General features: G+C 41.3%; 49 protein-coding genes and 1 tRNA gene (1 of these 50 running past the window's edge). 37 read left to right on the top strand and 13 right to left on the bottom strand.

What is annotated here, in order from left to right; translation table 11 throughout:
• Window positions 1-69: the 5' portion of an ankyrin repeat domain-containing protein gene (locus DC487_RS13120; protein WP_116776422.1), read on the bottom strand. Its footprint begins 582 nt before the window's first position; the window shows 69 of its 651 coding nt (coding positions 1-69); its start codon is at window positions 67-69; its stop codon lies off the left edge, out of view.
• Between the two features lie 337 nt (window positions 70-406).
• Here DC487_RS13120 and DC487_RS13115 point away from each other — a divergent pair, with 337 nt between their 5' ends.
• From DC487_RS13115 to DC487_RS13085, 7 genes are all read left to right on the top strand, one after another.
• Window positions 407-967: a UbiX family flavin prenyltransferase gene (locus DC487_RS13115; RefSeq protein ID WP_116776421.1), complete on the top strand. Its 561-nt coding sequence runs from the start codon at window positions 407-409 to the stop codon at window positions 965-967.
• A 188-nt stretch (window positions 968-1155) separates the two neighbouring features.
• Complete coding sequence (locus DC487_RS13110; RefSeq protein ID WP_116776420.1) at window positions 1156-2427, top strand: dihydroorotase; 1272 nt, start codon at window positions 1156-1158, stop codon at window positions 2425-2427.
• 9 nt (window positions 2428-2436) lie between these two features.
• Window positions 2437-3105, top strand: coding sequence for a hypothetical protein (locus DC487_RS13105; protein ID WP_116776419.1), 669 nt, complete (start codon window positions 2437-2439; stop codon window positions 3103-3105).
• A 10-nt stretch (window positions 3106-3115) separates the two neighbouring features.
• Window positions 3116-3739, top strand: coding sequence for a DUF4199 domain-containing protein (locus DC487_RS13100; RefSeq protein WP_116776418.1), 624 nt, complete (start codon window positions 3116-3118; stop codon window positions 3737-3739).
• Window positions 3740-3796: 57 nt separating this feature from the next.
• Entirely contained in the window at window positions 3797-4747 is a 951-nt protein-coding gene (locus DC487_RS13095; protein ID WP_116776617.1) for a glycosyltransferase family 2 protein, read from the top strand.
• Entirely contained in the window at window positions 4748-5743 is a 996-nt protein-coding gene (locus DC487_RS13090) for a glycosyltransferase (RefSeq protein ID WP_116776417.1), read from the top strand.
• 174 nt (window positions 5744-5917) lie between these two features.
• The gene (locus tag DC487_RS13085; RefSeq protein ID WP_116776416.1) at window positions 5918-6682 is read left to right on the top strand and encodes an MBL fold metallo-hydrolase; all 765 of its coding nucleotides are present in this window, start codon (window positions 5918-5920) and stop codon (window positions 6680-6682) included.
• 9 nt (window positions 6683-6691) lie between these two features.
• On the opposite strand, the gene DC487_RS13080 is transcribed toward DC487_RS13085, so the two are convergent.
• The gene (locus DC487_RS13080; RefSeq protein WP_116776415.1) at window positions 6692-7486 is read right to left on the bottom strand and encodes a murein L,D-transpeptidase catalytic domain family protein; all 795 of its coding nucleotides are present in this window, start codon (window positions 7484-7486) and stop codon (window positions 6692-6694) included.
• A gap of 76 nt (window positions 7487-7562) precedes the next feature.
• Window positions 7563-8573, bottom strand: a complete 1011-nt coding sequence (locus tag DC487_RS13075; RefSeq protein WP_116776616.1) for a L,D-transpeptidase — start codon at window positions 8571-8573, stop codon at window positions 7563-7565.
• A 406-nt stretch (window positions 8574-8979) separates the two neighbouring features.
• On the opposite strand from DC487_RS13075, the gene DC487_RS13070 reads away from it, so the two are divergent.
• From DC487_RS13070 to DC487_RS13060, 3 genes are read left to right on the top strand one after another with little or no spacing between them, the layout of a single operon-like run.
• Window positions 8980-10146 carry an efflux RND transporter periplasmic adaptor subunit gene (locus DC487_RS13070; RefSeq protein WP_116776414.1) on the top strand — a complete coding sequence of 389 codons (1167 nt, stop codon included), beginning with the start codon at window positions 8980-8982 and terminating at the stop codon, window positions 10144-10146.
• Window positions 10147-10195: 49 nt separating this feature from the next.
• On the top strand, window positions 10196-13363 hold the full coding sequence (locus DC487_RS13065) for an efflux RND transporter permease subunit (protein WP_116776413.1): 3168 nt from the start codon (window positions 10196-10198) through the stop codon (window positions 13361-13363).
• Between the two features lie 3 nt (window positions 13364-13366).
• Window positions 13367-14830 (top strand): efflux transporter outer membrane subunit, encoded by a 1464-nt coding sequence (locus DC487_RS13060; RefSeq protein WP_116776412.1) that lies wholly within the window; start codon window positions 13367-13369, stop codon window positions 14828-14830.
• A 4-nt stretch (window positions 14831-14834) separates the two neighbouring features.
• Here the strand turns inward: DC487_RS13060 and DC487_RS13055 are convergent, their stop codons facing one another.
• Window positions 14835-16271, bottom strand: a complete 1437-nt coding sequence (locus tag DC487_RS13055) for an alkaline phosphatase (protein ID WP_116776615.1) — start codon at window positions 16269-16271, stop codon at window positions 14835-14837.
• 204 nt (window positions 16272-16475) lie between these two features.
• Between DC487_RS13055 and DC487_RS13050 the strand changes: the two genes are divergently transcribed.
• Genes DC487_RS13050 through DC487_RS13035 form a run of 4 tightly spaced genes read left to right on the top strand, consistent with a single transcriptional unit; the run spans window position 16476 to window position 20918 of the window.
• Window positions 16476-17468 carry an NAD(P)H-dependent glycerol-3-phosphate dehydrogenase gene (locus DC487_RS13050; protein WP_116776614.1) on the top strand — a complete coding sequence of 331 codons (993 nt, stop codon included), beginning with the start codon at window positions 16476-16478 and terminating at the stop codon, window positions 17466-17468.
• Window positions 17469-17476: 8 nt separating this feature from the next.
• Window positions 17477-18370, top strand: a complete 894-nt coding sequence (hemF, locus tag DC487_RS13045) for an oxygen-dependent coproporphyrinogen oxidase (protein WP_116776613.1) — start codon at window positions 17477-17479, stop codon at window positions 18368-18370.
• Window positions 18371-18385: 15 nt separating this feature from the next.
• A complete protein-coding gene (locus DC487_RS13040; RefSeq protein ID WP_116776411.1) occupies window positions 18386-19642 on the top strand; it encodes a M16 family metallopeptidase in 1257 nt (418 codons plus the stop codon).
• Window positions 19632-20918 carry a M16 family metallopeptidase gene (locus DC487_RS13035; RefSeq protein WP_116776410.1) on the top strand — a complete coding sequence of 429 codons (1287 nt, stop codon included), beginning with the start codon at window positions 19632-19634 and terminating at the stop codon, window positions 20916-20918. Before DC487_RS13040 ends, DC487_RS13035 begins: the two co-directional genes overlap by 11 nt.
• Before the next feature lie 95 nt (window positions 20919-21013).
• Here DC487_RS13035 and DC487_RS13030 read toward each other — a convergent pair whose 3' ends face one another.
• Both DC487_RS13030 and DC487_RS13025 read right to left on the bottom strand, forming a co-directional pair.
• Window positions 21014-21193, bottom strand: coding sequence for a spore protein (locus DC487_RS13030; protein WP_116776409.1), 180 nt, complete (start codon window positions 21191-21193; stop codon window positions 21014-21016).
• Window positions 21194-21234: 41 nt separating this feature from the next.
• A tRNA-Cys gene (locus DC487_RS13025) sits at window positions 21235-21305 on the bottom strand.
• Window positions 21306-21628: 323 nt separating this feature from the next.
• On the opposite strand from DC487_RS13025, the gene DC487_RS13020 reads away from it, so the two are divergent.
• Entirely contained in the window at window positions 21629-22255 is a 627-nt protein-coding gene (locus DC487_RS13020; protein WP_116776408.1) for a porin family protein, read from the top strand.
• A gap of 258 nt (window positions 22256-22513) precedes the next feature.
• On the opposite strand, the gene DC487_RS13015 is transcribed toward DC487_RS13020, so the two are convergent.
• Window positions 22514-23350, bottom strand: a complete 837-nt coding sequence (locus DC487_RS13015) for an MBL fold metallo-hydrolase (protein WP_116776407.1) — start codon at window positions 23348-23350, stop codon at window positions 22514-22516.
• 30 nt (window positions 23351-23380) lie between these two features.
• Entirely contained in the window at window positions 23381-24115 is a 735-nt protein-coding gene (locus DC487_RS13010) for an SIMPL domain-containing protein (RefSeq protein WP_116776406.1), read from the bottom strand.
• Between the two features lie 104 nt (window positions 24116-24219).
• Here DC487_RS13010 and DC487_RS13005 point away from each other — a divergent pair, with 104 nt between their 5' ends.
• A complete protein-coding gene (locus DC487_RS13005; RefSeq protein WP_116776405.1) occupies window positions 24220-27048 on the top strand; it encodes an alpha/beta hydrolase family protein in 2829 nt (942 codons plus the stop codon).
• A gap of 180 nt (window positions 27049-27228) precedes the next feature.
• Window positions 27229-29418, top strand: coding sequence for a glutamine synthetase III family protein (locus DC487_RS13000; RefSeq protein WP_116776404.1), 2190 nt, complete (start codon window positions 27229-27231; stop codon window positions 29416-29418).
• A 340-nt stretch (window positions 29419-29758) separates the two neighbouring features.
• Here DC487_RS13000 and DC487_RS12995 read toward each other — a convergent pair whose 3' ends face one another.
• Window positions 29759-30070, bottom strand: a complete 312-nt coding sequence (locus DC487_RS12995) for a hypothetical protein (protein ID WP_116776403.1) — start codon at window positions 30068-30070, stop codon at window positions 29759-29761.
• A gap of 592 nt (window positions 30071-30662) precedes the next feature.
• Here DC487_RS12995 and DC487_RS12985 point away from each other — a divergent pair.
• Window positions 30663-31463, top strand: a complete 801-nt coding sequence (locus DC487_RS12985) for a hypothetical protein (RefSeq protein ID WP_133228572.1) — start codon at window positions 30663-30665, stop codon at window positions 31461-31463.
• A gap of 30 nt (window positions 31464-31493) precedes the next feature.
• Complete coding sequence (locus DC487_RS12980) at window positions 31494-32045, top strand: DUF6705 family protein (RefSeq protein WP_116776400.1); 552 nt, start codon at window positions 31494-31496, stop codon at window positions 32043-32045.
• Window positions 32046-32271: 226 nt separating this feature from the next.
• On the opposite strand, the gene DC487_RS12975 is transcribed toward DC487_RS12980, so the two are convergent.
• The 3 genes from DC487_RS12975 to gyrA form a co-directional block, all read right to left on the bottom strand.
• Window positions 32272-33396, bottom strand: coding sequence for a tetratricopeptide repeat protein (locus DC487_RS12975; RefSeq protein ID WP_165799087.1), 1125 nt, complete (start codon window positions 33394-33396; stop codon window positions 32272-32274).
• Between the two features lie 118 nt (window positions 33397-33514).
• Complete coding sequence (locus DC487_RS12970) at window positions 33515-34660, bottom strand: tetratricopeptide repeat protein (RefSeq protein WP_116776398.1); 1146 nt, start codon at window positions 34658-34660, stop codon at window positions 33515-33517.
• Complete coding sequence (gyrA, locus tag DC487_RS12965) at window positions 34614-37205, bottom strand: DNA gyrase subunit A (RefSeq protein WP_116776397.1); 2592 nt, start codon at window positions 37203-37205, stop codon at window positions 34614-34616. The genes DC487_RS12970 and gyrA overlap by 47 nt, the downstream gene beginning before the upstream one ends.
• A 324-nt stretch (window positions 37206-37529) precedes the next feature.
• Here gyrA and serC point away from each other — a divergent pair, with 324 nt between their 5' ends.
• The 4 genes from serC to lysA all read left to right on the top strand — a co-directional run bounded on the left by serC (window position 37530) and on the right by lysA (window position 42204).
• Window positions 37530-38597, top strand: a complete 1068-nt coding sequence (gene serC, locus DC487_RS12960) for a 3-phosphoserine/phosphohydroxythreonine transaminase (RefSeq protein WP_116776396.1) — start codon at window positions 37530-37532, stop codon at window positions 38595-38597.
• A 26-nt stretch (window positions 38598-38623) separates the two neighbouring features.
• Window positions 38624-39571, top strand: a complete 948-nt coding sequence (locus DC487_RS12955) for a D-2-hydroxyacid dehydrogenase (RefSeq protein WP_116776395.1) — start codon at window positions 38624-38626, stop codon at window positions 39569-39571.
• A 118-nt stretch (window positions 39572-39689) separates the two neighbouring features.
• On the top strand, window positions 39690-41003 hold the full coding sequence (locus tag DC487_RS12950; RefSeq protein WP_116776394.1) for an aspartate kinase: 1314 nt from the start codon (window positions 39690-39692) through the stop codon (window positions 41001-41003).
• 16 nt (window positions 41004-41019) lie between these two features.
• Window positions 41020-42204, top strand: coding sequence for a diaminopimelate decarboxylase (gene lysA / locus DC487_RS12945; protein WP_116776393.1), 1185 nt, complete (start codon window positions 41020-41022; stop codon window positions 42202-42204).
• A gap of 101 nt (window positions 42205-42305) precedes the next feature.
• On the opposite strand, the gene DC487_RS12940 is transcribed toward lysA, so the two are convergent.
• Window positions 42306-42911 (bottom strand): NUDIX hydrolase, encoded by a 606-nt coding sequence (locus DC487_RS12940; protein ID WP_239016384.1) that lies wholly within the window; start codon window positions 42909-42911, stop codon window positions 42306-42308.
• 22 nt (window positions 42912-42933) lie between these two features.
• Between DC487_RS12940 and pyrE the strand changes: the two genes are divergently transcribed.
• The 14 genes from pyrE (at window position 42934) to DC487_RS17425 (ending at window position 57582) form a co-directional block, all read left to right on the top strand.
• Window positions 42934-43575 carry an orotate phosphoribosyltransferase gene (gene pyrE / locus DC487_RS12935; RefSeq protein WP_116776391.1) on the top strand — a complete coding sequence of 214 codons (642 nt, stop codon included), beginning with the start codon at window positions 42934-42936 and terminating at the stop codon, window positions 43573-43575.
• 45 nt (window positions 43576-43620) lie between these two features.
• Entirely contained in the window at window positions 43621-44019 is a 399-nt protein-coding gene (locus DC487_RS12930) for an SRPBCC family protein (RefSeq protein WP_116776390.1), read from the top strand.
• Window positions 44020-44126: 107 nt separating this feature from the next.
• Window positions 44127-45542 carry a tRNA uridine-5-carboxymethylaminomethyl(34) synthesis GTPase MnmE gene (mnmE, locus tag DC487_RS12925; protein WP_116776389.1) on the top strand — a complete coding sequence of 472 codons (1416 nt, stop codon included), beginning with the start codon at window positions 44127-44129 and terminating at the stop codon, window positions 45540-45542.
• 272 nt (window positions 45543-45814) lie between these two features.
• A complete protein-coding gene (locus tag DC487_RS17355; protein ID WP_239016383.1) occupies window positions 45815-45964 on the top strand; it encodes a DUF4172 domain-containing protein in 150 nt (49 codons plus the stop codon).
• Window positions 45965-45995: 31 nt separating this feature from the next.
• Window positions 45996-46589: a Fic family protein gene (locus tag DC487_RS12920; RefSeq protein ID WP_239016382.1), complete on the top strand. Its 594-nt coding sequence runs from the start codon at window positions 45996-45998 to the stop codon at window positions 46587-46589.
• Between the two features lie 516 nt (window positions 46590-47105).
• The gene (locus DC487_RS12910) at window positions 47106-48590 is read left to right on the top strand and encodes a type I restriction-modification system subunit M (protein ID WP_116776388.1); all 1485 of its coding nucleotides are present in this window, start codon (window positions 47106-47108) and stop codon (window positions 48588-48590) included.
• Entirely contained in the window at window positions 48590-50458 is a 1869-nt protein-coding gene (locus tag DC487_RS12905; RefSeq protein ID WP_116776387.1) for a DUF262 domain-containing protein, read from the top strand. The genes DC487_RS12910 and DC487_RS12905 overlap by 1 nt, the downstream gene beginning before the upstream one ends.
• Window positions 50455-51918, top strand: coding sequence for a type I restriction-modification system subunit M (locus DC487_RS12900; RefSeq protein ID WP_116776386.1), 1464 nt, complete (start codon window positions 50455-50457; stop codon window positions 51916-51918). The genes DC487_RS12905 and DC487_RS12900 overlap by 4 nt, the downstream gene beginning before the upstream one ends.
• Window positions 51919-51924: 6 nt before the next feature.
• Complete coding sequence (locus DC487_RS17320) at window positions 51925-52164, top strand: hypothetical protein (protein ID WP_207774420.1); 240 nt, start codon at window positions 51925-51927, stop codon at window positions 52162-52164.
• Window positions 52056-52997 carry a restriction endonuclease subunit S gene (locus DC487_RS12895; protein ID WP_207774428.1) on the top strand — a complete coding sequence of 314 codons (942 nt, stop codon included), beginning with the start codon at window positions 52056-52058 and terminating at the stop codon, window positions 52995-52997. Before DC487_RS17320 ends, DC487_RS12895 begins: the two co-directional genes overlap by 109 nt.
• Window positions 52998-53008: 11 nt before the next feature.
• Window positions 53009-53707 carry a DUF3800 domain-containing protein gene (locus tag DC487_RS12890; protein WP_116776385.1) on the top strand — a complete coding sequence of 233 codons (699 nt, stop codon included), beginning with the start codon at window positions 53009-53011 and terminating at the stop codon, window positions 53705-53707.
• A gap of 29 nt (window positions 53708-53736) precedes the next feature.
• Window positions 53737-54144 (top strand): hypothetical protein, encoded by a 408-nt coding sequence (locus DC487_RS12885; RefSeq protein WP_133228568.1) that lies wholly within the window; start codon window positions 53737-53739, stop codon window positions 54142-54144.
• A 147-nt stretch (window positions 54145-54291) separates the two neighbouring features.
• Window positions 54292-57255 (top strand): type I restriction endonuclease subunit R, encoded by a 2964-nt coding sequence (locus DC487_RS12880; RefSeq protein ID WP_116776612.1) that lies wholly within the window; start codon window positions 54292-54294, stop codon window positions 57253-57255.
• A 99-nt stretch (window positions 57256-57354) separates the two neighbouring features.
• Entirely contained in the window at window positions 57355-57582 is a 228-nt protein-coding gene (locus DC487_RS17425; RefSeq protein ID WP_116776383.1) for an AAA family ATPase, read from the top strand.
• The last annotated feature ends 89 nt before the right edge of the window (window positions 57583-57671 follow it).

Here is a 57671-nt window from a genome sequence, read left to right as displayed (position 1 = left end):
GGATAGCAGCATATCTAGGTCTTGAAAATTCCCTGTTTCGATATATTCCTCTAAAATAATGATGCTCATGTCGAGAAAAATTAATTTTTACGAAAAATTCATTTTTGATTCAAAATAATGAATATATCGTAATGTTTTGTTTTAAGTTTTTAAAAAATGTTATTAGTGCAACGATTGCTTGATATAATAACTTAAATTGTAAATCCAATTTTTTTAACTGAAATTGTGGTTTTTTCGCCACAAAAGTAATGTAGTGTCGTTATTGGTATTGTTTATTATCATAAAATAACTACTTTTGTTATGCCCCTCCCAAGGGCATGTTTTTCATAGGTAGATGTAGGGTCGATTAAGTTCTTATTCGGCCCTTTTTTTTATTTTTGATCCCAAGATATACAAAATCAAACGAATGAGCAGAAAAATAGTTGTTGCGATTACTGGCGCTAGCGGTGCATTGTATGCCAAAGTCTTATTGAATAGTCTGGTACAGATGAAAGAGCACGTGAGTGCCATTGGTGTAGTGATGTCGCAAAATGCTAAGGACGTATGGAAAGTGGAGCTGGGTGATGAGTCTTATCAGGATTATCCGGTCACTTTTTACGATCGCAATGATTTCTATGCGCCATTTGCTTCTGGTTCGGCTGGTTATGATACCATGATTATTTGTCCGTGCTCGATGGGGACGATGGCGCGTATTGCACAGGGAATCTCCAATGACCTGACTACCCGTGCTGCCGACGTGATCTTAAAAGAACGTCGAAAACTGGTGTTGGTAGCACGCGAAACGCCTTACAGTCTGATCCATCTGAATAATATGACAACGATTACGCAGTCGGGTGGAATTATCTGTCCTGCAAGTCCATCGTTTTACAGCAACCCCCAATCATTAGAGCAATTGATTAAAACAGTGACCGATCGCGTGCTGAATTTAGTCGACTTGCCAAGTAATGGCTATCAGTGGGGGAATTGATTTAGCATAGCTATAGGCAAATCTGATCCTATTTTGTACATTTGTTCTCCAATGACACTACTTAGATATTTGAAGTTGGAAAATCTACCTGAGTGCAGCCAGATCACATCTGGAAACCGTTTGATACAAGTTAATCAAATGGTGAATAAATTGTTTTATCCACATTACCTATTCACGTACAAACATACATGGCTACTGTTCTAATTACTTCAGCAGTGTTGGTATCGCCCGAGCATGCGCATCACCTTTCGGAGGTGGATGTATTGCTGGAGGATGGTATCATCAAATTTATTGGTAAGCAAAATAGCATTGATCGTGCTGACATTGAAGTGATCGATGCCAAGGGTAGCTACATAGCGCCAGGTTTTTTTGATTTGAATGCCAATTTTGGCGAGCCGGGATTAGAAACCAAAGAAGATTTGCAAACGGGTATTGCATCCGCAGCCGCAGGTGGCTTTACTGGCGTCGCGATCCACCCAAATACAAACCCGGCTATTTATACACGCTCGGAAGTGGCTTTAATAGTCAATCAAAGTCGTGGCGCAGTAGTCGATGTGCATCCTGTTGGGGCAATCAGCAAAAAACGCCAAGGAGAAGAGTTGGCAGAACTATACGATATGAAGCTGGCTGGTGCAATCGCTTTTAGCGATGGTGATCACAGTGTGCAACAGGCAGGCTTGATGAGCCGCGCATTGTTGTATTCCAAAGGATTTGATGGATTGATCATGGCGTTTGCTCAAGATGAGTCTATTGCCGGGGGCAACAAAATGAATGAAGGCGAGGTGAGTACGTACCTCGGCATGAAAGGTATTCCTAATCTTGCGGAAGAATTAATGGTGTCGCGCAATATCAAATTAGCCGCTTACCACGATGCCCGCATTCACTTCTCAACAATCTCTACTGCTGGAAGCGTCGACTTGATTCGCCAGGCGAAAGAAAATGGATTACAAGTGACCTGCGATGTAGCAGCACATCATCTGTTGCTGACGGATGAATCTGTCACAAGCTTCGATAGTAATTATAAAGTTAGTCCACCGTTACGTACACAGCAAGATGTAGATGCGCTACGCGAAGGACTGCGCGATGGTACGATCGATGCGGTGGTATCACAGCATACACCGCACGAGATCGAATTCAAGCAAGTGGAGTTTCATATTGCTGCAGATGGAATTGCTTCGTTGCAGACCGTGTTGCCCACGTTACTATCCGCTGGCCTATCGGCCGAAGAAATTGTAGACGTGCTAGCTATTCGACCACGTCAAGTGGTAGGATTACCTTTGCCAACTATGGAAGAAGGTGCGGTCGCCAACTTCGTCTTATTCGACCCAACAGCAAAATGGACGTACGATCAGAAAAGCAACCAATCAAAAGGAGCTAATAATCCTTGGTTTGGCAAAGAACTTGTTGGTAAAGTATTGCTAACAGCCAATAATAAACAACTTACACGTTACACAAAATAACACATCGATATGGATGCACATGTAAAGAATGCCTTGCACAATGCGCTACAGTATTTTGCTACGGTAGAAGAACAAGATTTTAGCGGTATTGAAACCGAACTTACGACAACTTTTGACGCGGATCTTCCATTTATGGACAAAGTCTCTAAGTTGGATGAAACATTTGATAATCACCCACGCTTTGAAGAGCTGCGTGAGTATGTCTTCGATTTGTTGATGATCAACTTCTTTGCCGAAGATGTACAGAAGTTAGAAGAAGATTATTTGGACTCCGAAGAGTGGGAAGCTATTGAAGAAGATACACTGGATCGCGGTAGCGAATTGCTTAATGTATTACTTTATCTAAAGGAGTGTGAAGATGCTGATGTTGAGCCATCTTTGGACGACTACTTAAAGGAGTTTTTACTAGTTGAGGAAGACGAATTCCAAGATGAGCACCGCATTTACGAAGAAGTGATTAAAAACCAAATTTTGGTAGAAAGCAGCTTTGGAGAAATTGCGAAAGTAGGCGCTAAGATTGATATAGAAGAAGAGATTAAAGATATCTTCTATCCCTTGATGTCGTTTTTCGCAGAGCCGCGTCCGGATCAAGCTGCTATCGAAGAATTTTTAGAACAAAGTGATCGCAAATCATTAGATTTGGCTATTTACCAACTAATTATTCAATTCAACAACTAAAACTATTTTTATGAGCAGTATACCCGTAGAGTCAACCGATCTAAAGAAACAAGCCGCTATTTACGGAGTGATTCTTGGTGTAATCAGTTTCGTACTAGGTATTATCACCCTGATTATCGGTGCCAATGCGACTGGTATTATGACGGTGTCTTTCGTGAGCATATTATTGGTATATGTAGTTCCTTTGGTGATTACTTGTCTACTTGCCGTGAGATTACGTCGCCAGGCGGGAGGTTATTGGGATTTTCGTACCGCGTTGAGCCATATCTTTATCGTGTTGGCAGTATCCGTAGTGCTATCTACTGTAGGCTCAAAAATTGTCAGCCAAGTAATGCCATCTTTGGAAGAGCGTGCTATCGATAACATGATGAATCTATCTATTGAATCACTAGAATCTATGGGTTTTCCGGATGAGCAGATCGATTCTACCGTAGAGCAATTGGAGGTACAGAAAGAAGGATTATATACTTTTTCTTTCGCTAACCTCATCCAAGCATTAGCGGTATCGCTTATCATGTATTTCATCTTAGCGTTGATCTTGGCAGCCATCTTCAAAAAAGAGCAACCCATTTTTGTAGATGATTCGGCGGATAATGCGCACCCTTGGCAAACGCCGCAAGATCCTACTAATTAATGTTTTTAGTTCTTGTATTTAAATAATTTATTCTGCTAAATGTTACAGCCTGTAAGCATAGATATTTCAGTGGTAGTGCCATTGTATAATGAGGAAGAGTCACTGCCCGAATTGACCGCTTGGATAGATCGCGTGATGGTGCAACATGGATTTGCTTACGAGGTGATCTTAGTAGATGATGGAAGTACAGATCGTTCCTGGAAAACCATCGTACAGCTGAAAGAATCAAATCCGAAGATTACGGGAATTCGCTTCCGTCGTAATTACGGAAAATCAGCTGCGCTCAACGTTGGCTTTGCCGCCGCAGAGGGAGAGGTGGTGATTACGATGGACGCCGATCTGCAAGATAGTCCGGATGAGATTCCAGAACTATACGATCGCATCACCAATCAAAATGCAGATCTAGTGTCAGGTTGGAAACAGAAACGCCATGATCCGCTTTCGAAAACAATTCCTACCAAATTGTTTAACTCCGTGACACGAAGTATGTCGGGCATACACAATTTGCATGATTTTAATTGCGGCTTAAAGGCTTATCGGAAAGATGTGGTTAAAAGCATCGAAGTATATGGTGAAATGCATCGCTATATTCCGGTATTGGCCAAGTGGGCTGGATTTAGTAAGATTCAAGAACAGGTAGTACAACATTATCCGCGGAAATATGGCACCACCAAATTTGGTCCAGGTCGCTTTATTAAAGGATTTTTAGATCTAGCATCTATCTTTTTCGTGGGCAAGTTTGCCAAGCGTCCGATGCACTTCTTCGGGCCCATTGGCGTGCTGAGTTTCTTGGTTGGTTTTGTAATTACGTTATATCTGATATTCGATAAATTAGCTAGTATAGCCAATGCCACGCCGTATCGTAATGTGACGGATCAACCTTTATTCTATCTGTCTTTAGTGGCGATTATATTGGGTACACAACTTTTCCTGACGGGCTTTGTCGCAGAATTGGTATCCCGCAATGGATCCGACCGCAATAAGTACCATATCGAGCAAGTTATTTAGATGTTTTTCTCCATCATTATACCGCTTTATAATAGGCCGCAGGAGATTCACGAACTGTTGGAGTCGTTGACCGGGCAGCAGTATCCCGATTTCGAAATTATTATCGTAGAAGATGGTTCTCGCATTCAGGCGCGAGATATTGTGCAAGCATTTGCCGATCGCCTAGATGTGCATTATTATCTGACTGAAAATACAGGACAGGGTTTTGCGCGTAATTATGGATTCGGAAAAGCGAAGGGCGATTTCTTCATCGTATTAGACTCTGATGTCATCGTACCGCCCCAATACCTGCAACAGGTTGCTGCTGGTATTGGAGCACAGCAGCTTGACGCATTTGGTGGTCCAGATGCGGCGCATGATTCCTTCTCTGATATGCAAAAAGCGATCAGTTACAGCATGACTTCACCACTGACGACTGGTGGAATACGGGGTAATAAAAAACACATCGGGCCTTTTCATCCGCGCAGTTTTAATATGGGCATTTCGCGTGCGGTATGGGAACGTACGCAAGGATTTCGTCTTTCTAGACGATCAGAAGATATTGAGTTTAGTATCCGAATGATTGCCGAAGGATTCCATGTGGGGCTGATCCCCGAAGCATTTGTGTACCACAAGAGACGCACAGATCTATCCCAATTTTTTAGGCAAACCTACCTCTTTGGAAAAGGTAGAATAGATATCTACAAGATCTATCCGAAAGAATTGAAATGGGTACATGTCTTGCCGGCAGTTTTCGTAATCGGATTGGTCGTTATAGCTATGCTTACGCTGCTCAATGTATTGACTTATGGCGGCATCACGTTGTTTGTACAAATCGCTTATCTTGGCTATGCTTTCTTATCCCTGTATACCATTGCGCTATTTCTTCACGCTTTGAATACCACAAAAGATCTAGTCGTTGCACTTAATGCGGTACCGGCGGCTTACGTACAATTGGTAGCCTACGGATCAGGCTTTATCCAAAATTACCTAGATAAAATCTGCTTCCAGAAATAAGCTGCGAGCTTTGATCTTAGCAGAATCCTTCTTAACTTCAAGTCGGTAATTTAGCTTATTGCCGACCGGCCGTTAACAAATGTTGAGCACGAGCCATTTCGATCAGTAGATTTCCTAATTGTCGGTGTGGAGAAGCGAAATTAGCGGTGTACAACACAAAAATCGATCAATAATTTGAAAGTTACATTTTTAGGAACAGGTACCTCTCAAGGTGTGCCGATGATCGGTTGCCATTGCCATGTATGCACATCTCCAGATCATAAAGACAAGCGTTTACGCTCATCGATTCTAATTTCGTACGATGGTCGACAGATTGTGGTGGATACAGGGCCAGACTTTCGCGCGCAAATGTTGCGAGAAGAAGTGCCTCGATTAGACGCGGTGCTCATCACACATTCGCACAAAGATCACATCGCTGGATTGGATGACGTGCGCGCATTCAACTATCTCCAACAAGAATCCATTCCTATTTATGGTACAGATGTGTCGCATGATGCGCTTCGGAGAGAGTTTTATTATGCTTTTGCAGATCATAAGTATCCAGGCGTTCCACAGTTAGAATTGGAAGAGATTCATGCCGCACAAGCTTTTGATTTATTTGGCAAAGAAGTGATGCCCATTGAGGTGATGCATTATCGTATGCCCGTTTTAGGCTTTCGTATCGACAATTTCGCCTATATCACGGATGCAAAGACCATAGCTGAAGAATCTTACCGTTTATTAGAAGGAGTGGAGGTGCTGGTCTTAAATGCCTTACAACGCGAAGCGCACATTTCTCATCTTACGCTGGAGGAAGCGCTAGCAGTGGTAGATCGCGTGCATCCAAAACAAGCTTACTTTACGCACATCAGCCACCGTTTTGGTCGACATACAGAAATACATACGGAGTTGCCTCCGCATGTATCTTTAGCTTATGATGGTTTGCAGATCGAAATCTAACGGAAAATATTAATTCAATACCACTGTTGGTGCAGCTGTATTTTCAACCTCATCATGCTGAGCGAGCATCGTTTTAGAAGTTGTTTTAGTTTTCAAGATGTTACTACTTGCCATGTAATTTTTATTGTTAGCATAGATGTACATCATAGAACCGCCTTTGATCGTATTAATAACAGCCGCATTTATTTCGCGCGGCAGCGCTGGACAACCATAAGAGCGCCCCAATCTTCCCATGCTTTTTGCTAGATTGACATTGCAGTAATCTGCGCCATGCATCACGATCGCCCGCGCTCTTGCTTGATCGTTAATGCCCTTTTCTAAGCCATCAAGACGAAGCGAATAGCCATTTCCACCTTGATACGTTTCAGCAGTTACGTAAAATCCCAAAGAGCTTTGAAAAGACCCATGTTTATTAGAAAAGTTTGTAGCATAGTTTTCACCTGTATTACGACCGTGGGCTACAACGCTATGGTGCAGTAGTTTTTTGTTCTTTAAATCAATGACGTAAAGCCGTTTCTCGGTAGATGGCAAGGTGAAATCAATCACCGTGATCAGCTCCTTTTTTGTGCGGTGGCGCATCGATTCATAACCGTACATCGCTTCTTCGAATGCCTGATAGTTTAATATACTATCGACATGCAAGCTATCGTACATAGCACGAATCTGATAAAATGGATCTGGTTTTGCGATATCAATAGCCGTTATTTTCTCGGCAGGTTGGTCAACATATCGGTCTTTAAAGCTGGCGAATGCAATAAATATTAAACTAACAGACGCCAAAATTCCAAAAAAAATCTTCCTCATAATCCCTTCTTCCCTTTTTTTATGAATGCACAAATCTAGTAATAAAGGTGTTACGAAAATGTTAAATTATGTAAAACTACTCAATTACGATAATCAGGGATGATAAGGTTTTAGTCCAATTATATACAAATTCTGCGTGGGAAGAAGCATTTCTAACGCACATGTGTGAGCGAGGTACGGTACCCAATGACCAGCTGTACTCAACGATTTTACCCTTAGGATTATTTACTGGCACACCATGGATATAGCCGCCATTACTGAATCTAGTTGCATATGGGGCAAATCCCTGAATAGTAGAGGTGCCATCTTTTAGGAACATCATTTTCTTCTTTTTCTCCTGAACTACATAAACGCCTAAAGGTGTCTCGGTAGAAAATGGCGGTTTGTGCATGCCGCTGGTGGCTGGATTCATACTTAATACTTTCCAAGCTCCTTTATCTGTTTTTTGAAAGGTGGCTATATTTTGGTTTGTCACATCTACGATGGCGACCCGATCAAATACAGCGGTATCACCTAATACTTTTACGTAGCGATCCGGCACATCAAATTTGCCCGGTAGCGAGATGCCCTCCACTTCCATCATATCGGCGGTGGTGTCATTTTTAGTAATAATAACAAGATATCCATCACGGCCGTACAATTCCGGTGCATCATGCTGACCCGTTGCATACAGCGGCACACCTTGCCAGCGCTCTGTTCCCAACGAATCCGCCACACGCTTGTAGGCATTTCGTTTCCAATTTTTCACTAAAGGTGCTTCCCTATTTTTATTGCGATGATTCTGCAATACACCATACTGGTGTGGCATGCGTTGGAAATTCTCCACAGCCGCCAGCCGTTCTTTGATTTTGTCCCATTGAAATACTCGGGTAGTATCTTCATACGCATAGCTATCTTCCAAGGTATGTTTATCGTATTCCAGATCTTTCGTCAGGTTGATGTCGGCTGCCTTAACAGGTTGCTTGCGTACTTCCTCTTCTGCTGCCTTTATTTGCGCTAGGGAATCTGCCGTTCTTTTTTCCGCATCAGATATTGATTTTTCTTCTGCTGTTTTGTTTTGGCAGGAGAACATAAGAAATATTGACATTAAGACACAAAATACTGTTCGAATAGTATAAACGTTTTTGATCATTTTATCCATTTAAAAGAGAGAGAGAAAAGCTCTATTCACAAAGCGGTAGACGATTTCTCAAGGGAAATATATATTTAAGGTTAGATACAAAAAGCCGACCAATTATTACACCTAATTCGTATATTGTTGCCACAAAATGATCTACTAACGAAAGACTGCTGCATTTGATTTTTTTTCATTGCATCTTAGCTGTTAAATAATATGGCTGATTTACAAGGGGTTTACCTTTATAATTTTGCTCTAAAAGTAGCTATTTTGAGCGTTAAATACACGTTAATTTTATCTAAAAGATACCATTTGGCGTCATTTTAGCGTTTAGTAGTGAGTATTGTAATAAAAACGTTACTTCTTAAGGACATCTATGCTAATAAAGAAAAACAATTGGTTTCAACCACAATGGATTATCGTGCTCTGTAGTGCGATTTTTTTATTGGATAGCTGTAGCCACAGCGAGTCCAAAGAAAAGGAAAAAGGGGAGAAAGCCCTTGCTTTGCCGGTGCACGTTGTAAAACGTAGTGATGCCGTCACCGTGAAGACGTACCTAGGTACCATTGAAGGTAAGGTAAACGTCGAAGTAAGACCGCAAGTAGAAGGCTTATTGCAGGAAATATACGTGGATGAGGGTGCTTATGTACAAAAAGGGCAAAAGCTTTTCAAGGTCGATCAATCTGCCTATCAAGAAAGCTTGAATAATATGTTGGCAACAGCTGAAGTAGCCAAAGCGCAGTTAAAGAATGCACAGCTGGAGATTGATCGGCTTAAGCCATTGGTGTCTAATGATGTAATTTCTGATGTGCGATTATCAGCAGCACAATCCGATTACGAAGTAGCGCAGGCTACTTTGCAACAAGCCCAAGCCGCGGTGCGTAGTGCAGAGATTAATAAAGATTTCACCCTTATCACGGCACCTGTAAGTGGGTATATAGGTCGCATACCTAAGCGTATCGGTAATTTGGTGACTAAAGGAGATAAAGAACCGCTTACTTTTCTTTCGGATATTCAGGAAGTATACGTGTACTTCGCGATGAATGAGTCTGATTTCTTGTATTTTTCTAAGGCACAAGCCAAGAAAGATAGTATTGCTGGTCGCGAATACAATAGAAATAATAAGCTCACCTTTCCGAAAGTTACTCTTGTGTTAGCCGATGGCGAAGAGTACCCGATTAAAGGTGTGGTCGATGCGGTGAACGGACAAGTCGATCGTAGTACCGGTGCGATTTCACTACGAGCCACCTTTGCCAATCAAGACAATATCTTGCGTTCGGGTAGTAGTGGTACACTTAAAATTGCCGAGGTCAAAGAAGCTGTATTGCAGATCCCTCAATTGGCGACCAATGAATTGCAAGATAGGACCTTTGTATATGTCGCGAATAGCTCCAACCAGGTACAACGCCGCAATGTGGTGGTGAGCGGAAAAAGTAAGGACAACTACATTATTTCAGAAGGAATTGAAGAAGGCGATCGCGTCGTGCTGAGTGGCTTCGATAAGCTGACAGACGGCTCGACGATCATTCCTATTCAGAAGTAAGCGAGGGCAATTGATCCTCCTGTTCTATTTTTTACATTAACAACTATCTATGCTGAAAGTATTTGTCGAACGTCCGGTATTGGCTACGGTGGTATCCATCGTATTAGTCATCCTCGGATTAGTAGGAATGAAATTATTGCCGGTTACGCGCTTTCCGGAAATTGCACCGCCGAGTGTGGTGGTGTCGTTAAGCTATCCCGGTGCAGATGCGGAAACCGTTGCTAAAAGCGTTTTGCTTCCGATAGAGGAAGCCATTAACGGGGTGGAGGATATGACCTACATCCGATCTACGGCTTCCAATTCTGGAGCTGGAACGGTCACCGTATTCTTTAAAACAGGAACAAATCCAGATGTAGCATCGGTTAACGTACAGACGCGTATCTCGCGCGCTATCAGTTCGATTCCGGCCGAAGTAAATGAAGCGGGTATTACGACGATGCCGCGGCAGAGCGGTGTAATCATGACGATCAATTTGTATTCCGATCATCGCGATACGGTGTACGACGAAACGTTCCTGCAAGCCTATGCACAGATCAATTTGATGCGTCCGCTATTGCGGGTAGATGGTGTAGCGCAGGTGTCCAGATTAGGAGCACGTGATTACGCGATGCGTCTTTGGTTGAATCCAGAAAAACTTGCTTTATACAATCTCGTTCCACAGGATGTGATGAAAGCTATCAGCGATCAAAACTTTGAAATGGCACCCGGTAAGTTTGGGGAGACCTCCGAGGAAGTCTTCGAAACGGTGATTCGCCACAAAGGACGATTCTCGCAACCAGAGCAGTTCGAAAACATGGTCATCAAGACCAATAACGATGGTTCAGTACTCTATTTAAAAGATCTAGCTCGTATTGAGTTTGGTGCTACCAACTTGAACTCCGATAACAAGGTGGATGGCAACCCGGGTCTGACGCTCAATCTTACTCAAACCAGTGGATCCAACGCACACGACATTGACGTTGCGGTTCGCGAAGTGTTAGAAGAGCAAGCGCGCTCTTTCCCCAATGGTATCAAATACGAGATTACCTATTCGGTTCGTGAGCAGATCGACGAATCCATTAGTCAGGTGCAGCATACCCTTTTCGAGGCGTTTATTTTAGTATTTATCATCGTATTTATCTTCCTGCAAGATTTACGTTCTACGCTGATTCCAGCGATTGCTATTCCAGTTTCGTTGGTCGGTACGTTCTTTTTCTTGCAGATGTTTGGCTTTTCGCTCAATGTGCTCACCATGTTTGCGCTCGTACTCGCCATCGGTATCGTGGTGGATGATGCCATTGTGGTCGTGGAGGCCATTCATCAAAAGATGCATAGTACGGGCTTGAAGCCCAAGGCAGCCACGATCCGAACGATGTCAGAGATTACCGGAGCGATTTTGTCCATCACGATGGTGATGGCTGCGGTGTTCTTGCCAGTCGGTTTTATGGAAGGGCCGGCCGGTATTTTCTATCGACAGTTTGCGTATACATTGGCCACCGCCATCTTAATCTCCGCGCTGAATGCGCTGACCTTAAGTCCAGCGCTCTGTGCCTTATTACTGAAAGCACCAAAGCATGAAGACGCCGAGGGCGAACATCCGGTAGTGAAGAAAAAGAAATTTGCCTTGTACCGCGATCGCTTCTTTACGGCTTTCAATACGGCATTCGATCGTTTTACGGAGAAATACATCGGGGCAGTTAAGTTTTTAATCACGCACAAAACAGTAGCTTGGGTTGGTTTAGCATTGATCACCGTAATCGGATTGGTGCTGATGTCACGTTCTCCGCAAAGTTTTATTCCTACGGAGGATGATGGATTTATCACCTACAACTTGGCCATGCCTCCCGGCGCTTCTTTAGCGCGTACAACAGAAGTATTGCGCAAAGCGGATAGTATTTTGCGCAAACGGGAAGATGTATTGGGGATGACGACTGTTTCTGGTTTCAATGCGCTAGACGCAAGCGCCAGTCCGGCATTCGCCGCAGGCTACATCAATATGCACCCGCATGCCAAGCGCTTAGGGATTAAAAAGATTGAAGCATTTATGGATACCATTCGCAAAGATCTTGCTCAGATCCACGAAGCACAATTTACCGTCTTCGCACGGCCAACCGTGCAGGGGTTTGGTGACTTTGCCGGTACGGAATTAGTATTGCAAGACCGGATGGGTGGCGATATTCGCGACTTTAATATGATCGCAGATACGTTTATCAATCAGCTCAATACCTTGCCGGAGATCGACAATGCCTACACCACCTTTAAATCCAACTTTCCGCAGTACGAAGTGAACATCGATGTGGTCAAAGCGAAATCACTAGGCGTAGATGTGCGCGATTTGATGTCGACCATTCGGTCGTATTATGCACGTGTGCAGGCGGGAGATTTTAGCCGCTTCGGCAGACAATACCGCGTATATATCCAATCAGATTTCGATTATCGAAAAGATCCTGAATCTTTCAATTCGATCTTTGTGCGCAACAAAGCTGGCGAGATGGTGCCGATCAACACCTTGCTTACGTTAGAGAAGGAAGTTGGACCGGAGACGATCACGCGCTACAATTTGTACAATGCGATTGCGGTTAATGCGACGCCTGCGCCGGGCTACAGTTCGGGTGACGTGATGGAAGCTATTGAAGAATTGGCCGATGCCCAATTGCCGGGTAACTATGGTTTCGAATGGACGGGGATGAGCTTTGAAGAAAGTCAGTCGGGTGGCCAGATGGTTTTGATCTTTGCGCTGAGTATTCTCTTCGTTTACTTTTTACTATCTGCGCAGTATGAAAGCTATATTTTGCCATTTGCCGTGCTACTTTCTATTCCCGTAGGTTTGGTCGGCGTATATGCTACGATTGGTTTAGTTGGTTTGCAAAACAATATCTATGTGCAGGTTGGATTGATTATGTTGATCGGTTTGCTGGCGAAGAATGCCATTTTGATTATCGAATTTGCCGTACAGGAACGGGATAAGGGATTGACCATTGTAGATGCAGCCATCATGGGCGCGCGTTTGCGACTTCGCCCAATTCTGATGACGAGTTTGGCTTTCGTAGCAGGTTTGGTGCCGTTGATGTGGTCGGTCGGTCCATCTGCGATTGGTAATCATTCCATCAGTTTTAGTGCTGCCGGCGGCATGCTCTCCGGTGTAGCCTTTGGTATTTTTGTAATCCCGATGTTGTTTATTGTGTTCAAGACGTTGGACGAAATGGTAAGGGATAAATTTAAAGAGGAGGAGGACTAAATTATGCGTAACAAGTTTTTATTTGGTTTCTTCGGTCTAGCCTTATGGATATTCTTTGGTGTACAAGGATGCAAGGTCGGGAAGAAATATGTACAACCAGAATTGGATCTGCCAGAAACCTATCGTGGCGACACCATTGCGTACTTTGCAGATACCATCAGCATAGGACGAATTGATTGGCGTACGTTTTTTCAAGATACCATCTTGAAGGATCTGATCGATTCGGCTTTGGTGAATAATAATGATATGCGAACCGCACTGCTCAATATCGAAATCGCCGATCAGCAAGTGCGGCAGAATCGTGCGAACTTTTTGCCGTCGGCAGAAGCACGCATCGCCAGTGCCAATCGACAATGGCGCTCGCGGGATTTTATTTCGGCACCGCCTTCCAAATATTATGGTGATGGCGGTCGGGAGTTGCCCGAGAATATGTACGTATTGCTTTCGCAATTTGGTACGGATATCAGCTTCAGTTGGGAATTGGATATTTGGGGCAAAATCCGCAATCGACAAGATATGGTGGTAGCCGACTACCTCGAAACGCATGAAGCGCGCAAAGCAGTACAAACTAATTTAATCGCGCGTGTGGCCATGGGCTATTTTAATTTGCTGATGCTGGATGCGAAGATCGAAGTGGCTAAACGAAATGTACAACTTAATGATAGTACATTGCAGATTATCAAGCTACAATACGAAGCCGGGGAGATCACCGCGCTTGCTATACAGCAAACGGAATCTCAACGATTATTGGCCGCTTCACTAGTGCCAGAGTTAGAGAAGGAAATCGCTTTGCAGGAAAATGCATTGCGTGTACTAGCTGGTGAGATGCCGGATCGTATTTCGCGCGGTAATAGCTTTGATGAGCTGTTGGATGATGCTAACGATATTTCATTAGGTACTCCAGTGGAGGTTATTCGCAATCGACCGGACATTCGTAGCGCCGAGTTGCAATTGATCTCGGCGAATGCGAATGCCAATGTGCAACAAGCGATGCGCTATCCAGCGCTTACGATTGGCGGTACATTGGGGGTGAATGCGATGTTACCCAAAAATTGGTTTAATATTCCTGGCGCTTTACTCGGCGGCATTGCAGGCGATATCACAGCACCTATTTTCCAAAACAGACAGCTTAAGACGCAATATGAAATTGCGCGATTGGAACGAGATCAGGCAGAGATTGGTTTGCAGCAAAAAGTGCTAGAAGCCGTTGGTGAAGTGTCAGATGCCGTGATTACGGTAGGTAAACAGCGTGAGCAATTGGAATTTGCGGAGCAGCGCGTTAGCAATTCAGCTTTAGCCGTGCGCAACGCAGGTTTGTTATTTAAAAGTGGTTATGCTTCCTATTTGGAAGTAATCACTGCCCAGAGCAACGCGCTGGACAGTGATCTGGCTTTGGTAGAATTGCGTCAGCAATACTTAGCCTCTTATATTGATTTATATCGCTCCCTTGGCGGAGGTTGGCGATAAGCGTTTAACGAGTTGCGGCAGCTTGGGATACCATTGGTAATCCTGCAGCTTCCGCAATTTTGTGTGGAATATCGATGTTGTCCATCTTTTGGTGGAATAGATCTGCACCTTGTCCAATCGCATAAATTGGAATATAAGCCGCCGAGTGATTGCCAGAAGCCCAGGAAATGCTAGCCGCTCTATTCAATGCTTTTACTGCTAGTGCTGCGATACGATCATCGATCGCATATAGACTTTTCTCCGTTTCATTCTGATGTTGTACAAAGCTACGGTTGTAGGCTTCTTTGATTTCTTTTTCTTCGGTCTCACTTATTTTTACCGACTTCCACAAGCCTGTGTTTTCTTCCAACAATTGCTTTACGACATCCCAAGAAGCATTTGGCGTGGCTTTGCGCAAATCAGAAATCTTGTTGCTGAGTACACCTTGCGATACTTTCTGATGCTGAATGCGGCTGAGTTGTAAGGTTGAGCTGCCATTGCCCAATACCATACCGCCCGTCTCGTGATCGGCCGTTACCAAGATCAACGTCTCTTCTGGATGTTGGGCATAAAAACGGAAAGCCTCGGCTACTGCCGCGTCGAAATCTTTGGTTTCTTGGATCGCTGTAGCGCCATCGTTGCTGTGGCAAGCCCAATCAATTTTGCCACCTTCTACCATCAGGAAGAATCCTTTGTCGTTATCTTTTTGCAAAGTTTGAATAGCTGAAGCTGTAATTTGTTGCAAAGTCAATTCTTCGGGTTTGCGATCTATCGCATAAGTCAATGCTTCAGCAGGAGTGCCTTTGTCGGCCATCAAGATCACCTTATCAGCCGTATTTGCGATTTTTTTATACTCTTTCAATCCATACGCTAGCGTATAGCCTGCTTTTTCAAATTGAGGGAACAGGGAAGGAGCTGCTTCTTTTTTGTACGTTTTTTCCGGACTTAGAAATCCGGCTCCGCCGAAGAAATGAAATCCAGATTTGATCAGATCTTGTCCAATCTCGTAATACATATTGCGGTCGGCTTGGTTCGCGTAAAAAGAGGCTGGCGTTGCATGATCTATACTCACGCTGGTGGTAATGCCCACTTTCATACCTTGCTCTTTCGCAAAATAAGCAATGCTTTTATACGTTTCTGTACGGCTAGAATCCATGCCGATCACGCCATTTTTTGTTTTGTGGCCTACGGCCAATGCCGTACCCGCCGCAGCAGAATCTGTGACGCCGTGCGATAAAGAAAAGGAAGTGGCAAAAGTGCTAAACGGAAATTTGGTGAATGTCAATGGAAATACGGTATTACGGTTTTCCAGCGCAGCTTGATAGGATTCTGCAATATGCACTTGATTCAATCCCATGCCATCTCCAATCATGTAGAAGATATATTTGGGCTTATTTTGCGCAAAAGATGCGCTAATTTGTAGGACAAATAATAAAATAACGTAAAAAATCTGTTTTCTCATGGGTTGCTTTTTTTGCAAAGATATGCGCTTCATGTTAAGGCACTGTTACGATTTGAGAATAATACATTGGTAATTGATAAGGAATACACGAATTGGGCCGCAAAGTATGTCATGCGATTGGTAATTCGATAGTGGTTTATCGGTTCGAGTATTGCCTTGGATTACGTACCTTTACCAGATTATCAAACGCAGCAAACACAAAGTATGAAGATAGGCGTAATCGGTAGCGGAAGTTGGGCAACAGCCATGATCAAAATGCTTTCCGACAACAAACAGCCAAAGCAAGTGTACTGGTGGGTACGCAAGGAAGAAGATGTAGCACATATCCGTACCTACAAGCACAACCCGAGCTACCTCAGCTCTGTAGAAGTAGATTTCGCTGACGAATTTGTCACTTCCAATCTCCGCGAAGTCGTCGCACAATCAGATATTATTATCCTCAACACGCCCGCCGCTTACTTGAAGGCGGTGCTATCACCCTTGTCAGCAGCAGATTTTGAGGGAAAAGTCGTGGTTTCTGCTATCAAAGGCATTGTGCCCGACGAAAATATGGTTGTAGGCGATTATTTGCCTTATGCTTACCAAGTTCCTTTGGAGGAAATTGTCGTCGTAGGTGGACCCTGTCATGCGGAGGAAGTTTCTTCCGAACGATTATCGTATCTCACTATCGCTTCGCGCAGAGTGGATCACGCCAAGACGGTGGCTAGTTTGCTCGAAACACGCTACATCAAAATGATCATTTCCTCCGATATTATCGGTATTGAATATGCTGCAGTATTAAAAAATATCTTTGCCTTGGCCGGCGGTATTTGTCATGGATTAGGTTTTGGAGATAATTTTCAAGCGGTATTAGTATCCAATGCGATCCGCGAAATAGATTATTTTGTGAAAGCGCTCGATCCCAGCGATCGGGAGATCAACCATTCCGCCTATTTGGGAGATTTATTAGTAACAGCTTATTCACAATATAGCCGCAATCGCACCTTTGGTGCGATGATTGGTAAAGGATATAGTGTGAAATCTGCGCAAGTGGAGATGAATATGGTCGCCGAAGGATATTATGCCTCGGCCTGTATTCAATCTATTATCAAGAAAAATAAACTGCACATGCCCATCTGTGATACGGTATACCAAATCTTGTATCAAGGAGCGCAACCTATGCAGGAGATTAAAAAATTAGCAGATTCCCTTACTTAATGAAAAAAATGACGAGAGAACACATCGCAGATACCTACAAACAGATTCAACAAGAAATCACCGATGCTTTAGAACAATTGGATGGAGGCGCTAAATTTGTGGAAGAAAACTGGCAACGTGATGGAGGTGGCGGCGGCCGCACACGCGTCATTCAGCATGGCGCTATCTTCGAAAAAGGTGGTGTAAACTTTTCTGAAGTACATGGTAAATTGCCCGAACCCATTCGTAAATCTTTCGGTGTGGAAGAAGATGAATTCTTTGCGACGGGTGTGTCTATTGTGATTCACCCCAACAATCCTTGGGTGCCCATCATTCATATGAATATCCGCTATTTTGAGTTGAATGATCAGGTGAAATGGTTTGGCGGCGGTATCGATCTCACGCCGCATTATGTGGATCAAGAAGATGCAAAATACTTCCACCAAAGCTTGAAAGACGTTTGTGATACACATCATCCAGAGTTTTATGCGAAGTACAAGGCATGGGCCGATCGCTATTTTTATATCAAGCACCGGCAGGAAACTCGTGGAATTGGTGGCATATTCTACGATAAAATCACACCGCAAAATACGGATTTGAGTTATGAGCAAATATTTGATTTCTCTTGCGATTTAGGCCGTTTATTCCCCAAAGTATACAGCGAATTAGTCAATAAGTCACGGCATAAAACATTTACCGAACAGGAAAAAAATTGGCAACTGCTGCGTCGTGGTCGTTATGTAGAATTCAATTTAGTGTACGATTCGGGTACCAAATTTGGTTTGGAGACCAACGGACGTATAGAATCCATATTAATGAGCTTACCAGAACAGGCCAATTGGTTTTACAATTACCAAGCTGAGCCAGGTTCTCGTGAAGAGCAAACACTTTCGTTACTCAAGCAGGATATTGCTTGGGTATAATCATTTCAAAATTAGATGGTAAATTATAGCAAGTTTGTCTTAGCAAACGGACTTCGTGTATTAGTACACGAAGATCATACCACGCCGATGGCCTGTGTCAATGTTTTGTACGATGTAGGTGCTCGAGATGAGGATCCTGAACGTACGGGTTTCGCGCATTTGTTTGAGCATTTGATGTTTGGCGGTTCAGTCAATATTCCCAATTATGATGAAGTTTTGCAACAAGTGGGTGGTGAAAATAATGCTTTCACCAGCAACGATATCACCAATTACTATATCACGCTTCCTGCAGTAAACCTAGAAACAGCGCTATGGTTGGAAAGTGATCGTATGCTGAGTTTGGCATTTAGCGAACAAAGTTTGGAAGTGCAGCGGCAGGTGGTTATCGAAGAATTTAAGCAACGCTATCTGAATCAACCCTATGGCGATGTGTGGTTGAAACTGCGACCACTAGCCTATAAAGCACATCCGTACCGCTGGGCTACGATCGGTAAAAACATCGAGCACATCGAACAAGCAACGATGGAAGAAGTAAAGCAGTTCTTCGAGACGTTTTACCAGCCTTCCAATGCCATTTTGGTGATAGCAGGTGATGTAAAAGTAGAGGAGGTCAAAGCGCTGGTAGAAAAATGGTTTGCCACGATTCCAGATCATCCTGTGAAAAAAAGATCTTTGCCACAAGAGTCGCCGCAGCTAGCTGCTCGGCGTGAGTCAGTCGAAGCAGATGTGCCTGTTGATAGTATTTATATCGCATTTCATGGGCCGGATCGGCATCATGATGATTATTATACGTTGGATTTAGTTTCCGACCTGCTCTCGCGCGGAAGTTCATCTCGCTTGTACCGCGCTTTGGTGAAGGAACAGCAATTGTTTGTCGACGTGAATGCATACCTCATGGGAAGTGTAGATACCAATTTGTTTGTCGTGGAAGGTAAGCCTTCGGAAGGCGTCGACGTAGCACAGGCAGAGCAAGCGCTTTGGGAACAGTTGGATCGATTGAAGACGGAATTAGTCGGCGAAAAGGAACTAGAAAAAGTCAAAAATAAGGTTGAATCAACCATGGTGTTCGCAGAACTTTCGATCTTGGACAAAGCAATGAATCTAGCCTATTTTGAGCTTTTGGGCGATGCGAATGCGTACAATACCGAAGTCGCTAAATATGCTGTGATCAGCAACTCAGACATTCAGCGAGTCTCTGCCGAAATCTTTAGAGCAGAGAACTCATCTACCTTAATTTATCACGCAAAAAATCAGGAAGCACATGTTGGATAGAGCACAAGCACCGCAGTCACACGATATTCAGGGGATGAAGTTGGTTCATCCAGAACATATGGTATTGGATAATGGCTTGCCTGTTTACATTTTTAGATCACAAGACCAGCCTTTGGTGAAAGCGGAATTTGTATTTAAAAACAAATTTGGTGTAGAATCAGAAGATCCATTACGTAATACAGCTTTAAGCGCCTTGATGAAAGAGGGGACGAGCCGTATGACAAGCGCACAGATTGCAGAAGCGGTAGATTACTACGGCGCTTTTTTAATGCCTGAATTTAGTTTTGATCATACCTCATATACGCTGTACACGCTTAATAAATATGTGCCACAGATACTTCCTTTGGTGTATGATATCTTGGTGGATGCACAATTACCAGATCATGAATTAGATAATTTCAAACGTACAAATCGTCAAAGTCTACAGATCTCTTTGGAGAAAAATGATTTTGTTGCCAAGCAATTATTCTATAAAACTTTGTTTGGGAATAATAGGTATGGCGCTGTGGTGACTGATGAGGGCTTGTCAGCATTAAACCGTAGAGATCTAGCGGAATTATATACGCAGCAAATCCAACCGGAGAATTGCACTTTATTCTTATCGGGAAATATTACGGCTGATGTGATTCGAGAAGTATCCAACTATTGCGGCAGCAAATGGAAAAATACGACGGTTTCCAAATCTGTTGAAAGCAAGATTCAGATTGCTAATGCGTACCATACTGAACTGCAATTTCAAGAACGTCCCGATGCGGTACAATCGGCCATTCGTCTGGGCAGACAAAGTTTACGCCGCACCGATCCAGACTTTCCAGCCTTACAGTTTTTAAACACCTTGTTTGCCGGATATTTCGGATCTAGGCTGATGCGTAATATTCGAGAGGATAAAGGATATACGTATGGAATCGGTTCGTCAGCAGTTACCTTTGAGCATACGGGTATGCTTGTCATTTCTACACAAGTAGGAACAGACGTGACTGCGGCAACTTTGCAAGAGATTCAAAAAGAAATGAATTTATTACAAACGGAGCTTGTTGGTGTAGAGGAGATCAATTTAGTGAAGAATTATATGCTTGGCGCCATGCTGGGAAGCTTAGAGTCCATCTTTTCGCACGCTGACAAGTTTAAGGCGGTGCATTTGTCGGGCTTGGATCTTAACTATTATGCCTATTACACGAAGGTATTACACGAGATGGATGCTGAAAAATTGAAAGCTATGGCACAAAAATACTTGCAATACGAGGATATGGTGAAGGTGGTGGTTGGGAAGATGTAAAGATTCCCATTCGCATACCATTGTACATAAAAAAAGGAAAGATTATTTAATCTTTCCTTTTTTTATGTATCAAATACGATCAGAGATCGTAATGATTAGTTTGCGCTTTTAGATAATTGATCTAAGATTGCGTTGTTTTTTGAGATTTGGTCTTTGTCAGACATTTTGCTTTTAGAACCTAACTCGATGTTACGACCTAATTTCAAGAACTGAACTTCAACACGAGAAACAGTTTTGTTTCTTCTATCTTTTCTTTTTAAACGAGTAACTCCCATTGTGCTAATTTTAATTTTTTACCTTTTGTTATTTAAGTACGAGGTCGGAAGCGGATTCGAACCGCTGTAGGAGGTTTTGCAGACCTCAGCCTAGCCACTCGGCCATCCGACCATTGCCCTTTCGGCTTGCAAAAATATACTTTTACTTTGATATAATAAAGTTTTTTTTGAATCTGATTGCTAAATATATTGCTTTCACAACCATTCATCCCATATCATCACCTTGAGTGTGATCGCTTTGACGATACCCTTTTATTGGAGGTTTTGTCGGTGCTTCGTTAAATCGATTCGCGTGTCATACAATTAAAGTATTGAATAACTGCGTTTTGAATTTCCCATACATGTATAAATCCTTTTTTGGTCTGAACTTTGTAATGTACCCTAGTAAGAGGCGCTAGACAATAAGTCTGCGTCCAAAACTTAAATAATAAAGTGATGAAAAAAGTTTTACTATCATTCGGTGTAGCTATGTTGTTAGCTGGTGCTGCACAAGCTCAGGTTTCTTATGGATTACGCGCTGGTGTGAATTTGGGTAAAATATCAAATTTTGGCGAAAGTCAATCTAACAATACCTCTTTCAATGTAACGGGTTATGCGGATCTTCCGGTAGCACCAAATTTGTCTATCCAGCCAGGTTTGTCTTTACAAGGTAAGGGTACAAAATTTGAGACAGGAAATGCGACCAATGGTGGCTCGGCTTCAGTCAATACGATGTCATTAGAGATTCCTGTAAACGCAGTTTATTATATTCCAACTGGATATACTGGAAGTATTTTCTTAGGAGCAGGTCCTTACGCAGGACTTAACTTAAGTGGAAAATTTAAAGGATCTACTACTGTTGGTGGTGTGGAAACATCTGGAGACAGAGATATTGAATTTGGAAGTGATGGAGATATGAAACGATTCGATGCCGGTGTTAACTTTTTGGCAGGTTACCGCTTTAACGGTGGATTGTTGATTAATGCTGGTTACGGTTTAGGGTTAACTAATTTAGCCCCAGGTAATACAGATAGAACGTATTCTAACCGTGTATGGTCATTTGGACTTGGTTTCCAATTCTAAATAAGAAACAAAGAATCGTATAGATATCTTTTGTTACGATAAAATTTATGCAGTAAAAAGGCGAGCGCGAGCTCGCCTTTTTTTTGTTATATAGTCATTACGAAGTTGCGGTAATCTTTAATCGCTATAACTTTATCAACTATTATCAACTTTCTGAACCCCAAAAAAGAGATTGCGTCGTCGTACCTCCGCGCAAAGACGAAAGATTCTAGCGCTATCAATCATTCTCACTTATATTAACCTTATCAACCTAAATAATCAAATCTCACTCAACTTAAACGTCTCCTTTAAGCGGATGCCTTTCTCCGTGTGTTGCAGGGTGCAGCACTCGTGTTCTGGATCATGCTCCAGATACAGGATATATTCATTATCTACGATTTCTTGCCAATAATCTTTTCGCTCATCCATCGTTACCAGTGGTCGCACATCATAACTCATGACATATGGAATAGGAATGTGACCTACGGATGGTAGTAGATCGGCCATATACAAGATCGTCTTCCCCTTATACTGGATTTGTGGCAACATCATGGCCTCGGTATGGCCATTCGCATAGCGAATAGCCACCTGATCGTTGAATGATTGGCCTTCGGCCAAGAAATTAAGCTGACCGGATTCCTGAATTGGCAAGATGTTCTCTTTTAGAAAGGAAGCTTTCTCCCTAGGATTTGGATCGACAGTCGCCCAATCCCAATGCTTCTCATTGGACCAATATTTCGCATTTTTAAAGGCTGGAATCAATTGTTCACTCTCACGCTTGATCGCGCCACCACAGTGATCAAAGTGCAGATGCGTTAGGATGATATCTGTAATATCATCGCGATGGAAGCCGTGTTTTGCCAATGAAGAATCCAAGGTGGCATCTCCATGCAAGTCGTAATGTCCAAAAAACTTCGCATCCTGCTTATCGCCCAATCCGGTGTCGATGAGCGTGAGTTGGTTTCCATCTTCCATCAGGAGGAGGCGCGTTGCCCAAGTGCATAGATTTTTAGCATCTGGTGGATTCGTGCGCGACCACAACGATTGGGGAACGACGCCAAACATAGCGCCGCCATCCAGTTTGAAAAATCCGGTATCGATGGTATATAAGTGCATAATTGTACGTTTTTATAAAACAGGCTACAACTAACGTGCTAAATAACTGGCTTTGACAGTAATATTCGCTGTTTTGCTGCGTGAACTGGTGTTGAATGCACCTCCGTAAGAATACTCTTCATTATCGTTCTGTCCTGTTATCTGGAAAATTCCAAGATCCGCTTTCACCAATTGTCCCAGAGAAGTAGCCGATTCCGTCGCAATATTTTGAGCGCGTAATTTGGCGTTTTCAGACGCCTGAGAAATAAGTTGCAATTTTAGATCTTCCAATCCAGAAAAATAGTAGTTTGGAGCATTGGAGCTTAATTCAACTCCTTGTGAAATTAAACTGGAGATCTCGCGTGAGGCATTATCGACCTTTTCTAAATCTTTCGATTCTATGCTCACTTGTTGCGAAAGATTGTATCCGGTGAAAGTATTGGAGCTATTTCCTTGGCTATCGGTATAGTAATTAAATTCTCGACTGATATTGACGGCATTGAAGCGGATTTCCTTTTCCTGAATACCACGCTGCACCAGAAAACTTTTGACCAAATCCCGATCTCTACCTAGCTGCTCTGAGGCGGCACTCAAATCCGTAGATTTACGGCTGTACGACGCAGACCATTTTACGATGTCGGATTCGAAGTCCATTTTAGCATTGCCAGTCACGTTGATGGTGTTGCTATTATTGTACTTATAACGGTACGATGAGCCGAATATCCAAGCCACACAAATGAGCGCAATGGCGCCAATAATACTAACAATAATGGGTGTGTTTTTCATAAGTATGTTTTTAATTGTGCCAAACTTGTTGCATTACAATCATAAGCAAGTTAAGCAAAAAATGCTATTATTGGACTTCACAAACTGTCAACTTAACACTTAGTATGAATAATTGGAGTAAATTATGTCTTGCACTCAGCACTTTTGTGAGTGTGCAAGCCATGGCGCAAAAACCACCTTTGAATCACGATGTATACGATAATTGGAAAAGCATCGGTACAGCCAACTTAAGTAAATCGGGCAAATTCGTGTACTATACGATCACCCCGCAGGAAGGTGACGCTGTTTTAGAATTAAAAGATCAGAAAAATACGCTTTTGCTAAGCGTACCACGCGGTGATGGAGCGAGTCTAACCAGTAATGACGCATTTCTTGTAGCGGGCATCAAGCCCTATTTCTCCGCAGTAAGAGAAGCGAAGATCAAGAAGAAGAAATCAGACGAGATGCCCAAAGATTCGTTGTTGGTCTATAATCTGAAAAGTAAAGCTGCGCCATTGAAATATGCCGACGTAAAGTCTTTTAAAATGGCCCGTAATAGTCGCGAGTATGTCGCATTTCTTGCAGAAAGCAAAGCATCTGCAGATACTAGCGCTGCCAAGGATAGCACAGCACAAGCCAAAAAAACTCCGGCAAAGAGCAAGACAAAAACCATATTGCACCTATTGCATTTGCCTACAGGCGATACGACCAACTTTGTTGGTGTAGACCAATATGAGTGGAGCGCAGATGAACGACAATTGCTATTCAGTAAAAAAGGAGAGGAGAAGGATAGTGTATCCCTTCGAGATGCAGGATTGTACCTCTATTCTGTTGGTGACAAATCCTTGAAGAAAATCAGTCATGGTAAAGGCACATACAAGCAGTTTAGTTTTTCGGAAGATCAATCGCAACTTTCTTTTGTAGCCTTCAAGGGAGATGACAAAACCTTGTCCAAAGAATATAAATTATATTATTACACGGCCAATCAGGATTCCGCACGACTGATCGGACAGCAAGCTACTGCTGGCGTACCACAAAATTGGTGGGTGAGTGGCGATGCACCGCTTAGATTTAGTGAAAACGGGCAAAAGTTATACATCGGTTTGGCGCCAATTCCATTGGTCAAGGATACCACGCTAGTGGAATTTGAGCATGCTAAATTAGATATTTGGCATTGGAAAGATGACTACTTGCAACCTCAGCAATTGGTCAATTTGAAACGTGATCAAACCAAAAGCTTCTCCGCCGTAGTGTATCCGCAGTCATCAGCTACGATTATCCCTTTGAGCGATGAAACTTTCAATCGAGTCATCACAACAGATTCGGGTAACGAAGAGTGGGTATTAGTCACATCTGATTTTGGAAATCGTATTTCTTCGCAATGGGATCTGGGTACGAAGTCGAATATTTATAAGGTATCGACCAAAAGCGGTCAGCATAAATTGATCGCTTCCGATCTTAATGGACAAGCCTATTTGTCTCCAAAGGCAGACTATGCTGTTTTCTTTGATCGTGCTACGGCAAGCTGGTCGAGTTATGACTTGGCCAACGATTCGAAAAAATCGTTACACGAAGGTATTGCCGTAAGTTTTGTAGACGAGGAGAATGATATGCCGGCATTGCCAAGCGCATACGGTGTGGCAGGTTGGTCCAAGGATGGTCAAACGGTGTATATTAACGATCGTTATGATATTTGGGCTTTTGACTTAACAGGCAAAAAGAAACCTTACACGATTACAAATGGTTATGGAAGGGAGCAAAAAATCACATTCCGCGCCGTTAATTTGTCGCGCGAAGAGAATCCAAGATACCGCTCGACATACCTGTCTGATAAAGATCAATTCCTCACAGCTTTTGACGAGACAACAAAAGAAAATGGTTTTTATAGTGTCAATGCAGGAAAGTCAAACCCTAAAAAGATCTTAATGCGGCCAAAGACATATCGTAAAGTGGAAGCAAGCGAGGATTTGGCACAGGTGATTTATACGAAAGAGGATTACCAGCATTCGCCCGATCTATATATTAACAGTGCGAAGATGGATCAGGAACGCAGGCTAACTGATATCAATACGCAACAGGCTGGTTATAATTGGGGAACAGCAGAGCTTGTGCATTGGACTACACCAAATGGGCACGATGCTTCCGGCATTTTGTATAAACCAGAAGATTTTGATCCAAATAAAAAATACCCAATCATCGCGTATTTCTATGAGAAGTTAACGGATGGCTTGTATACCTATCAAGCACCTGCACCAACGCCTTCACGCTTGAATATTCCATATTTCGTGAGTAATGGTTATTTGGTATTTGCGCCAGATATTTCCTACGAGACTGGCTATCCAGGCCAAGCGGCAGAAGAATACATCAATTCGGGAATGCAGCATTTGGCACGTACCAATAGTTTTGTCGATTCGACAAAAATGGGAATTCAAGGACAAAGCTGGGGCGGTTATCAAGTAGCGCATTTGATTACGCGCACCAATATGTATGCTGCGGCATGGACAGGTGCGCCTGTCGTCAATATGACTTCTGCGTACGGCGGTATTCGTTGGGGCTCAGGGATGTCGCGACAGTTTCAATATGAAAATACACAAAGTCGTATCGGGCAGAATTTGTGGGAAGCGCGTGATCTTTACATTGAGAACTCGCCTTTATTCTTCATGGATCGTGTGAACACACCTGTTGTGATTATGCACAATGACCAAGATGGCGCTGTGCCATGGTATCAAGGTATCGAAATGTTTACGGCATTGCGTCGCTTGCAGAAGCCAGTGTGGTTATTGAATTACAATGGCGACGACCATAATTTGATACAACGCCAGAATAGAAAAGATATTCAACAGCGCGAAGCACAATTTTTCGACCATTTCTTGAAAGGTAAGCCAGCACCAGTCTGGATCACGTCGGGTGTGCCTGCAATCCATAAAGGAATCGATTGGGGATTGAGTATGTAACGTATTTTGATGCTAAGATTTAAAATGGGGAAAAGTAATTTTCCTCATTTTTTGTTTTAAAAAAAAATAAATTTTTGCTTTTTTTCGAGAAAAGAGTCATATTTACAAAAGAAAATGTGATGTGAAAGCATTTTTTTAATGCTGCTTAGCAATTTATTGCAAAATTAACTTTCAAAATATATGTCATTCTTACGGTTTCAATCTGTAAATTCAGCTGGTTCAAGAGAAATTAATCACGAGGGATATGCTGAGTCCAAAAAAGCCATAGCAATCTATGGTAAAAATGTATTCACGGTAGACAAAATGCGCGACTACCTGCCAAAGCCAACTTTTGTAGAACTTAAAGAGTCTATTGAAGGATCAAAACGCATTTCTCGCGAATTGGCTGAAGATATTGCGCAAGCAATGAAATCGTGGGCTCTGGCGAATGGCGCTTCACACTATACGCACTGGTTTCAACCATTGACGGGTTCAACTGCAGAGAAGCATGATGCATTTTTCGAACCAGATAACAATGGATTAGCCATTGAAAAATTTACGGCAGATGCCTTGGTACAACAAGAACCAGATGCATCTTCTTTTCCAAATGGTGGTATCCGCAACACATTCGAAGCACGTGGATATACTGCTTGGGATCCATCATCACCGGCTTTCTTGTTTGAAACTGGCGGTGGCAAGACTTTATGCATTCCGACCGTTTTTGTATCCTACACGGGCGAATCATTAGATTATAAAGCACCTTTATTAAAAGCAGTTTCTGCGATAGATAAAGCAGCAACAGATGTTGCGCAATTCTTTGATAAATCAGTTAATAAAGTAACTGCTTCTTTGGGTATTGAGCAAGAATACTTTTTGGTCGATCTTTCGTTGTACAATGCGCGTCCAGATTTGCAATTGACAGGTCGTACTTTATTTGGCCACATGGCTGCCAAAGGACAACAATTAGACGATCATTACTTCGGAGCTATTCCAGAGCGCGTATTAGCGTTTATGGTGGATTTGGAAAATGAAGCGTTGAAATTGGGTATTCCTTTGAAAACGCGTCACAACGAGGTAGCGCCTACGCAGTTTGAGTGTGCACCGATGTTCGAAGAGATCAACTTGGCGATCGATCACAACCAATTGTTGATGAACCTGATGGAGCAAGTGGCTAAACGTCATCACTTCAAAGTGTTATTGCACGAGAAACCTTACAGCGGTATCAATGGTTCTGGTAAACACAATAACTGGTCATTGATTACTAATACAGGTGTCAATCTATTAGCACCAGGCAAAACGCCGAAAAACAACTTGATGTTCTTAACATTCTTTGTGAATACCATCAAGGCGGTATCTGCACACGCAGATTTGTTACGTGCATCTATTGCAAGTCACTCCAACGATCACCGTTTAGGTGCGAATGAGGCGCCACCAGCGATTATCTCTATCTTCTTGGGATCTCAGTTGGATGATATCTTGGACGAGGTAGAATCTGCTCGCGTAGCGAAAAAGGTGAGAAATGAAGCTAATCTATGGCACGGTATTCCTAAAATTCCAGATTTGAAAATGGATAATACGGATCGTAACCGTACATCACCTTTTGCCTTTACTGGAAACAAATTTGAATTCCGCGCAGTTGGATCTTCTGCCAACTCGGCATTGCCAATGACTATCTTGAATGCTATCGTGGCAAATCAATTGATCGAATTCAAGATCGAAGTAGATAAGCAAATCAAAAAAGGCATCAAAAAAGACCTAGCGTTATTGAATGTCGTTCGTCGTTACATCAAAGAATCTAGAGCAATTCGTTTCGAAGGAAATGGTTATAGCGATGAGTGGGCAGAGGAAGCAGCTACTCGTGGATTATCTAATATCAAATCGACGCCTAAAGCATTAGATGTATACGTAAGCGAAGAGTCGTTAGCATTATTCGAAAAGCTAGGCATCTATTCAAAACGCGAATCGGAAGCAAGACATGAGATTTTGTTAGAGAATTTCTACAAGAAATTGCAAATCGAAGCACGTGTGATCACTGAGTTGACCAACAGCTTGATCGCTCCAGCTTGTTTCGCTTACCAAAATCAATTGATCGAAAACGTAAAAGGTTTGAAAGAGATTGGTCTTTCGGCAGAAGCGTACAGCTCACAGCGTAACTTCATCGAGCGTATCTCCTCACACATCAATATCGCTTTGGAGAAATCGGAAGCCATGCGTCAGGAGCGTAAGAAAGCGAACGAAATCGAGGATATCCGCGATCGCGCTATCGCATACGACGAATTGGTAAAACCTTACTTCGATGAGATTCGTTACCACGTGAATAAATTAGAGAAAATAGTAGATGATAACAAGTGGCCATTGCCTAAGTTGCGTGAGTTACTGTTCATTCACTAATCAACAGCATAACTAACTAACCTATCTATTACCCGAGAGCCACTTGCAACAGCAAGTGGTTTTTTTGTTGTCGACAATGTTACGATAGTTATTTCAAATGCTGAGGCTGGCTTTTCTGATCGTTTAACGTATTACAGAGAAACCACCAATGATGGTCCAGCTAGAATTGTACAGGGGGATAGGATTTATTATCAAGGAGGCTGTAGTTTCTGAGTGATTAGAGCTTCTGCATGGTCTAACAATTTGTTTTATTCCATATACAAAGAAAGAGGTATTTACATTGTAAATACCTCTTTCTATTTGCATCATCTATGATGATGACGCTATGTTACTAGTAAAACTAGCGAGCAGCTTCTAACTTAGCTTGAATCTCGTTGGCTTTATCTTCATCTTGGATGAAGATATAATAGCTTTTCAAGTTACTCAACGTGTTTGTGTTGTTTGGATCTTTGCTTAGTGCTTTTTCCAAATAAGGAACTGCTTTACCCATATCCGCTTTGATTGTTTCTACACGAGTATTGTAGTCTGCATCAGATACCGATTTGTCTCCGTTAAGATCCATTAGCGCTTGATTAGCCATGTTCATAATGATGGCAGCGGTGTTTAAGTTTGCTTCCACGTAGTCTGGATCAATTGCCAATGTATTCAGCAAGCTATTACGACAACACAATTGTCTAAAGTTTTACGTGGTCTTTTAATCCATCGTCGTAAGATCTATAGGACTTTAAACTTACCTGTTTATGTATTCATCTTTCTGTTGATATCTCTAAGATTATTTAAATAAAATATTTTTATTCTTTTTGATTAAAATTATTTAATTTTAAATAGTCTAAATTAATTTAAATATGATGTTTAGGATTTTAAAATTACTTTCATGCCCTTTTTTACTGCTTTTTCTGTACGGATGTGTAAAAGATTCCCAAATAGATAAATATACTTCGGAAAAGGCTATTTATTCAGTAGCTAATCTGAAAGAAGATTATGAAACATTTACTAAGGGGCTGGATCATTATAATGATTTTTATAATAAAGTAAACTGGGATAGTTTTGATGTTAAAAAACGGAATGATACCTTAATTTATATATTCAAACTTTATGATGGATAAAATGTAGGTTCGGGATCGACTTTTTCTGCGCATATTTATAATAATGCATATAACAGTGGTTTTTTAAGCCTATACCCAAGTCAGAAGTACAGGCATTTAATAACTCTACAGAGCTCAATTACGGACAAAATTGGGGTTATGACGGGTATTGGTGCGTGTGATCTTTGTCATTGGAGTGGCGGGACAATAGGCATACCTCCGGTACCTATTAATCCGCCAACTTCTCCAGCTCCTCCTATTATTATTCCGATACCGCCGTCTCCTGGTGGCCCCCCTTCAGGTGTTCCTCCCACAATGTTGAATCCGAACAATGATTGCGATCATGCAAGAAATATGCAGTTTGATAAAAATCTTATAGCGCAGTTACTTATGTTGCGCGCACATGCTGATGATCCCAATAAAAGAACTGAAAAAGGCTTTACCTATAATATTAATTATACAACTGGACTGTACTCAAGTATGTCTTCCGCATTTGAAGGCCTTCCAAATGCACCGTTCATTGATTTCAATATTTCCAGTCCAATAGATGGCTTAGCACATACTCATTATAGTGGACTGTTTCCTATCTTTTCGCCGGCAGACATTACGGCCATGGCGGCTATTTATAATACTGGCTATATGTCAAAACCTACTGCTTTTAGCAGTATTCTTCTCACTAATGCAGGCACTACATATATGTTGAAAATTGAAAATGTAGACATGTTTAAAAATTGGGCTTCCTCCATTAAAGGTAATTATAATATTTTAAATGATATTGCTTCCCTTTATCCATTGGGTGCTCAATATAGCATCTCCACAAATGAAAAGAGTATCAATCAACTCCTACAGCAAAATAAAACTGGTCTCAGATTATACCGAGGCAATAAAGATGCAAATGATTGGTATCGGTTAGGGCTGGATAAAAACAATAATGTATCAATAGATCCTTGTAATAAATAGAATAAATAATCAATTTTAAAACAAATAAAGATGATGAAATATATCCTTTTTACATTTCTTATACTAGTTCGCTTAAGTGCGTTCTCACAACAAGATCTACATCCTCTTGAGAATACTACTCTTCGTTACCCGGAAATGGATCAATATAAGGGCACTTGGCGTGGTCAAACGGACGGAATCATATTAACACTAACTCTGACTGAGAGATATTTGCAAAAAATTCCATTTTTAGATAATGCTTATATAGATTACTTGATTGGTTATCATGAGATTAAAAAGGATGGTAAAGTGATTTCTTCAAGTCTCGTCGATAGCAATCATAAAGCACTCGATAAAAAGTATACAATTGATCTTAGCTTTTTTCCAAAGAACTTTCGCAAAAATATCACAAAGTTAACAGGATCTGTGATTCAAGAGGATAATAGGAATTTTTATGAAAAGATAGAAGTTGTTGTGCAAGGTAATAAACTAATACTTAAAATCACACCTAGGGAGCGTCTGAATATTACCTTTAAAGGTGACCTTCCTCCAAAAGAGTTGCTTCCGAGTGATAAGACTTTTGTTTTAGAGCGTGTCAAATAATTTGCAAGTGTTACTCGTGATTATTGCCTTAGTTCAGTACAGAAGCTGATTATGGAGATACCGAAGTTAAATTATCGAGAAACAACGAATTCAGGTGCGTTAAGTTTGCATAAGATCCTAACAATTTGCCTTATTCCATATATATACAAAGAAAGAGGTATTTACATCGTAAATACCTCTTTCTATTTGCATCATCAAAGATGATGATGGTATGTTATTGTTAAAATTAGCGAGCAGCTTCTAACTTAGCTTGAATCTCATTTGCTTTATCTTCATCTTGGATGAAGTTATAATAGCTTTTCAAGTTACTCAACGCGTTCGTGTTATTTGGATCTTTGCTTAGCGCTTTCTCCAAATAAGGAACTGCTTTACCCATATCCGCTTTGATTGTTTCTACACGAGTATTGTAGTCCGCATCAGATACCGATTTGTCTCCGTTAAGATCCATTAGCGCTTGATTTGCCATGTTCATGATGATTGCCGCTGTGTTCAAGTTAGCTTCTACATAATCAGGATCAATCTCTAACGCTTTTTTGTAAGATGCCAAAGCTTTCTCATCGTTATCATTCGATGCGTAGGCTGTACCTAAATAGTAGTGTAATGTTTTGTTACCTGCATCGCGCGCTAATTGACTCTCAATACCTGAAATGATTTTTTCCTCGTTGCCTGTGATCAGGTTCAATTCGATGTTTTGCATCACGATATCATTATCCTCTGGGAAAGCTTTTGCAGCTGCATCAGCATACTCCAACGCTTTTGTGGTATCACCAGTCGATAAGTATAATTTTGGCAAATCTGCTCTGATCATTCTATATTCGGAGTGATCTTCGTGTGGAAGCAACGCTTCATACTTTTTGATCGCTGTTGGGTAATCCTGTGTTTGGATTGCTGCCAATGCACCAAAGTAAATCAACGTAGTATCACCTGGCATCAAAGCCAAACCTTTATCAAACTCTTCTGCTGCACCTTTATAATTCTCTACTTTCCACTCTTCGTAACCTGTTGTTTGGTAGAAGTTGCGAAGGTTAACTTTTACAGCGTTGATGTTTTCTTCATTCTTTTTGTCTGCATCCAATTCAGTCGCTTTTGCTAAACCAGTGATGGCTTTGTCAGCATATTCACCATTTTTTTCTGCAAATGCCAAGTTAGAATAGATCAAAGAATACACGGTCCAAGTTTCTGGATTATCCTTTGTTTTCTCGTGTGCAATAGCTTCCTCGATCGGGGCAATACCGTCTTTCAACATTTTTGCAGAAAGCTCACCTGCTTCCGCTCCTCCCAACTCTTCATATTTAGTATAGGCAGATTTCGCTTTTCTAAGATTACCGCTTTGTGCGAAGACTGTACTCATCGAAATCGCTAAGACTCCAGTTATTATTAGACTTTTCTTGATATTCATATTACGCTTTTGTTTGTTTAATGTTCTTCAAGTGTTCAATTCTATGATGCTAGGATAACAAAGAACGTGCCTAGTAGTTTTGCAATCTATTCAGCAGGAGGTTTACGCGGTCTAGTTGCATATCATCCTCGGCATTTTCATAGTACATTGCTAGCGAACGCAAGGCATTGACTTCGTGAGGTCGTATCTCATTGGCTTTCAAAAGATAATTCTGCGCATTATACTGTGCTTCTTGATCATCTGGGTTCTCCATAAACTGCTGTAGATACAGTAATCCTAAAGCCAAATTTGCCTCATAATTATTATCATTCAATTGTACCGTACGCTCATAAAATTGCTTCGCCTTGTCGATATTACCGACATTTTCGAACGAGAATCCAGCCAAGTAGTTCAGATCCACATTTTCTGGTTCCATTTTCACGGCATGCTCGGCAATTGGGACAATAGCATTATAGTTCCCTTGCTGAGAATACGTTTCAATGAGCTTAAACAAGATTTCCTTGTTATTAGGATAGTTGGCACTTCCTTTTTCCAGTATTTTGCGACGCTCTGTTGGTTGATTATTCTTTTCATATATCCGAGCCAATTCCAAATATTGGATGGGCTGTCGCGAAGAAAGTGTGATAGCCTGCTGATAGTATGCAATGGCATCGTCGATCCGATTAGTCTGATTCGCCAACAATCCTAAATTGTAGATGATATCTTCGTTTTTGGGCTGTAATTCTTTAACGCGTAAAAAATTATTGTAGGCCAAATCGTACTCCTGAGCTTGCAGTGCCTGATTTGCCTTGTAGGTATATGCAGCCGCAAGATTCTGCGTTACATAGGCCATTTCACTTTCCCGTGTATTCTTTTCGCGATCACTTAAGCGCGCTAGGGTAGCGAGGGTCAGATCAATGGGATCCCTTTCCGTCTTTATCTTACGTGTAGAATCCGCATAGGCGATAGAACTGTAAATCATCACCCGCGTCAAATTAATACGCGTGTTAGAAGAGTCTCTTCTAGTTTTGTATACGCCATCAATAAATTTTTTGGCATTTTCCAAATGTTTGAGCTCGCCAGTTTGCGTGTACAAAGCGAAATTATTGGTCGCTTCTTTGACAGCAGACTGCCCAAAAGCAGATAACCCACCAATGGCTAAGCCAAAGGTGAGTATGCATTTGCTGATGTTATTCGCTTTCTTCATCATTTTCGTCTGAAACAGCATTATCTTCATTGTCTGGAGTTGCTACACCATCCTGATCTGCTACGAATCCTTCGCCAAGCTCTTCGCCCTCTTCCAGTTCCTCTTCACGAGCTACTTTGGTAATCGAAGCAATTTCGTCGTTCTCATTTAAGCGGATCAATTTCACGCCTTGTGTAGCTCTACCCATCACACGAAGTGTATCTACACCAATGCGTATCACGATGCCCGATTTGTTGATGATCATCAAATCATCCTGATCGTTTACATCTTTGATCGCGACAAGTTCTCCGGTTTTCTCCGTTACGTTCAAGGTTTTTACCCCTTTACCGCCACGATTCGTTACGCGGTAATCCTCTACATCAGTACGTTTACCGTATCCTTTTTCAGAGACTACCAAGATGGTCGATTCTTCGCTATTATCAACACTAATCATGCCAACAACTTCGTCGTTATCATGTGCTAAGCGTACACCACGTACACCTGTAGCGGTTCTACCCATTGGTCGTACAGTCGATTCGTTGAAGCGGATCGCACGACCTGAGCGCAATGCCATGACGATTTCGCTGTTACCATTGGTCAAGTTCGCTTCGATCAATTGATCTCCTTCGTTGATGTTGATGGCATTGATACCATTAGCACGAGGACGAGAGTAGGCCTCCAAAGACGTTTTCTTGATCGTACCTTTCTTCGTACACATGATGATGAAGTTGTTCTCCAAGTAATCCTGATCTTTCAGGTTTTTGACTTTGATGAATGCCTTGATCTTCTCGTCTTTTGGTACGTTGATGATATTTTGCAACGCGCGACCTTTCGAGGTTCTCGAACCTTCTGGTATTTCGAATGCACGTAGCCAGAAACAGCGTCCAGCTTCGGTAAATAGTAACAAGTAATTATGCGCCGAAGCCGTAATAATGTGCTCGGTGAAATCTTCTTCGCGTGTGCTGGATCCTTTAGAACCACGACCACCACGGCTTTGACGACGGTATTCCGACAACGGCGTACGTTTTACGTAGCTATTGTGCGAAATCGTGATGACGATCTCTTCATCGTCGATGAAATCTTCCATGCGCATATCTTCTGCAGAATGCACAATCGCAGAACGACGTTCGTCGCCATATTTGTCACGGATCTCAATGATCTCGTCTTTGATGATCGTCATGCGCAGACCTTCGTCTGCCAATACTTGCTTCAAATATTCGATCGTTTTCATCAACTCGGCATATTCCTCTTTGATCTTGTCGCGTTCTAGTCCTGTCAGACGGCGCAAGGTCATATCCAAGATTGCTCTCGCTTGTAGGTCGGATAAGCCAAATTTCTCCATCAAACCGACGCGCGCATCTTCTGGTGTATCCGAAGCACGAATCAATTTGATCACTTCATCCAAGTGATCTAGCGCGATCAAATATCCTTCTAAGATATGGGCACGTTTTTCCGCTTCTGCCAATTCGAATTTGGTACGGCGTACCACCACGTCATGGCGGTGCTCCACAAATTCGTGAATCATGTCTTTCAGATTCATCAATACCGGACGGCCTTTTACAAGGGCGATGTTATTGACGGAGAAAGATGTTTGCAAAGACGTATATTTAAACAAATTGTTCAATACGACGTTTGCATTGGCATCACGTTTTACTTCGTATATAATGCGGATATCTTTCGTAGACTCGTCACGAATCTCCGAGATACCTTCTAATTTCTTTTCATTGATCAGGTCTACTGTCCGCTTGATCATATCGGATTTGTTGACCTGATATGGGATCTCCGTAACTACGATAATCTCTTTACCTGTCTTGGTTGCTTCAATCTCTGCAACAGCACGCATCACAATACGTCCACGGCCCGTTTCAAAGGCATCCTTTACGCCAGTATAGCCGTAAATCAATCCGCCGGTAGGGAAGTCAGGCGCTTTGATATGTTGCATCAACTCGCTGATTTCAATGTCTCGGTTGTCGATATAAGCCACCGTACCGTTTAGCACTTCTGTAAGGTTGTGCGGCGCCATATTTGTAGCCATACCAACTGCAATACCCGAAGCACCATTGACCAAAAGATTTGGAATACGTGTAGGTAATACCGTAGGCTCTTGCAACGAGTCGTCAAAGTTTAGTTGGAAATCAACCGTGTCTTTGTTGATGTCAGAAAGCATCTCTTCGGCAATCTTCCGTAAGCGCGCTTCTGTATAACGCATCGCTGCTGGTGGATCACCATCGATAGATCCGTAGTTACCTTGTCCGTCGACCATCGGATAACGCAAAGACCAAAATTGCGCCATACGTACCATCGCATCATATACCGAGGTATCACCATGCGGGTGATATTTACCTAATACATCACCAACGATACGCGCTGATTTCTTGTACGGCTTACTGCTGGTAACGCCCAAGTCTAGCATGCCATACAACACACGACGGTGAACGGGTTTCAATCCGTCTCTAGCATCGGGCAATGCACGGGATACAATCACCGACATCGAATAATCGATGTACGCTGATTTCATCTGATCCTCAATATTTATGGGGATGATCCTGTCGTTAGCAGGTACTAAATTATTTTCGTTTTCTGTTTCTTCAGCCATATTATTGGGTTACATACTAACTAATATTAACGCTCTAAATAGTGTGGGCGCAATCGTGCGAAGATACGGATTTTTTTTGCTATCCTATGAATAAATACCCCCTCAAATTATGCCTGTTTATAAATGCTAATGAATAATTTCCCTTTTGAATGTATTATTATTAATAAATCGTCTAATTAATTGATTCATTTTCAATGAATGAGTAATTTTTTTGTAAAATATAAACTATAATCAAAATTCTGTTGTGAACTCAATTATAAATCTAGTACATTTGTCGCATTAATTTTAATTCACGTTATCCATACAATTAAGCATTATAAGCATATGAAACATAATTTCGGTGCCGGACCTTGTATCTTACCAAAGGATGTCTTTGCGGAAGCTTCGCAGGCAGTTTTAGATTTTAACGGAACAGGTTTGTCTATTTTGGAGATTTCGCACCGTTCGAAGGAGTTCGAAGCAGTGATCGCTGAAGCAGAAAGTCTGGTTCGCGAGCTATTAGAAGTGCCAGCAGGATATAGCATTCTGTTTCTGCAGGGAGGTGCTAGCCAACAATTTGCCATGGTACCTTTTAACCTGCTTCCTACCTACGGTCGCGCGGCTTACCTTGATACAGGTACTTGGTCGTCCAAAGCGCTTAAAGAAGCAAAAAACTTCGGAGCGATCGATGTGGTAGCGTCTTCTTCAGATCGTAATTATAGTTACATACCTAAATCGTATGCTGTGCCAGCAGATGCCGCATACTTACATTATACCTCTAATAATACCATTTTCGGTACAGAGATCTTTGATTTACCGCAGGCAGATGTACCCTTGGTGTCGGATATGTCCTCGGATATTTTTAGCCGCGTGGTAAATGTCGCTGATCATGGATTGATCTATGCCGGTGCACAGAAAAACATGGGTCCTGCTGGCGTTACCTTAGTCGTAGTGAAAGATGAGTTGCTCGGGAAAACTGGCCGCACCATTCCTTCGATTTTTGACTATCAGCAGCATGCTAAAGCAGATTCCATGTACAATACCCCACCGGTATTCTCTATATACGTGTCTGTTTTGAACCTACGTTGGTTGAAAGCCAAAGGTGGGGTGAGCGTGATGGAACAAGAAAATATCATCAAAGCTCGTCAATTGTACGAAGAGATTGATCGCAATCCTTTCTTCCGTGGTACGGCAGAGGTAGAAGACCGTTCACGCATGAATGTGACTTTCGTGATGACCAACCCAGCATTAGAAGAGGAGTTTTTGGCGCTAGCCAAAGAGCGTGGCATGGTCGGCCTAAAAGGACACCGTTCGGTTGGTGGTTTCCGGGCGTCGATCTACAATGCATTAGGTATATCATCTATCAATGCCTTGACGGATTTGATGCGTGAGTTTGAAGAAGCGCATAATTAAGTTTTACTATTAGTATTTATTTAAACATGAGAATATTAGCAAATGACGGTATAGATCCAATCGGACAACGTTTGTTGGAAGAGGCAGGATTTACCGTAGATACCGTACATATACCACAGGCTGAATTAGCAGAAAAACTACAAGCATACGATGCAATTACTGTGCGTAGTGCCACATTAGTTCGTCAGGAATTGATTGACGCTTGTCCGAACCTAAAAGTAATTGGACGCGGTGGTGTCGGTATGGATAATATAGACGTGGATTATGCCCAATCTAAAGGCGTCATCGTCATCAATACACCAGCAGCTTCTTCGCACTCCGTAGCAGAATTGGTTTTTGCACACTTCTTGAATGGCGTACGCTTTTTGTACGATTCCAACCGCAAAATGCCGGTAGAAGGCAATACCAAATTCGGTGGTCTGAAGAAAGCCTATGCAAAAGGTGTGGAGCTAAAAGGCAAAACCCTAGGCGTAGTCGGTTTTGGTCGTATCGGTCGCGAAACGGCGAAGGTCGCTTTGGGTTTGGGAATGGATGTAGTCTATTCTGACCTTTTCGAAGGACCATTGTCTTTGCCATTGTCTCTATCTGGTAATATTGAGGTCGAAGTACCGGTGAAGCAACTTTCCTTTGAGGAGCTTTTGCCTGTAGCAGATTTCATTTCATTGCACGTACCATTTACAGATAAAGCGGTGTTAGGTGCAGAAGAATTTACCAAAGTGAAAGATGGTGTGGGTATTGTCAATGCATCACGCGGTGGCGTGATTGATGAGTTGGCTTTAGTAGACGCATTGAATTCAGGTAAAGTGTCTTTTGCTGGCTTAGATGTGTACGATAGCGAACCTACGCCACGTGTAGAATTGCTACAGCATCCGAAGATCTCGTTGACACCGCATATTGGTGCGGCGACCAACGAAGCGCAAGAGCGCATTGGCGAAGAACTCGCTAATTTGCTGATCGAAAATCTCAAGAAATAATCATAAAACGATTGAAGTAGCCTTTAAAGTGCTATCTTCACCCAATTTACGCTTGCGTGCGCAGTGATGCAGCACGCAAGTGTACGTTAATTAGTATCCATAATAAGTATATATTCTAATGAAAATTCTAAAATTCGGTGGCACTTCGGTAGGGAGTGCGGCGCGTATTCAAGGGTTGCTCGAAATTGTAGCACCTGCGGAACGTCAGATTGTAGTGTTGTCGGCCGTTTCGGGCACGACCAACGCATTGGTAGAAATTGCACAAGCTTTTGCTGGGGCAAAGACAGAGGAAGCCAAACAGCTGATAAAGAAGCATAAGGATAAGTACGAGGAACTGATTAAGGAGCTTTTCGCTACCGAGGAAGGCTATAAGAAGGGTAAGGATTTGATCGATCATCATTTCGAAAGTATTTCATCTTTTGCCAGCGATTTGTTTACACCATCGGAGGAGAAGATTATTTTGGCCCAAGGCGAATTGTTATCGACCACCCTGTGGCATTATTATCTGGAAGAATTGGGCATTGCTTCGGTATTGCTTCCTGCATTAGACTTCATGAAAATTGATGAAGACAATGAGCCGATGATCGAGTTTACCGCGGAGAAATTGGGCGCAATTCTGAGTCAGCATCCAGACAACACTTTGTTTATTACCCAAGGATTTATCTGTCGCAATTCATTTGGCGAGATTGATAATTTGCGCCGTGGTGGATCAGATTATACCGCTTCACTAATTGGCTCGGCCATTCGCGCTGAAGAAGTGCAAATCTGGACGGATATCGACGGTATGCACAATAATGATCCGCGTGTAGTACATAGTACCACACCGATTCGTCATTTAAGTTTTGACGAAGCGGCCGAGTTGGCATATTTCGGGGCGAAGATTTTGCACCCACAAAGTGTATTTCCAGCACAGCGTTACAATGTACCGGTACGTTTATTAAACACCATGGATCCGCAAGCTCCAGGTACATTAATTAGTAAAGAAGGCGCGCAAAAAGGCGTGATTCGTGCGGTAGCAGCCAAAGATGGCATTACAGCGATTCATATTCAGTCATCGCGTATGCTATTGGCCTACGGTTTCTTACGTCGTATTTTTGAAATCTTTGAGCGATATAAAACGCCTATCGACATGATTACGACTTCTGAAGTAGCTGTGTCGCTCACCATCGATGATACGACCAATCTAGAAGATATCATCAAAGAAGTAGAGGACTTCGGCTCTGTATCGGTAGATCGTGAGCAAACCATCGTTTGCGTAGTAGGTGATTTCAGTTCCAACGCGCATGGTTACGTAGGAAGAGTGCTCGAAGCAGTAAAACACTTGCCTGTGCGTATGGTATCTTATGGTGGATCAGATTTTAACGTATCTGTCTTATTAGATACCGAGCACAAGACCGAAGCGCTACGTTCTTTACATCACCGTTTATTTTAACAATACAACCCGTTTGATGTCATATTTTGATTCCAAGCTATTAGCAAAATTCGAAGGGATGGAAACGCCCTTCTATTATTATAATTTAGACCTGTTGCAACAAACCCTGTCCAAAGCCAAGGCAGCGGCAGACAAGCGTGGTTTTCATGTGCATTATGCGCTGAAAGCCAACTTCAATCCGCGCGTACTTTCTACAGTACAGTCTGCGGGATTTGGAGCCGACTGCGTGAGTGGCAATGAAGTGCAGAAAGCCATTGAAGTCGGTTTTCCGGCTTCGCAGATTACCTTTGCTGGTGTCGGTAAATCCGACAAAGAGATTCGTACCGCCTTGCAGCACGGTATCTTTGCCTTCAATGTAGAATCCATCCAAGAGATGGAGATCATTGATGGTTTAGCGGCCGAGATGGGTGTGCGTGCCAATGTTTCCTTACGCATCAACCCCAATGTAGATGCCAAAACGCATCAATACATTACCACCGGACTGGACGAAAACAAATTTGGCTTGCCCAACTCCGAGTTGGAGCGTGCCGCAGCAGTTCTCCGCGATTGCACGAATGTGGATTTGGTCGGTCTTCACTTCCACATCGGATCGCAGATCACCGATATGAATGTGTTCAAAAGCCTTTGTGTGAAGGTGAATGAATGGAAAAATTGGTTTGAAGAACGTGGAACGACTATTCGTGTGCTCAATGTGGGTGGCGGACTAGGTGTAGATTATTACGCGCCAGACGAACATCCGATTGCAGACTTCGAGACCTATTTTGATATTTTTGATCGTTTCTTGGAGCGTACACCTAACCAAGAGGTGCATTTCGAATTAGGTCGCGCTCTGGTAGCGCAATGTGGATCATTGATCAGTAAAGTACTCTATACCAAAAACGGCGTGAAGAAACATTTCTTGATCCTTGATGCCGGTATGACGGAGCTAATGCGGCCTATGTTGTACCAAGCGTACCATAAGATTGAGAAAGTAGGAGCAGGGGCGGAGGATACGACAAACTATGATGTCGTTGGACCTATCTGCGAAAGTACAGATGCATTTGGTAAGGAAGTTCCATTGCCTATTAGCGAGCGTGGCGACTTGATCGCGATTCGCACCGCTGGTGCGTATGCAGAAGTAATGGCTTCTCGCTACAATCTACGCGACGAGGTGCGCTATTGCTATGCGACTGAAGGTCAATTAGAGTTGGCCAATAGCTAAGCTTAGATAAGCTTTATATCATTAAATCAGGGGTATTTTACGGGAATGATATTCATTCCCGTAAAATACCCCTGATTACGTTTAGTGCTTTATGGAAGAGGTTACTGCGAATCTGTGTGCTGATGCAGGATTTTCTTCGCGATATCTGCTATGAGCGGATACGTATTTCCGAGGATGGTATCAAAATCTTCCACATCAACCCATGCGGCTTCGTCAATATCTTCTTCCAATTGAGGAATTAAGTCGGGGGATTTGTTGATGCCCATCTCATACCAATTCGTTTGCTTGAGTACGACTCTTCCACGCATGGTATAGGTATGGTAGGTGGTGCAAAATTTGGCTCCCAAATAATCCACTTTGACACCGCATTCCTCTTCCACCTCACGTTTTGCTGCCGAACGCGTTTTTTCGTCCTCTTCTAATTTGCCCTTTGGTAGATCCCATTTGCCTAATCGGTGAATAAATAGGTATTCGCCATGTCCGTTTTTGACAATGCCACCCGCTGCCTTGATTACTTTCATATTTTCCAACAGCTGTCTAAATATTGGTGCTGGGTCTGGTAAAATTACTAAGTTTGTGACAGGATCTGCATTAGTTATACTTGCTTTAAAAAGTTTTTCTATATCAATTTCTTGTAAACCAATCGTTTGAGGATTTACTACGTGTTGTGGTACGATATCTGCTAAAATTAGCAGGTTCTGGTTCATATAAATTTTATAAATTTGCGGCATGAATAACTACAATGAGGTTGAACAAAAAATTGCTGAATCGCTTCTGCAAATTAAAGCAATTAAATTGCAACCTAAAAACCCTTTTACCTGGGCATCGGGTTGGAAATCGCCTATTTATTGTGACAATCGGATCACATTATCTCATCCATCTATCCGAACATACATCAGACAAAATCTATCCCAACTGATTCAAGAAGAGTACGGTACGGTAGATATGATTTCGGGTGTAGCGACTGCCGGAATCCCTCAGGGAGCGCTGGTAGCACAAGATTTGGGCCTTCCATTTACCTATGTTCGTGGTAGCGCAAAAGAACACGGTCGCCAAAACCTTATTGAAGGAGAAGTAAGCGGCGGACAACGCGTGGTAGTAATTGAAGATTTGGTTTCTACCGGAAAAAGCAGCTTAGCTGCGGTTCAAGCATTACGTGAAGCGGAATGCAACGTGGTCGGATTGGTTTCTATCTTTACCTATGGATTGGATGCTGCTGAGGAGAACTTCAAGGAAGCTAAATGTAAGTTGCACAGCTTGTGTAATTATGATGCATTGATCCACGTCGCGTTAGAAAATGGCTACATCATGGAGTCAGATCTAGAGGTGCTACAAGACTGGAGAAAAAATCCTTCAACTTGGGGGAAATAAATTTGGCCTGTTAGTTGTTCTGGTATTTCAATAAACACACTTGATATGACTATTATCCAAAATTCCACCGTAATACAAATGCCAGTTGGCGACGTATATACGTTCTTGTCTGATTTAAATAATCACGAGCAATTGATGCCAGATAATATTTACAACTGGTCATCTTCTGCCGATGAAGCACAATTCACCATCAAAAATATGGCGAAGTTAGCGTTGAAAATCAATCAGCGTGTGGAGAATAAAGAATTGACCTGTGTACCTACCAATGATACCCCTTTTGAGGTATCTTTACACTGGAAGGTAGAAGAGGCCGGAGAGGGACAGACAAAAGCAACCTTCATCATCGAAGCGCAATTGAATATGATGATGAAAATGATGGCTTCCGGTCCTTTGCAGAAATTGGTGGATCACCAAGTAGCTCGATTGAAAGAAGTTTTAGGCTAAGCTGTCTTTTATAGATATTTTGTAAAGCGTGTAGGAATTCCTACACGCTTTCTTTTTGCCGTTGATGCAGGTCTGCGCATTCACATTTATTCCTTAATTTTGCGGGCATGACTACCTCCGATATTATTTCTTCAGATACCATTGTGGCATTGGCCACGTCTCCCGGTGCCAATGGCGCTATTGCGGTCATCCGACTTTCGGGTGCAGATGCAATAGCTATTGCCAATTCGGTATTTAAGGGAAAGGATCTGTCTAAGCAGGAAACGCATACTTTGCATTTTGGTACGATCCGAGATGGCGATGTGATTATTGACGAAGTGGTGATTTCCTTGTTCATAGGGCCAAACTCCTATACCAAGGAGCATGTAGTAGAAATCTCGACGCACAACTCCAATTATATTATCGAGCGTATCTTGAGCTTATTAATACGCCACGGTGCTCGCGCAGCTAAGGCAGGCGAGTTTACCTTACGCGCTTACCTGAATGGTGGCTTGGATCTGTCGCAGGCAGAAGCGGTAGCCGATCTGATTGCTTCGGAGAATAAAGCGTCGCATGAGATTGCCATGAATCAATTGCGCGGCGGTATCAGTAGCGAATTGCAACGCATGCGCGAGCAATTGATCAACTTCACGGCTTTGTTGGAGTTAGAGTTGGATTTTGGTGAAGAGGATGTGGAGTTTGCCGATCGCTCGGAGTTCTTGGCGCTGATTGGCACGCTTAAAGAGCATGTCACACAGTTAATCAATTCCTTTGAGTATGGTAATGCCATTAAGAACGGCGTGCCCGTAGCCATCATTGGAAAGCCGAATGCCGGTAAATCGACCTTGCTCAATACCTTGCTCAATGAGGAGCGTGCTATTGTGAGTGATATTGCAGGTACCACGCGCGACACGATCGAAGAGATGATGACGATTGATGGCGTGACGTTTCGCTTTATCGATACCGCAGGATTGCGCGAAACGCTAGATACAATCGAGGCGATCGGAGTGGCACGTGCCAAAGAAAAGGTGGCTGCAGCGAAGGTTTTATTATATCTATACGATTCTTTGAACAATACCGCGGAGGAAGTAATCGAGCAGGTGAAAGCATTTCATCGTGAAGGTCTGATCACCATTCTCGTGCGTAATAAGATTGATTTGGAAGGTGGCTATTTTGCCAATGACTTTGATTATCAGATTAAAGCGGAATTGATCGGCGGCGGCTATGCAGATGAAATTGTGGCGCTGTCGGCCAAAGATCCAGCCTCTGTCGCTCGCTTAACGAGCTCTTTGGTCGAACGAATTCGTGGTCTCGTATCTGATAACCAGCAGGTGATTACCAATATTCGCCATGTGGAAGCACTAAAATTGGCTTTTCAATCGATGGAAGATGTAGATCGTGGTTTTCAAATCGGCCTCTCCGGCGATTTGCTGGCGTCGCATCTACGCGATGCGCTCCGCCATATCGGTACGATTACCGGGCAGATTGATGTGGATCGCGATATTCTAGGTACTATTTTCGGAAAGTTTTGTATTGGGAAGTAGATGTTAGTAGTGAGATATGAGATATTAGTATTTAGGTATTAGTAGTTAGATGTTAGATATTAGTAGTGAGATATGAGATATAAGTATTTAGATATTAGTATTTAGATAATAGATGTTTGTAGTTAGATAAAAAGCACTGAAAATATTCATTTTACAGTGCTTTTTTTGTTTTTAATGCAGTCTTGTATTTGATGGTTTGAGCCTAATAATTCTGCTAATCGGCTCATGAATTTATTATATTTGAGTTGAATATATCTTTTAATCGGCTCAAGATGTACAGCTGGCAATTCAAGAACTGGCCTAATTTCACCTATTCCTTAGATGAAATTCATACTATCGCCATATCCTTTGCAGAGGAATTGGGCTTAACTAATGGCTTGGTTACAGGGTTGAGTGAAGATCTCAAGCAGGAAGCATTTTGAGGCACCGCCTTCTTCAGTAGTAGACAATGAGATGGCTAATTTTGTCCAGTGGTTTAATGATGACAAACTCGCTAAATTAGATAAGATAAGTGCTGCATTGGTGAAATCATCTATCACACATCTGTATTTTGAGAGTATACATCCTTTTGAAGATGGTAATGGTCGTATTGGTCGTGCATTAGCTGAGTACGCCTTGTCTCATACCCTAAAAGCTCCTGTTTTACTATCCCTTTCTAAGATCATTGAGAAAGATAAGAAGCAGTATTATACCGTACTGAAGTCTACTCAACGTGATTTAGATATCACGAATTGGATTATTTATTTCTCAAAGATCATCTTTCAAGCGCAGATCGAAGCAAAGCAATTGATCGAGTTTACGGTGAAGAAGATGAAGTATTTTGACCGCTTTAAAGATCAGCTTAATGAACGGCAGTTAAAAGTAATCCAACGGATGTTCGACGCTGGTGTCGAGGGATTTGCAGGAGGTATGACGGCAAAAAAACATAGGGCAATCACGAAAGCTTCGAAAGCAACAGCTACGAGAGATTTGCTATATCTCGCAGATATTAAAGCGCTGGAACCGCAAGGGGGAAGTAGGTCAACCAGATATGAGTTTGCGTTGTAAGGAGTTGTTTAGTAATGATTTGTACTTTAAATCATTCTTCACCGATGTAATTGGTGATAGTTGATATTACTAGATTTATTTATATACCCGAACAGGTATATAAATATTTGGTAACCATTTTTTATACCCGAAAAGGTATTGTTTTAAAGTTTGACGTATCCTTTTTTACTCAAAATGCACTACTTAATCTTATTCCGCTAATTGCTATTTTATCTCCGTAACCTTTTATGTTGAGCGATAACCTATTGGGGTTTTCCGTATTTATTTTTCCCTTAAAATTGAGTAATTTGCAGGAAGTGCAGATTATCATGCCGAACAAACCAATAAATAGATTGAAAGTAGTTCTTGTGGAACAAAGTAAAACGAGTAAATGGCTTGCGCTGATGCTCGATAAGAACAAAACAACTGTTTCTCGATGGTGTGTATCAATGAAGTGCAATCGAGTTTGGATAGTTTGTCGTAGATAGTTGCATTATAAGAAATTAATATCAAAGAATTATTGAATTCCAGTAAATAATGAGTGCTAAATCGAAAGTAACGCAGTCTCAATTAGAGCAATACCTTTCCAAAGCCGCATGGATCCTCAAGGGGCCAGTGGACGCTTCGGATTTTAAAATTTATATATTTCCCTTATTATTTTTCAAGCGTATTTCAGACGTTTATGACGAAGAGTTTATTGTGGCTATGGCCGAATCTGATGGCGATACGGAGTATGCAGCACTTCCCGAATTTCATCGATTCGTCATTCCAGAAGGCTGTCATTGGAAAACCGTAAGAGAAAATACGACAAATGTTGGTCTATCCATAGAAAAAGCCCTGAGGGGAATAGAACAAGCAAATCAACAATACTTGTACGGAATATTTGGCGATGCGCAGTGGAGTAATAAAAACAAGTTATCCGATCGTTTATTAGTCGATCTTATTGAGCATTTTTCACAATATGAATTATCTAACTCCAATGTAGAAGCCGATATGCTCGGAAATGCCTATGAATATCTCATTAAGCATTTTGCCGACTTGACCAACAAAAAGGCTGGTGAGTTCTATACGCCTCGATCTATTGTCCGATTGCTTGGGCTTATACTGGATCCTAAAGCTGGAGAATCTGTATACGATCCGGCTTGTGGTACAGGAGGTATGTTATTAGAATGCGTCGACCACCTACGCGAAAAAGGAGAAGATTACCGTACACTCAAGCTTTATGGACAAGAAAAAAATCTAACGTCAAGTGCCATTGCTCGCATGAATATGTTTCTGCATGGTATGGAAGATTTTAAGATCGTTCGTGAGGATACACTGAGAAACCCCACATTTTTCACTTCCGACGGCTTACAAAAATTCGACTGTGTCATAGCAAATCCACCGTTCTCACTGAAAGATTGGGGAGCCGACAGTTGGATCAATGATCCACATGGGCGCAATATTGCTGGTGTCCCACCAAAAGGCAACGGTGATATGGCCTGGGTGCAGCACATGATTTCTTCATTGAATGAACATGGAAGAATGACTGTTGTTTTGCCACATGGCGTTTTGTTCCGAAAAGCATCAGAACAAAAGATTCGTAAAGCCTTAATAGAAATGGATCTGTTGGAAGCTGTTATCGGATTAGGAGCTAATATTTTCTATGGCACGCAGCTAGCCGCTTGTGTTTTAGTTTTCAAAAAGCAAAAGGAAACTTACAAGCAAAACAAAGTTTTATTTATCGACGCTTCGGATCAAATCCGTGTAGGTAGGGCGCAGAACTTTTTAGAAAAGGTACATGTGCAGCAGATTTTTGATTGGTATTATAATTTTAAAGAGGTAGAAAACTATGTCAAAGTAGTCGATGTCGAGCAAATTATGGAGAATGATTGCAATCTAAATATACCACTATACATTGATAAGGTTATTGAAGATAATCTACCATCTGTAGAAGAGGCCATGCATCAGTTAAAAGCAGCGTGGGAAGAAAGCGTAAAAGCAGAGAATAAGTTTAAAAAGTTGTTTAAGAATTATTTGTAATGAGTTTACCATCAAGTAGAGCCAACAATAGAACCTTAAAAGAATGGTTTGACAAAATAAATAGTGGTGAAATAAGATTGCCTAGATTTCAAAGGCCGGAAGCATGGGATAAAACTCGCATTAGGAGTTTAGTAAATACAGTAATTCATAATTTGCCTTTAGGTATTACTCTTATATTAGAAGTAAACAGAGATAATGAACCATTTGTATCTAGAGTTTTAAAAACAGCTCCCGATATAGGAAATAGAGTAACGGAACATCTCTTAGATGGACAACAACGCTTGACTGCTTTTTGGAGAGCTTTACATAATAATTATGAATGGGAAACATATTTGGTCTACAATTCAGATTGGGATGTCTATAAGGATGAAACTATCGATACTGGAAGTTATGTCGAAGTGAGATGTCAACCTCGTTGGATGAAAAAAACTTCAAAACGTCCAGTTTGGGTGGATAGTCCGAAGGATACTTTACTTAGAGGTTTAGTCCCTTTAAATTTGTTTAGTCCTATCGATAATTCTTCTGAAATTGAACATTGGATTGATTTAGCGGTATCTCATGAAAAACCAACAGAAAGTGAACAAGATTCTTTTGCAAAATTGATGGCTTGGACGCAAAGAAAGGAAGTAGTTAAAAACTTCATCCGTGATCGAAAAGAAATTATTAGACATTATAATCTTCCATATTTAGCGCTTCCGTTATCCACGCCTAAAGATACTGCACTGCAAGTATTTATAAATATGAATACAAATAGTAAGCCTTTATCACAATATGATATTATACGCGCCGAAATAGAAGGGGTTAAAGGCGTTTCATTAGATGATTATCAAAAAAAACTAGATATCGATTATCCAAATGTAAAGCACTATTTTGATTTACCTTATCTTATTTTGGCTACATCGGCTTTGATGCAAGACAAATTGCCTAATCAAAGAGGTATGTGGGATATGAAAAAGGAAAAAATGATCGAAGATTGGGAGATGATGTGTAAAGGTCTCGGACAGATGGCTGATTTTCTCACACAAAATGGTATCTATGATCAAAGCAGATTACCAACCAATGCCGTATTAGCAGTTATTTCAGCACTATACACCATGATTCCTGATAGTTTAGATCATAGAGGTAGATGTGAGATTCTATTAAAGAAATATTTATGGAGTAGTTTCTTTACGGATCGCTATGAGAACTCAGCGGCTTCTAATGCTTTTAGTGATTTTAGAGAATTGAAACATATTGTTTTACAAGAAGTAAAAGAAAATGGCGAAGCATATTCAGAGATAGAGGTGCCGATTTTTAATAGAAATAAATATCCGTTATCAAGTATTGATGAGTTGTTGCAAGTAGGTTGGCCAAAACGCGAAAGTATTCGTGCTAGAGGGGTAATGGCTGTTTTTTTAAATTTAGGCGCAAGGGATTTTGCAGATGGTTCTCGATTAGATCGTCAGCAATTATTGGATGGAAAGAGACATTACCACCATGTTTTTCCCGACCATTTGTTAAAGGATGCTGAAATTGAAAGTTATTTAGTATTGAATTGTGCTCTAATAAAAGATAAAACCAATCTAAATATTAGTAATAAAGAACCTTATAGGTACTTGAAAGAACGATATCAATGGACAACAGAAGATTACGTAGATGTAAGGCTACGTTCTCATTTGATTCCGATCCAAGAATTGAAAAATGGTGGTTATGAAAATTTATCTGCTGAAGAAAAAAAGACTAAATTAAAAATAGACTTTGATGCTTTTCTAAACAAAAGAGCTCAGTATGTTTATCATGCAATTCTTCAATTAGTAGAAGGTAAAGACCTAATTGCAAATGAGATTATCAAAGAAGTTGAATCTCTAGAAACAGTAGTAAATAAATGACACAACAACAATTAGAAAAATATTTGTGGGGCGCGGCAACCGCTTTGCGAGGTACGATTGATGCTGGCGACTACAAACAATATATATTTCCGCTATTATTCTTCAAACGGATCTGCGATGTCTACGATGAAGAATTTCAGCAGGCTTTAGCTGATTCAGATGGCGATCTAGAATTTGCAGCCTTTGCCGAGAATCATCGTTTTCAAATTCCAAAGGGGGCGCATTGGAATGATGTGCGCGAAACCACCTCCAACGTTGGTATGGCCATTCAGCAAGCGATGCGTAGTATCGAAAAAGAGAATCCTGACGCATTGGATGGAATATTTGGAGATGCGAGCTGGACCAATAAAAATCGTTTATCTGATGAGACCCTGATTAATCTTATTGAGCACTTCTCGCAACATAAGCTCAATCTGGCTACCGTATCCGACGATAAATTGGGCAATGCATACGAGTATTTGATCAAGGAGTTTGCGGATGACAGCGGCCATACTGCAGCGGAGTTTTATACCAACCGAACTGTTGTCAAGCTGATGACTAAGATTATGGATCCGCAACCGGGCGAATCGGTGTACGATCCCACCTGCGGTTCAGGAGGTTTATTGTTGAATTGTGCTCTGCATTTGAAAGAAGAAGGAAAGGAATATCGTAACCTAAAATTATATGGACAAGAGATCAACTTGATTACGTCTGCGATAGCGCGTATGAACATGTTTATGCACGGAATAGAAGAGTTTAAAATCGTGCGTGGCAATACCCTAGCAGATCCAGGACTGATTGAAAATGACCAACTCAAAACATTCAACGTCATCTTGGCCAATCCACCGTATTCCATTAAGTCCTGGGATCGTAATGCATTTATGAATGACCCTTGGGGGCGTAATCTTTGGGGAACACCACCACAAGGATGTGCGGATTACGCTTTTCAACAGCATATACAGAAATCGCTAGATATTAAAAATGGCCGCTCTATTTCGCTTTGGCCACATGGTATATTGTTCCGAGATAGCGAAGCGGAGATGCGTCGAAAAATGATTGAGAGTGATGTTGTCGAGGCTGTGATAGGTTTAGGGCCAAATCTTTTCTATAATTCACCTATGGAAGCTTGTTTGTTGATTACGAATAATGACAAACCTAAAAAGAAGAATGGGAAAATTCTGTTTGTAAATGCAGTTAAGGAAGTTAAAAATGAAAAAACAATGAGTTTCTTGTCGGATCAGCATGTTGAAAAAATATTCAATGCCTATAAGAAGTATGACACAATTGACGATTTTGCAGTCATAGTAAATAGCGATACAGTTTTAAATACAAACAAAGGGAATTTATCTATTAGTTTATATGTACGACCTGATGATTTAACCCGTGTGGAGCAACGAAGTGATTTTTCAACTGATTATCAAGATTGGATATCATCGAGTAAAGCGTTATCAAATTCAATGACCCAATTATTTAAAAGCTAATAGAGAATGGAGTTTAAAATAAACAAAGATAATTGGGAAAAAGTGTCTTTAGGCGATGTTGTTTTTGAGCCTAAAGAAACGGCAAAAGATATTATTGCAGAAGGTTTTGAGCATATTGTGGGATTGGAGCATATTGAATCAGGAGATGTGCATCTAGAAGCTCTTTTTCTATTGATACGGATACCACATTTACCAAAGTATTTAGGTCTGATGATGTTTTATTCGGACGAAGAAGAGCTTATTTAAAGAAAGCAGCACAAGCTTCTTTTGATGGGGTTTGCTCTGGAGATATTACGGTAATGCGTGCCAATGATAAACTGAATGTGCGAATTTTACCTTTTGTTATTCACAATGAGAAATTCTTTGATTACGCAGTCAAGCATTCAGCAGGAGGATTATCGCCGAGAGTTAAGTTTAAAGATCTTGCCAACTATGAATTCCTTCTCCCTCCCAAAGAACAACAAGCGGAATTAGCCGATTTGTTATGGGCTATGGACGAGGTGATTGAAAAAGATTTGGAGGTGTTGGAGAAGTTGGAGGAATTTATTAGGTTGAAAAGAAATTCTCTGGTTAAGTCAGGGGAGCTAGTTCTATTAAGAGACTTTATAAAATTGAATTATGGCAAGGCTCTGAAAGATTCAGAAAGAGTTGAGGGTAGTTTTTCAGTAGTAAGTTCCTCAGGTATACAAGGAACACATAATATTTCTATGGCTGAAGGCCCTGGAATTGTTGTAGGGAGAAAAGGTAATGCTGGAGAAATCATTTGGGTTCCAAATGATTTTTGGGTAATAGATACAGCTTATTATGTAACTGTTTGTGAAGCTTATAAATCGTACCCAATTAGGGCGGTTTATTATCTTTTAAAATCAATTGATTTCAAAAGAGATGTTATAGCAACAGCAGTTCCTGGGCTAAATAGAGATGATGCTTTAAATAGATATATTAATATTCCAAATACGACTTTTTTATTTGAGTTTATGGCGCAGATCGAAGCAATAGAAATCATTAAAAATGAAAGTAAGTCCAAATTACAATCCTCCAAAACTTTGCAAAAAGCCTTGATCAATCAAATCTTTTAAACCTCAAGCGTATGAAATTTGAGATATATTGTGACGAAAGCGGTCTAGAGGCATTGAGCAACAAAGAAGCTCATTCATATACGGGGATAGGTGGGATATGGATTCCAGCGGATCAACGTGCTACGCTGAAAGAAGGTATTGGTGCTATTAAAAACAGATACAATATTCACGGAGAGCTGAAATGGCAAAAGGTGTCACCCGCTTATTTAGATTTATATAAGGAAGTGATCGACTTTTTCTTTAACGCAAACTATGTCCGTTTTCGTGTTATCCTGGTTGAGGCTCAGAAAGTGGACAACATTCGTTTTCATAATGCAGACGCAGAATTGAGTTTTTATAAATTCTACTATCAGCTTTTACAACATTGGATATATGATTTTAATGAATATGCCGTATTTGTGGATCTGAAAATAAATAGAAATAAAGGAAGATTAAAAGAGCTAGAGAAAGCACTTGACAATTCTAATTATACTTCTGACATTACACAGGTGCAAGGATTGCCATCTGATCAGTCATTGGGTATTCAGTTGGCAGATGTATTGACAGGTATGGCAACCGCTAGATTTAATCGTCAATATAAATCGGGTTCTGCTAAGGAGCAATTAATCAATTACGTAGAACAAAAATATTTAGATAAAGAGATTGTGCCAACAGCGAAAGCTGAAGAAAAGTTTAATGTCTTTAAAATAAATCTTCAAGGAGGTTGGTGATGGCTTATAAAAAGATTAAGCCATACGAAATGACCGAAGAAGCATTGAGGGAAATATGGCGTGTAGAATATTGCGAAACTGATATACAAACATTTGATGGAATATTAGTTCAATTCTACAGCAACATGTTTGACCATTGTTTTTATGAAAGCGCCAATCGATTTAAAAAAGACAAATCGATACTATCGTATAATCGATTAGAAAAAATTTATTGGATAAAAGAAGCTTTGCGAGATCCAGATGCCGTATTAAAAGTAGGATGGGATGCTCAATCAAAGTCCTACAACAATAGCCGGAGAGTTACTTTGGTAAAAGGAAATTATATTGTGGTTATTATCATTTTTGGATCTAAAAAAGCAAGATTTATTACAGCTTATGAAGTAGATGATGAACAGAATTTAGGGAAAATATTAGAAAGCCCTGATTTTGGAAAATAAAAAAAACGTTGATTAGCTGGTTCAACGTTTAAGACCTTTGTAGATTCCCTACCAATGGTAAAGAACAATACAAAGTTATACACTATATTACATATATCAAAATGTAATTATATATATCAAAATATAAAAGAGATAAACCAAATTAAGATGTTTAACGAAAGTAATACCGTAGAAGCCTTTGTGATCAAGCAGTTATCTGGTGTTGAACTAAGTAAGATCAGTGTCTTAAGAGAACCTACTAGTTATGGTGCTTCTTGGCAGTATATCGCTCCGCAGGATTTAAGACGCGATGTCAGTAAAGTTTTGTTAGAAGATCGCTTAATAGATGCACTCCAAAGATTGAATCCCGCTATAGCAGAGAATCCAGGTTTAGCGGAAGAAGTGATTTATAAACTACGGACGATATTACTTTCGGTTGGACAAATTGGTTTAGTGCGTGCCAATCAAGCATTTCAAAAATGGATGTGTGGAGATGAGTCTATGCCCTTTGGAGAAAATAATCAGCATATACCTATTAATCTAATTGATTTCGATAATATCGAAAATAACGATTTCGTTGTCACCAATCAATTGCGTGTCTATGCGCTAGAAACTAAAATTCCAGATATAGTTCTGTTTATTAATGGTATACCAGTCGTTGTGGGTGAACTCAAAACACCTATTCGGCCATCTATATCTTGGTTAGATGGTGCTCATGAGATTGTAGACGTTTATGAGAATACAGTTCCGCAATTGTTTGTGCCCAATATCCTCAATTTTGCTACCGAAGGAAAATCCTTTGGCTATGGTGGGATTCGAACCCCATTACAATTTTGGGGGCCTTGGCGAATGGATTTAAACAAAGATCGCATTAGTAAGTTTTTTTGGATTGGTGATGTAGCTACGGAGATGAACGATTTGCTAAAGCCTAATCGTTTATTGGATATTTTGAAGAATTTTAGTCTGTTCAGTACCAACAATAAGAAGCAGCTAGTTAAGATCTTGCCACGCTTCCAACAATACGAAGGGGCCAATAAAATTGTCGAACGTGTATTAGATGGACAAGTTAAGAAAGGATTGATATGGCATTTTCAAGGGTCGGGTAAATCATTTCTAATGGTTTATGCTGCACAAAAGCTACGGAATACAGCGGCTTTAAAAAGTCCCACTGTTCTGATCTTGGTAGATCGTACAGACTTGGATACGCAGATATCGGGTACATTCAATGCCGCAGATATTGCGAATGTTGTGACAACGGAGAACATAAGTGAATTGCAGTATTTATTGGAACGCGACACTCGGAAGATTATCGTCTCCATGATTCATAAATTCCGGGATGCCAAACCCGATATGAACATACGAGAAAACATTATTGTATTGGTTGATGAAGCCCACCGTACTCAGGAGGGCGATTTGGGTCGGCAAATGCGAGCAGCTTTACCAAATGCGTTCTTGTTTGGGCTAACGGGGACGCCGGTCAATCGAGCGGACAAAAATACCTTTTGGGCTTTTGGGTCCGAAACCGATAATGGCGGCTATTTATCTCGCTATACCTTCCAAGATTCTATTCGGGATGGTGCTACATTGCCATTACATTTCGAGCCTCGACTAGTAGATGTACATCTAAATCAGGAGTTATTGGATGAAGCCTTTGAAGCACTAAAATCAGCTTCGGAATTGACAGACGAAGATGCTGATTTGCTCAATAAAAAGTCGGCGCGTATGGAATCCTTTCTAAAAGCACCTGAACGTGTAGGCAAAATTGTAGCCGATATAGCCAAGCATTTCAAGGAAAAAGTAGAGCCTCATGGTTTTAAAGCGATGATCGTGACACCAGATCGATATGCTTGCGTACAATACAAGGAGGAACTAGATAAATATTTTCCAGAGGGAGCAAGCAAGGTCGTTATTTCAACCACAGCGAACGATAAGAAAGAGTTTAAAGATAAATGGGCCGTGGATAAATCGCAGCAAGAGAAAGTTGTTGAAGAATTTAACAAACCCGAATCACCACTAAAATTCATCATTGTTACAGCAAAGCTTTTGACTGGATTTGATGCGCCCATATTACAGACACTTTATTTGGATAAATCAATCAAGGATGTTACATTATTGCAGGCGATTTGTAGAACAAACAGACTCTATCCGAATAAGTATTTTGGAAGAATTGTAGATTACTTCGGAATTTTTGATGATGCTGCAAAGGCTTTGCAATTTGATGACAAAACGATGCAATCAATTGTCACAAATTTGAATGAGCTTAAAGATAAATTTCCAAAATTGATAAACAATGCACTTGCTCATTTTGATGGTGTAGACCATTCTCTGGAAGGGTTTGAAGGTTTGGAAGCTGCTCAAAATGCGATTCGTACAGACGAACTCAAAGATGCCTTCGCAAACGATTTCAAACTGTTGATGAACGTCTGGGAATCGCTTTCACCTGATCGCATATTAGATCCTTATCAGGCAGATTACCGATGGTTGTCACAAATATATGCATCTGTAAAACCAGCTTCTGACCATACGGGTAAATTGCTTTGGTTGACTTTGGGTGCTGAAACGACGCGATTGATTCATGAAAATATCACCGTTGGTGACGTGCATGATTTGGAAGAATTTGTGTTAGATGCCGATGTGATTGATAGCATCTTCAATAGTACGGATTCAAAAGATGCTAAGAAAATCGAACAAATCCTTGTCCATCGATTTAAAAAGCATAGTGGAGATCCTAAGTTTCGAAAACTGAGTGAGCGCTTGGAAGATTTACGAGCAAAAGCCGAACAAGGATTAATTACCTCCATTGAGTTTGTTAAAGAGCTGTGTAAGCTTGCAAAAGATACCCTTCAAGCGGAGAAAGATTATGAGGCAGAATTGTTGCAGAAGACACCACAAGCTGCATTGACAGAGTTATTCGTAGAGCTTAAAACAGACGAAACACCAGCTGTCGTAGAACGCATCGTCAAAGATATCGACGATATCGTGCGTGTCGTTCGATTCCCAGGTTGGCAAACAACAGCGGCTGGGGAAAGAGAAATACAGAAATCATTACGAAAAGCATTGCTGAAATACCAACTTCATAAGAATGAAATGCTGTTTCAACGGGCGTATGAGTATATAAAGGAGTATTATTAGCTATCAATTTAATCATGATTAAATGAACATACCCTGCTACTGTTGGATATCTAAAAGCAAGTATACTTACCAACGTTCATTTTTTTCAAACCAAAAATTATGATAACAAAAATTAATAAGTTAAAGCGCTTCGGGATTTACCAAAATTATACTTGGGGTGGGATTGACGAATTCAAGAAGAAAAACTTAGTCTACGGTTGGAATTATTCAGGGAAAACCACACTTTCCAAGCTCTTCCAGGTTTTAGAATTTAAGGATAAGAATAGGTGTTTTAATGACTCGGAGATTGAAGTGTCTTATCCTAAAATACCTATACAGGTTGCTTAATAAATCCTGAATTGGTTATACATGCTATTTGTTAATCCTAATTGTACTGTACACTGCAATTTTATAATCCTGCTTGAACTATACAAGTT

Source organism: Sphingobacterium corticibacter (assembly GCF_003076635.1).
Lineage (GTDB): Bacteria > Bacteroidota > Bacteroidia > Sphingobacteriales > Sphingobacteriaceae > Sphingobacterium > Sphingobacterium corticibacter.
The sequence above is the reverse complement of the archived record's forward strand: the minus strand, read 5'-3'. Positions and strand labels throughout refer to the sequence as shown.

What these genes read in the sequence shown, in the direction of transcription:
- DC487_RS13010 (WP_116776406.1), bottom strand. Translation starts at nt 24,115, where the DNA reads ATGAAAAACACACCCATTATTGTTAGTATTATTGGCGCCATTGCGCTC.
- DC487_RS12955 (WP_116776395.1), top strand. Translation starts at nt 38,624, where the DNA reads ATGAGAATATTAGCAAATGACGGTATAGATCCAATCGGACAACGTTTG.
- DC487_RS13100 (WP_116776418.1), top strand. Translation starts at nt 3,116, where the DNA reads ATGAGCAGTATACCCGTAGAGTCAACCGATCTAAAGAAACAAGCCGCT.
- DC487_RS13005 (WP_116776405.1), top strand. Translation starts at nt 24,220, where the DNA reads ATGAATAATTGGAGTAAATTATGTCTTGCACTCAGCACTTTTGTGAGT.
- DC487_RS13070 (WP_116776414.1), top strand. Translation starts at nt 8,980, where the DNA reads ATGCTAATAAAGAAAAACAATTGGTTTCAACCACAATGGATTATCGTG.
- DC487_RS12975 (WP_165799087.1), bottom strand. Translation starts at nt 33,396, where the DNA reads ATGAGTACAGTCTTCGCACAAAGCGGTAATCTTAGAAAAGCGAAATCT.
- DC487_RS13050 (WP_116776614.1), top strand. Translation starts at nt 16,476, where the DNA reads ATGAAGATAGGCGTAATCGGTAGCGGAAGTTGGGCAACAGCCATGATC.
- DC487_RS13060 (WP_116776412.1), top strand. Translation starts at nt 13,367, where the DNA reads ATGCGTAACAAGTTTTTATTTGGTTTCTTCGGTCTAGCCTTATGGATA.
- DC487_RS13000 (WP_116776404.1), top strand. Translation starts at nt 27,229, where the DNA reads ATGTCATTCTTACGGTTTCAATCTGTAAATTCAGCTGGTTCAAGAGAA.
- gyrA (WP_116776397.1), bottom strand. Translation starts at nt 37,205, where the DNA reads ATGGCTGAAGAAACAGAAAACGAAAATAATTTAGTACCTGCTAACGAC.
- DC487_RS13090 (WP_116776417.1), top strand. Translation starts at nt 4,748, where the DNA reads ATGTTTTTCTCCATCATTATACCGCTTTATAATAGGCCGCAGGAGATT.
- DC487_RS13065 (WP_116776413.1), top strand. Translation starts at nt 10,196, where the DNA reads ATGCTGAAAGTATTTGTCGAACGTCCGGTATTGGCTACGGTGGTATCC.
- DC487_RS12880 (WP_116776612.1), top strand. Translation starts at nt 54,292, where the DNA reads ATGTTTAACGAAAGTAATACCGTAGAAGCCTTTGTGATCAAGCAGTTA.
- DC487_RS17320 (WP_207774420.1), top strand. Translation starts at nt 51,925, where the DNA reads ATGGAGTTTAAAATAAACAAAGATAATTGGGAAAAAGTGTCTTTAGGC.
- DC487_RS13015 (WP_116776407.1), bottom strand. Translation starts at nt 23,350, where the DNA reads ATGCACTTATATACCATCGATACCGGATTTTTCAAACTGGATGGCGGC.
- DC487_RS12900 (WP_116776386.1), top strand. Translation starts at nt 50,455, where the DNA reads ATGACACAACAACAATTAGAAAAATATTTGTGGGGCGCGGCAACCGCT.
- DC487_RS17355 (WP_239016383.1), top strand. Translation starts at nt 45,815, where the DNA reads ATGTACAGCTGGCAATTCAAGAACTGGCCTAATTTCACCTATTCCTTA.
- serC (WP_116776396.1), top strand. Translation starts at nt 37,530, where the DNA reads ATGAAACATAATTTCGGTGCCGGACCTTGTATCTTACCAAAGGATGTC.
- DC487_RS12930 (WP_116776390.1), top strand. Translation starts at nt 43,621, where the DNA reads ATGACTATTATCCAAAATTCCACCGTAATACAAATGCCAGTTGGCGAC.
- DC487_RS13020 (WP_116776408.1), top strand. Translation starts at nt 21,629, where the DNA reads ATGAAAAAAGTTTTACTATCATTCGGTGTAGCTATGTTGTTAGCTGGT.
- DC487_RS13030 (WP_116776409.1), bottom strand. Translation starts at nt 21,193, where the DNA reads ATGGGAGTTACTCGTTTAAAAAGAAAAGATAGAAGAAACAAAACTGTT.
- DC487_RS13075 (WP_116776616.1), bottom strand. Translation starts at nt 8,573, where the DNA reads ATGTCAATATTTCTTATGTTCTCCTGCCAAAACAAAACAGCAGAAGAA.
- DC487_RS13105 (WP_116776419.1), top strand. Translation starts at nt 2,437, where the DNA reads ATGGATGCACATGTAAAGAATGCCTTGCACAATGCGCTACAGTATTTT.
- DC487_RS12985 (WP_133228572.1), top strand. Translation starts at nt 30,663, where the DNA reads ATGACGGGTATTGGTGCGTGTGATCTTTGTCATTGGAGTGGCGGGACA.
- DC487_RS12905 (WP_116776387.1), top strand. Translation starts at nt 48,590, where the DNA reads ATGAGTTTACCATCAAGTAGAGCCAACAATAGAACCTTAAAAGAATGG.
- DC487_RS13035 (WP_116776410.1), top strand. Translation starts at nt 19,632, where the DNA reads ATGTTGGATAGAGCACAAGCACCGCAGTCACACGATATTCAGGGGATG.
- DC487_RS12940 (WP_239016384.1), bottom strand. Translation starts at nt 42,911, where the DNA reads ATGAACCAGAACCTGCTAATTTTAGCAGATATCGTACCACAACACGTA.
- DC487_RS12950 (WP_116776394.1), top strand. Translation starts at nt 39,690, where the DNA reads ATGAAAATTCTAAAATTCGGTGGCACTTCGGTAGGGAGTGCGGCGCGT.
- DC487_RS12970 (WP_116776398.1), bottom strand. Translation starts at nt 34,660, where the DNA reads ATGAAGATAATGCTGTTTCAGACGAAAATGATGAAGAAAGCGAATAAC.
- DC487_RS12885 (WP_133228568.1), top strand. Translation starts at nt 53,737, where the DNA reads ATGACCGAAGAAGCATTGAGGGAAATATGGCGTGTAGAATATTGCGAA.
- DC487_RS12920 (WP_239016382.1), top strand. Translation starts at nt 45,996, where the DNA reads ATGGCTAATTTTGTCCAGTGGTTTAATGATGACAAACTCGCTAAATTA.
- pyrE (WP_116776391.1), top strand. Translation starts at nt 42,934, where the DNA reads ATGAATAACTACAATGAGGTTGAACAAAAAATTGCTGAATCGCTTCTG.
- DC487_RS12890 (WP_116776385.1), top strand. Translation starts at nt 53,009, where the DNA reads ATGAAATTTGAGATATATTGTGACGAAAGCGGTCTAGAGGCATTGAGC.
- DC487_RS13040 (WP_116776411.1), top strand. Translation starts at nt 18,386, where the DNA reads ATGGTAAATTATAGCAAGTTTGTCTTAGCAAACGGACTTCGTGTATTA.
- DC487_RS17425 (WP_116776383.1), top strand. Translation starts at nt 57,355, where the DNA reads ATGATAACAAAAATTAATAAGTTAAAGCGCTTCGGGATTTACCAAAAT.
- hemF (WP_116776613.1), top strand. Translation starts at nt 17,477, where the DNA reads ATGACGAGAGAACACATCGCAGATACCTACAAACAGATTCAACAAGAA.
- DC487_RS12910 (WP_116776388.1), top strand. Translation starts at nt 47,106, where the DNA reads ATGAGTGCTAAATCGAAAGTAACGCAGTCTCAATTAGAGCAATACCTT.
- DC487_RS13110 (WP_116776420.1), top strand. Translation starts at nt 1,156, where the DNA reads ATGGCTACTGTTCTAATTACTTCAGCAGTGTTGGTATCGCCCGAGCAT.
- DC487_RS13080 (WP_116776415.1), bottom strand. Translation starts at nt 7,486, where the DNA reads ATGAGGAAGATTTTTTTTGGAATTTTGGCGTCTGTTAGTTTAATATTT.
- mnmE (WP_116776389.1), top strand. Translation starts at nt 44,127, where the DNA reads ATGACTACCTCCGATATTATTTCTTCAGATACCATTGTGGCATTGGCC.
- DC487_RS13055 (WP_116776615.1), bottom strand. Translation starts at nt 16,271, where the DNA reads ATGAGAAAACAGATTTTTTACGTTATTTTATTATTTGTCCTACAAATT.
- lysA (WP_116776393.1), top strand. Translation starts at nt 41,020, where the DNA reads ATGTCATATTTTGATTCCAAGCTATTAGCAAAATTCGAAGGGATGGAA.
- DC487_RS13115 (WP_116776421.1), top strand. Translation starts at nt 407, where the DNA reads ATGAGCAGAAAAATAGTTGTTGCGATTACTGGCGCTAGCGGTGCATTG.
- DC487_RS12980 (WP_116776400.1), top strand. Translation starts at nt 31,494, where the DNA reads ATGATGAAATATATCCTTTTTACATTTCTTATACTAGTTCGCTTAAGT.